This is a genomic window from Pseudoduganella rhizocola (assembly GCF_045984285.3).
Classification (GTDB): Bacteria; Pseudomonadota; Gammaproteobacteria; order Burkholderiales; family Burkholderiaceae_D; genus Rugamonas.
The window spans coordinates 1-56615 of record NZ_JBJQIK030000005.1; the positions used below are offsets into that span (position 1 = coordinate 1).

The 56615-nt window shown below is 64.7% G+C and carries 46 protein-coding genes (1 of these 46 running past the window's edge); 17 read left to right on the forward strand and 29 right to left on the reverse strand.

What is annotated here, in order from left to right; all coding sequences use genetic code 11:
* Positions 1-93: 93 nt before the first annotated feature.
* From ACJRPG_RS12965 to ACJRPG_RS12980, 4 genes are all read right to left on the reverse strand, one after another.
* Positions 94-1347: a ComEC/Rec2 family competence protein gene (locus ACJRPG_RS12965; RefSeq protein WP_408000509.1), complete on the reverse strand. Its 1254-nt coding sequence runs from the start codon at positions 1345-1347 to the stop codon at positions 94-96.
* Positions 1347-3707 (reverse strand): TonB-dependent receptor, encoded by a 2361-nt coding sequence (locus ACJRPG_RS12970; protein WP_408000510.1) that lies wholly within the window; start codon positions 3705-3707, stop codon positions 1347-1349. Before ACJRPG_RS12970 ends, ACJRPG_RS12965 begins: the two co-directional genes overlap by 1 nt.
* Before the next feature lie 73 nt (positions 3708-3780).
* The gene (locus ACJRPG_RS12975; RefSeq protein ID WP_408000511.1) at positions 3781-4704 is read right to left on the reverse strand and encodes a FecR family protein; all 924 of its coding nucleotides are present in this window, start codon (positions 4702-4704) and stop codon (positions 3781-3783) included.
* Complete coding sequence (locus ACJRPG_RS12980) at positions 4701-5270, reverse strand: RNA polymerase sigma factor (RefSeq protein WP_408000512.1); 570 nt, start codon at positions 5268-5270, stop codon at positions 4701-4703. The genes ACJRPG_RS12975 and ACJRPG_RS12980 overlap by 4 nt, the downstream gene beginning before the upstream one ends.
* A 139-nt stretch (positions 5271-5409) precedes the next feature.
* Between ACJRPG_RS12980 and ACJRPG_RS12985 the strand changes: the two genes are divergently transcribed.
* The 4 genes from ACJRPG_RS12985 (at position 5410) to ACJRPG_RS13000 (ending at position 10680) form a co-directional block, all read left to right on the forward strand.
* Positions 5410-6813, forward strand: a complete 1404-nt coding sequence (locus ACJRPG_RS12985) for a DUF2868 domain-containing protein (protein WP_408000513.1) — start codon at positions 5410-5412, stop codon at positions 6811-6813.
* Complete coding sequence (locus tag ACJRPG_RS12990; protein ID WP_408000514.1) at positions 6810-8276, forward strand: DUF3482 domain-containing protein; 1467 nt, start codon at positions 6810-6812, stop codon at positions 8274-8276. Before ACJRPG_RS12985 ends, ACJRPG_RS12990 begins: the two co-directional genes overlap by 4 nt.
* A 69-nt stretch (positions 8277-8345) precedes the next feature.
* The gene (locus ACJRPG_RS12995) at positions 8346-9776 is read left to right on the forward strand and encodes an aldehyde dehydrogenase family protein (protein WP_408000515.1); all 1431 of its coding nucleotides are present in this window, start codon (positions 8346-8348) and stop codon (positions 9774-9776) included.
* On the forward strand, positions 9760-10680 hold the full coding sequence (locus ACJRPG_RS13000; RefSeq protein ID WP_408000516.1) for an AraC family transcriptional regulator: 921 nt from the start codon (positions 9760-9762) through the stop codon (positions 10678-10680). Before ACJRPG_RS12995 ends, ACJRPG_RS13000 begins: the two co-directional genes overlap by 17 nt.
* Here ACJRPG_RS13000 and ACJRPG_RS13005 read toward each other — a convergent pair.
* Positions 10677-11426, reverse strand: coding sequence for an SDR family oxidoreductase (locus tag ACJRPG_RS13005; RefSeq protein ID WP_408000517.1), 750 nt, complete (start codon positions 11424-11426; stop codon positions 10677-10679). The two genes, ACJRPG_RS13000 and ACJRPG_RS13005, sit on opposite strands and share 4 nt — an antisense overlap.
* 116 nt (positions 11427-11542) lie before the next feature.
* On the opposite strand from ACJRPG_RS13005, the gene ACJRPG_RS13010 reads away from it, so the two are divergent.
* The gene (locus tag ACJRPG_RS13010; protein ID WP_408000518.1) at positions 11543-12466 is read left to right on the forward strand and encodes a LysR family transcriptional regulator; all 924 of its coding nucleotides are present in this window, start codon (positions 11543-11545) and stop codon (positions 12464-12466) included.
* A gap of 3 nt (positions 12467-12469) precedes the next feature.
* On the opposite strand, the gene ACJRPG_RS13015 is transcribed toward ACJRPG_RS13010, so the two are convergent.
* Complete coding sequence (locus ACJRPG_RS13015; protein ID WP_408000519.1) at positions 12470-14593, reverse strand: alpha/beta hydrolase family protein; 2124 nt, start codon at positions 14591-14593, stop codon at positions 12470-12472.
* Between ACJRPG_RS13015 and ACJRPG_RS13020 the strand changes: the two genes are divergently transcribed.
* Positions 14592-15527, forward strand: a complete 936-nt coding sequence (locus tag ACJRPG_RS13020; RefSeq protein ID WP_408000520.1) for an exopolyphosphatase — start codon at positions 14592-14594, stop codon at positions 15525-15527. The genes ACJRPG_RS13015 and ACJRPG_RS13020 overlap by 2 nt on opposite strands.
* A 6-nt stretch (positions 15528-15533) precedes the next feature.
* Here the strand turns inward: ACJRPG_RS13020 and ACJRPG_RS13025 are convergent, their stop codons facing one another.
* The 3 genes from ACJRPG_RS13025 to ACJRPG_RS13035 form a co-directional block, all read right to left on the reverse strand.
* Complete coding sequence (locus ACJRPG_RS13025) at positions 15534-16907, reverse strand: hypothetical protein (protein WP_408000521.1); 1374 nt, start codon at positions 16905-16907, stop codon at positions 15534-15536.
* An 85-nt stretch (positions 16908-16992) separates the two neighbouring features.
* Positions 16993-18261 carry a nitronate monooxygenase gene (locus ACJRPG_RS13030; RefSeq protein WP_408000522.1) on the reverse strand — a complete coding sequence of 423 codons (1269 nt, stop codon included), beginning with the start codon at positions 18259-18261 and terminating at the stop codon, positions 16993-16995.
* Positions 18262-18276: 15 nt separating this feature from the next.
* A complete protein-coding gene (locus tag ACJRPG_RS13035; protein ID WP_408000523.1) occupies positions 18277-18762 on the reverse strand; it encodes a YajQ family cyclic di-GMP-binding protein in 486 nt (161 codons plus the stop codon).
* A 109-nt stretch (positions 18763-18871) separates the two neighbouring features.
* Here ACJRPG_RS13035 and murB point away from each other — a divergent pair, with 109 nt between their 5' ends.
* Complete coding sequence (murB, locus tag ACJRPG_RS13040; protein WP_408000524.1) at positions 18872-19900, forward strand: UDP-N-acetylmuramate dehydrogenase; 1029 nt, start codon at positions 18872-18874, stop codon at positions 19898-19900.
* Positions 19901-19948: 48 nt separating this feature from the next.
* Here the strand turns inward: murB and ACJRPG_RS13045 are convergent, their stop codons facing one another.
* The 13 genes from ACJRPG_RS13045 to ACJRPG_RS13105 form a co-directional block, all read right to left on the reverse strand.
* Positions 19949-20971 (reverse strand): diguanylate cyclase domain-containing protein, encoded by a 1023-nt coding sequence (locus ACJRPG_RS13045; protein WP_408000803.1) that lies wholly within the window; start codon positions 20969-20971, stop codon positions 19949-19951.
* Between the two features lie 36 nt (positions 20972-21007).
* The gene (cheB, locus tag ACJRPG_RS13050; RefSeq protein ID WP_408000525.1) at positions 21008-22033 is read right to left on the reverse strand and encodes a chemotaxis-specific protein-glutamate methyltransferase CheB; all 1026 of its coding nucleotides are present in this window, start codon (positions 22031-22033) and stop codon (positions 21008-21010) included.
* The gene (locus tag ACJRPG_RS13055; protein WP_408000526.1) at positions 22030-24366 is read right to left on the reverse strand and encodes a hybrid sensor histidine kinase/response regulator; all 2337 of its coding nucleotides are present in this window, start codon (positions 24364-24366) and stop codon (positions 22030-22032) included. Before ACJRPG_RS13055 ends, cheB begins: the two co-directional genes overlap by 4 nt.
* On the reverse strand, positions 24363-25043 hold the full coding sequence (locus ACJRPG_RS13060) for a chemotaxis protein CheW (protein ID WP_408000527.1): 681 nt from the start codon (positions 25041-25043) through the stop codon (positions 24363-24365). The genes ACJRPG_RS13055 and ACJRPG_RS13060 overlap by 4 nt, the downstream gene beginning before the upstream one ends.
* A 14-nt stretch (positions 25044-25057) precedes the next feature.
* On the reverse strand, positions 25058-26326 hold the full coding sequence (locus ACJRPG_RS13065; protein WP_408000528.1) for a CheR family methyltransferase: 1269 nt from the start codon (positions 26324-26326) through the stop codon (positions 25058-25060).
* Positions 26323-26781 carry a chemotaxis protein CheW gene (locus tag ACJRPG_RS13070; protein ID WP_408000529.1) on the reverse strand — a complete coding sequence of 153 codons (459 nt, stop codon included), beginning with the start codon at positions 26779-26781 and terminating at the stop codon, positions 26323-26325. The genes ACJRPG_RS13065 and ACJRPG_RS13070 overlap by 4 nt, the downstream gene beginning before the upstream one ends.
* Positions 26782-26788: 7 nt before the next feature.
* Complete coding sequence (locus ACJRPG_RS13075) at positions 26789-28603, reverse strand: methyl-accepting chemotaxis protein (protein WP_408000530.1); 1815 nt, start codon at positions 28601-28603, stop codon at positions 26789-26791.
* 132 nt (positions 28604-28735) lie between these two features.
* Positions 28736-29968 carry an argininosuccinate synthase gene (locus ACJRPG_RS13080; protein WP_408000531.1) on the reverse strand — a complete coding sequence of 411 codons (1233 nt, stop codon included), beginning with the start codon at positions 29966-29968 and terminating at the stop codon, positions 28736-28738.
* 26 nt (positions 29969-29994) lie between these two features.
* Complete coding sequence (argF, locus tag ACJRPG_RS13085) at positions 29995-30924, reverse strand: ornithine carbamoyltransferase (protein WP_408000532.1); 930 nt, start codon at positions 30922-30924, stop codon at positions 29995-29997.
* A gap of 60 nt (positions 30925-30984) precedes the next feature.
* Positions 30985-33801, reverse strand: a complete 2817-nt coding sequence (locus ACJRPG_RS13090; RefSeq protein ID WP_408000533.1) for an ATP-binding protein — start codon at positions 33799-33801, stop codon at positions 30985-30987.
* 30 nt (positions 33802-33831) lie between these two features.
* Positions 33832-34731 carry a ribosome small subunit-dependent GTPase A gene (gene rsgA, locus ACJRPG_RS13095; RefSeq protein WP_408000534.1) on the reverse strand — a complete coding sequence of 300 codons (900 nt, stop codon included), beginning with the start codon at positions 34729-34731 and terminating at the stop codon, positions 33832-33834.
* Positions 34728-35060: a 4a-hydroxytetrahydrobiopterin dehydratase gene (locus ACJRPG_RS13100; protein WP_408000535.1), complete on the reverse strand. Its 333-nt coding sequence runs from the start codon at positions 35058-35060 to the stop codon at positions 34728-34730. The genes rsgA and ACJRPG_RS13100 overlap by 4 nt, the downstream gene beginning before the upstream one ends.
* The gene (locus tag ACJRPG_RS13105; protein WP_408000536.1) at positions 35057-36328 is read right to left on the reverse strand and encodes a M48 family metallopeptidase; all 1272 of its coding nucleotides are present in this window, start codon (positions 36326-36328) and stop codon (positions 35057-35059) included. The genes ACJRPG_RS13100 and ACJRPG_RS13105 overlap by 4 nt, the downstream gene beginning before the upstream one ends.
* Positions 36329-36375: 47 nt before the next feature.
* Here ACJRPG_RS13105 and orn point away from each other — a divergent pair, with 47 nt between their 5' ends.
* A complete protein-coding gene (gene orn, locus ACJRPG_RS13110) occupies positions 36376-36960 on the forward strand; it encodes an oligoribonuclease (RefSeq protein ID WP_408000537.1) in 585 nt (194 codons plus the stop codon).
* Between the two features lie 16 nt (positions 36961-36976).
* Here orn and ACJRPG_RS13115 read toward each other — a convergent pair whose 3' ends face one another.
* From ACJRPG_RS13115 to ACJRPG_RS13130, 4 genes are all read right to left on the reverse strand, one after another.
* Positions 36977-38350 carry a DUF1501 domain-containing protein gene (locus tag ACJRPG_RS13115; RefSeq protein ID WP_408000538.1) on the reverse strand — a complete coding sequence of 458 codons (1374 nt, stop codon included), beginning with the start codon at positions 38348-38350 and terminating at the stop codon, positions 36977-36979.
* Between the two features lie 14 nt (positions 38351-38364).
* Complete coding sequence (locus ACJRPG_RS13120) at positions 38365-40257, reverse strand: DUF1800 domain-containing protein (protein WP_408000539.1); 1893 nt, start codon at positions 40255-40257, stop codon at positions 38365-38367.
* 186 nt (positions 40258-40443) lie between these two features.
* The gene (locus ACJRPG_RS13125) at positions 40444-41766 is read right to left on the reverse strand and encodes an Nramp family divalent metal transporter (RefSeq protein WP_408000540.1); all 1323 of its coding nucleotides are present in this window, start codon (positions 41764-41766) and stop codon (positions 40444-40446) included.
* Between the two features lie 119 nt (positions 41767-41885).
* On the reverse strand, positions 41886-42581 hold the full coding sequence (locus tag ACJRPG_RS13130) for a UPF0149 family protein (protein WP_408000541.1): 696 nt from the start codon (positions 42579-42581) through the stop codon (positions 41886-41888).
* Positions 42582-42656: 75 nt separating this feature from the next.
* Between ACJRPG_RS13130 and ACJRPG_RS13135 the strand changes: the two genes are divergently transcribed.
* Positions 42657-43637, forward strand: a complete 981-nt coding sequence (locus ACJRPG_RS13135) for an SrkA family protein kinase (RefSeq protein ID WP_408000542.1) — start codon at positions 42657-42659, stop codon at positions 43635-43637.
* 111 nt (positions 43638-43748) lie between these two features.
* A complete protein-coding gene (locus tag ACJRPG_RS13140; protein ID WP_408000543.1) occupies positions 43749-46004 on the forward strand; it encodes a coiled-coil domain-containing protein in 2256 nt (751 codons plus the stop codon).
* 7 nt (positions 46005-46011) lie between these two features.
* Here ACJRPG_RS13140 and ACJRPG_RS13145 read toward each other — a convergent pair whose 3' ends face one another.
* A complete protein-coding gene (locus ACJRPG_RS13145) occupies positions 46012-46896 on the reverse strand; it encodes a hypothetical protein (RefSeq protein WP_408000808.1) in 885 nt (294 codons plus the stop codon).
* On the opposite strand from ACJRPG_RS13145, the gene ACJRPG_RS13150 reads away from it, so the two are divergent.
* The 4 genes from ACJRPG_RS13150 (at position 46781) to ACJRPG_RS13165 (ending at position 52792) form a co-directional block, all read left to right on the forward strand.
* Entirely contained in the window at positions 46781-47467 is a 687-nt protein-coding gene (locus ACJRPG_RS13150) for a M15 family metallopeptidase (protein ID WP_408000804.1), read from the forward strand. The genes ACJRPG_RS13145 and ACJRPG_RS13150 overlap by 116 nt on opposite strands.
* 73 nt (positions 47468-47540) lie before the next feature.
* A complete protein-coding gene (tssM, locus tag ACJRPG_RS13155; protein ID WP_408000544.1) occupies positions 47541-51119 on the forward strand; it encodes a type VI secretion system membrane subunit TssM in 3579 nt (1192 codons plus the stop codon).
* Complete coding sequence (gene tagF, locus ACJRPG_RS13160) at positions 51116-52033, forward strand: type VI secretion system-associated protein TagF (protein ID WP_408000545.1); 918 nt, start codon at positions 51116-51118, stop codon at positions 52031-52033. Before tssM ends, tagF begins: the two co-directional genes overlap by 4 nt.
* A gap of 12 nt (positions 52034-52045) precedes the next feature.
* Positions 52046-52792 (forward strand): OmpA family protein, encoded by a 747-nt coding sequence (locus ACJRPG_RS13165; RefSeq protein ID WP_408000546.1) that lies wholly within the window; start codon positions 52046-52048, stop codon positions 52790-52792.
* Here ACJRPG_RS13165 and icmH read toward each other — a convergent pair whose 3' ends face one another.
* Complete coding sequence (gene icmH / locus ACJRPG_RS13170) at positions 52793-53569, reverse strand: type IVB secretion system protein IcmH/DotU (protein ID WP_408000547.1); 777 nt, start codon at positions 53567-53569, stop codon at positions 52793-52795.
* Positions 53566-54906 (reverse strand): type VI secretion system baseplate subunit TssK, encoded by a 1341-nt coding sequence (gene tssK / locus ACJRPG_RS13175; RefSeq protein WP_408000548.1) that lies wholly within the window; start codon positions 54904-54906, stop codon positions 53566-53568. The genes icmH and tssK overlap by 4 nt, the downstream gene beginning before the upstream one ends.
* Before the next feature lie 163 nt (positions 54907-55069).
* On the opposite strand from tssK, the gene ACJRPG_RS13180 reads away from it, so the two are divergent.
* The 3 genes in view from ACJRPG_RS13180 to tssC are tightly spaced (at most 8 nt apart) and all read left to right on the forward strand, a layout consistent with a single transcriptional unit that may run on beyond the window.
* Positions 55070-55645, forward strand: a complete 576-nt coding sequence (locus ACJRPG_RS13180; RefSeq protein ID WP_408000549.1) for a hypothetical protein — start codon at positions 55070-55072, stop codon at positions 55643-55645.
* Between the two features lie 8 nt (positions 55646-55653).
* Positions 55654-56160: a type VI secretion system contractile sheath small subunit gene (gene tssB, locus ACJRPG_RS13185; protein WP_408000550.1), complete on the forward strand. Its 507-nt coding sequence runs from the start codon at positions 55654-55656 to the stop codon at positions 56158-56160.
* A 1-nt stretch (position 56161) separates the two neighbouring features.
* Positions 56162-56615 carry the start of a type VI secretion system contractile sheath large subunit gene (tssC, locus tag ACJRPG_RS13190; RefSeq protein ID WP_408000551.1) on the forward strand. Its footprint extends 1025 nt past the window's final position, so only the first 454 of its 1479 coding nucleotides appear in the window; the start codon lies at positions 56162-56164; the stop codon falls past the right edge of the window.

The window sequence follows — 56615 nt, forward strand, 5'->3', positions numbered from 1 at the left end:
CCGATGATAGTGCTGCAACCAGTGTGAAAGTAGGTTATCGTCAGGCTGTTATACCGAAAAAGCCCACCAGTGATCTGGTGGGCTTTTTTACGTTTACGCCGCGTATGGCCCGGTGACGAGTTTCACCTGGTCCCGCTCATCGCGGTTGTCCGTGACAGCGACATAAAACTGCGCGCCGCCGGGAGCAACCCGCAGCACCACATGGCCATCATGGCTGCGCATGCGCTTCGTCAGCCGTCCGTTGGCCAGCAGGTTTTCCTTCATCACCGAGGTGGCGAACACGTCGCGCGGTCCTGCATACAGGCGCTGGCTGAACATGCGTTCCAGCTGCAGCATGTCCGGATGCGCGATATGCCAGGTGGGGATGACCCATACCTGCGGCGCCAGCGCACGCACCACGTCCGCGCTCAAACCATCGAACATGCCATGGTGGTCCGCTGTCGCGGCGCTGACGCGGCCGGCCACGCGCGCCGCAGGGCCCAGCACATCGCGCCAGGGCAGCGCGCCATCTTCCGTATAGCTGGTCAGGTCTCCGCCCGTGAAATAGCTGAAGCGGCCATAGCCAAGGCGGATCGCTGCCGAACACTGATTCTCGTTCGGCCAGTCCGCGCGCGGAATCGCATCCAGCGCGGGGAACAGCTGGCGTGTGCTGTCGCCCTGTCCGGTCCAGACTTCGCCGTTCGCGGCGATGTTCCGTATCTCCCACGCTCCCGGCTTGCGGGGAGCGATCTGCTTGCTGCTGCCCACCTCGAAGCGCTGAACCGGAAGCCCGGCTTGCCGGCGCGCGTTCACATAGGCCTTGTAGTTGTCGAGGAAGGGAGCGGAGAACAGCGTGGGATAGCTGTAGTCCGGGAAGTCGCGGTCGATCAGCATCTTCACCGGCAGCAGTTCGGCGACATCGGTGACGCCGCCGAGCCGGTATCCGCCCTGGCGCGACACGGGCGACGATGCGTTGACGTCGCCCAGGTGGTCCGGATGCAGGTGCGACACCAGTATATAGTCGATGGCCGGCGCCAGGCCTGCAGCCTGCATATGGCGGCTGATATACCGGGCGATCCACTCTCCTGGCCGGCGACTGTCACCCGGCATCGGCGCCACGGAGACATCCGTGCCGTTGAGCGAGGCGCCGGCATCGATCAGCAGGCTGCTGCCATCGGGGAGCAGCGCGAAGGTGGCGTTGCCGCGGCCCGTAGCGATGTGGTGGATATCGAGGCAGCCTGGCTGCCAGCGCGACAGCGCGAGGCCGGCGCGGTCGGGCAATGCCGCGTCGCGTGCACGGCCAAGGGGGACCATGGCTGCCAGTGCGGCGCCGAGCAGGATGCGGCGGCGGAGCGGAGAGGCCGTCATCAGTAGCGCGCCGTCAAGGTGAGGCCGAAGGTGCGCGGTTCGCCGGCGTAGCGGGCCCGCACCACCTGGGTGGAGCGCGTGAGATAGTACAGCGTGTCGTTCGCGTTCTTCACCCATGCCACCAGGCGCAGGCTGCGGTCCGGCGATTCCACGCCCATGCTCAGATTGGCGAGGCCGAAGCCCGGCAGCTGCAGATTGGGGTCATTGGCGGCGCCGGTGTTGTAGCTATCCTTGCGCGAATAGCTGGCGGCGCCCACCACATAGCCGAACGATACCGGCACGCTCAGGTTGGCGGCGGCCGAGTACTGGTTGCGCGGCGCATTCGACAGCGGGTTGCCGCTGTTGTTGACGGTGCCGACGGCAAAGCGTTCGTAGATGCCGTCCAGATGGCTGTAGCTGCCCGAGAGATCGAGCCAGGGCGCCACTTTCCAGGCCAGTTCCAGTTCGCTGCCGTCTACTTTGGCCTTGCCAGCGTTGACGATGGTGAGGATACCGGTCAGGGTATTGTTGACCAGCTCCTGCTTGTCGCGGTACTTCATGCGGAACACCGAGGCGTTCAGGCGCACACGGTTGTTCAGCCATTGCGATTTCAAGCCGAGCTCGAAGTTGTTGACCGTCTCCGGATCGAAAGGCATGCGGAAGGCGGCGGCGCTGCTGGCGTCCGCGTTGTAGCCACCGGATGTGAAGCCGCGCGTGGCGCTGAGGTAAGCCAAGAGGGCAGGACGCGGTGTCCAGCTCAGCACCGCACGCGGCGTGGTTTCGGTCCAGCTGTTCTTCAGGCCCTCAACGGCAAAGCTGGCGGCCGGCCGCAGCGCGTCGGTGCGCCTCAGGTAAGCGGTCTTGGTGTCGCGCGTGTAGCGTGCGCCGAGCGTCAGGTCGAGCGCTGCGGGCAAGTGAACGACGCCATCGAGGAAGACGGCGTAGCTGCGGCTGTCGACTGTCTGTTCGGCCAGCGTTGAACTGGCGAGCGCACCGGTGCGCGCGGCGAGTCCTTTCGTGGCAAGCTGGCGGTCGCCGCTTTCGTTGGCGAAATAGAGGCCCGCGACGAAATCGCCGCCTGACCATTTCGGGCTGGCGTAGCGCAGTTCCTGCGACAGGCTGCGGATCTGGTCCGCGTCCCGTGTGATGCTCTGGCTTCCGCTGCTGAGGAAAGCGTAGTTCGCACCGACGCCGGAATAGTCTTCTCCCGATTGCGACTTGCGGTAAGCCGTGATGGAACTGAGCTCGCCCTGCGGCATGCGCCATGCCAGCTTGGCCGAGGCGCCCGCAATGATACGGGCGAAGCGCTGTTCGACGCCGACTTCCGAGGTGCGCACATTACCGTCGTCGCCCAGCGTATCGGAGGACAGGGTGCGTCCGCCGTTACGGTCATCGGCATAGTCGGCGCCAAAGGTTGCGGTGAGCGCGGGCGTCAGCCGGAACAGGGCCTGGGCGCGCATATTTTCGCTGTCGATGTCATCCTGTTCGCGGCCGGTCAGGCGGTCCATGCCCAGGCCATCGCGGCGGCGCGAGGAGGCGGATATCTTCATTGCGGCATTCTCGCCCAGCGGAATATTGAGCATGCCCTTGAGCTGCTTCTCACCATGATTGCCTACCGTGGCTTCCGCTTCCGCCTCGCGCTGTTCCGGGTTCGGCTGGCGTGTGTTGATGACGATGGCGCCGCCGGTCACGTTACGTCCGAACAGCGTGCCTTGCGGCCCTTTCAGTACGGCGATGGATTCGAGGTCGAACAGCTCGAAACTGGCTGCGCTGTTGCGGGGAATGAAGACGTCATCCACCACGATGCCGACCGGCTTGTTCACACCAATCTGCGAGAAGGTATTGCTGATGCCGCGGATCGCAATGGTAGGACTGGCCTGGCTGAAGGCCGATACCAGCAGCCCGGGCGTGAGGCGCGCCACATCCTGCAGGCTCTGGATGCGGTGCGTGTCCAGTGTTTTCGCCGACAGCGCCGTCATTGAAATCGGCACCGCCTGCGAGGATTGCACGCGCTTCTGCGCCGTCACTGTGACCGTGGTCAGTTGCGTTTCATCGTCCTTGGGCAGGGTTGCTGCGGAGGGCAGGGCGGATTGGCGAAAGATGACGACGGCGCCGCCGCCGTCACGCCTCACTTCCAGTCCGCTGCCCGCCAGCAGGGCGGCAAGGGCCTGCTCCGGCGTCTGCGCGCCGCGTACGCCGGCGCTTTGTTTGTTGCGCACATCGTCCGCGCTGTACAGGAGCTGCACACCGGTTTGCGCGGCGTACTGGTCGAGTGCCGTTTTCAGCTCCCCGGCTGGGATATCGAGGCCGCGCGTCTGGGCCTGGGCCATTGCGCAGACAGCCATGGCGCACAAGGCGCCGGTCAGTTTTGGATGAGCCATTCTTGTTCTTCCTCAGTGTGCAGGTGGTGGGTACTACCTGCTGAGACGAAGCCGGAAGAAAAATCCGGAATGCCTATCGCGAAATCGTAATCTGGTCAGCGCCCATGGTGGCGTGCAGGCCGAAGCCCTGCTCCAGCAGCCGCGCGAAGCCTTCCACGTTGCCGGGAGCGAAACTGCCGCCGATCACCATGCGCGCGGCGGCGGGATCGGCAATCACCAGCTTGCGCCGGTTGTAGCGGTTGAATTCCTCGGCGGCCTGGCCCAGCGTCATCTGGTCCAGCACCAGGCGGCCTTCGCGCCAGCCAAGCTGGTTTTCGGTGCGCGCTGAACTCAGCTGGCTGACGACGATGCGGCCTTCGGTGGCGGAAACGGCGCCGTTCGGCGTGAGCACCAGCTCCTTGCCCGCCTGGCTTACCCGCACGCGGCCCTCCGCCACGAGGACGCGGGTGCGTTCGCCGTCGCGCCGCACCGAAAAGCGTGTGCCAAGTACGGTAATTTTGGTGCCGCCGGCATCGATCACGAAAGGCCTGTTCTTGTCGTGTGCGACATCGAAGTAGGCTTCGCCGCTGTCCAGCCACACGTGGCGGGTTTCGCCTGCGATGGCCGTGCGCAGCTTTGTGTCGGTGTTGAGCGTGAGGCGGGAGCCGTCGCTGAGGGCGATGATGCGGTTTTCGCCGATGGCCGTGGCATAGTGCTGCGCGGGATCGCGCTTTCCCTCCAGCGCGAACATCAGCCCAAGCGCGGCAACCAGCACGAAGCCGGCAGCAATGCGCCATGTTGAAAAGCGGGGCAGCGGGCGCCGGGAGGCAGGCGCGCCATGCTGCAACTGATCCGCGCGTTCCCACACGCTGGCGAGCCGCAGCCAGGCGATGCGGTGCGCGGTCGAGGCATTCAGCCAGGCGTCGAATGCCTGCTGCTGCGTTTCGTCCCATTGCCCGCTGTCGCGCCGCGCAAGCCAGCCCGCTGCTTCGCTCTCGATACGCTCGGCGCCGCTCATTTCGCACCGCCTTTGCGCTGCAGGCGCGCGCCGAACTTCGCCACGCCCTCCGTTACGCCTTTCAGCAGCATCGCATCGGCAAGTGCGCGCATGCCCTTCGCAATCTGTTTCTCCACGGTGTCTTCCTGTATTCCCATGTGCGCCGCAACTTCGCGCTGCGACATGCCATCTATTTTTCTGAGTTGAACCACTTCGCGGCAGCGCGCCGGCAGCTCGTCCAGTGCGTCCTGCAGCAGCTGGAGTTCCGAGCGGCCGCTCGCATGGCGTTCCGGCGAGAGATCGTCCGCCACCAGTTCCGACACTTCCAGGTCCGACCAGGTCTCGATGGAGACGATCTGTGCGCGGCGGGCGCGGTCGATCAGCAGGTTGCGCGCCGTCGCGAACAGGAAGGGCGATACTGCGTCCGGCAAGCCCTTGCGGGCCGCTTCATACAGGCGCACGTAGACTTCCTGCCGCAAGTCAGGCAATTCCGTTGCGTCGCGCCAGTTTCGCCGCAGGTAGCGCATCAAGGCGCCTTCGAGCGGCAACACTTCGCGCACGAACCAGTCGTCAAGGTCGGTCGGCATGATGTCTATGATGATATAGACGGATAAGGAAAGAAAATCCGCCATTCACCTTAGCATGCTTCTGTGACCGCACTGTGAAAGCGCCGCGCCGCCCTGGGCTGAGTGCTTGTACAATGTTGTCAAAAGAGGAAGGGAAGGCATGAACGAGCAAGTGGCGAGAGACATTGTGCTGGTGCGGGCCATCGAAACCGCGGACCAGAAGCGCGAGATCCTGAGCGAGGACGACCGCACGTATGCAAACCGCACCGCGCGCGAACTGGCGCAGTGGCAGGCTTCCGAAACCGGCGGCGCCGCGACGCATGCGCATTTCCTGCAGCAGCGCGCGGAACAGATCATCCGCAAGCTTGCGCAGCGCCACGCCGCCTTCGCGGCGTTTGCCCGGCGCGGCACCGGGCTGCATGGCCTGGGCTGGGCATTGCCGCTGCTGGCCTTGCTGCTGGGCGCGGGCCTGGACCGCATTACCGATCCGCACCGGGTAGACCTGTTGTCGGCGCCGCTGCTTGCCATCATCGGCTGGAATCTGCTGGTGTACCTTGTGATGCTGGTGTGGCTGTGCATTCCGCGCGCGGGCACCACGAAAGCGCGCGCTGCCTGGATACGCCGCCTGTCGGCAGGCAAGGCGGCCATGCCGCGCAAGATGCCGCATGCCCTGTCATCGGGCCTGTTCTCCTTCATGGCCGACTGGGCGCAGCTCAGCGCTCCGCTCTATGCGGCGCGCCTGAGCCGCACCATACACCTGAGCGCCGCCATGTTCGCGCTGGGGGCAGCCATTTCTCTCTATGTGCGCGGCCTGATGGCGCAGTACGCGGCGGGCTGGGAAAGCACCTTCCTCAGTGCCGTGCAAGTGCACCAGCTGCTGTCGCTGCTATTCTGGCCTGCTACGCACCTGCTTCAGCTGCCCGGCTTCACGCTGAACGAGGTGGCGGCGCTGCATTACAGTGCGGCGCCGGCCGCGGCGGGCGGCGCCCGCTGGGTGCACCTGTACGCGGCCACGCTTGCGCTGCTGGTGATCGTGCCGCGCCTTGTTCTGGCAGGGCTTTCCGCGCTGCGCGCCGGCTGGCTGGCGCGGCGCTTCCCGCTCGATCTGGACCAGCCTTACTTCCGCCAGCTCAGCGACGCGGCGGGCGGCGAGCCGGGTGTGCTGCGTGTGCAGCCCTACAGCTTCACTATCGATGAGGCGCGCGCGAAAGGCCTTGCCGGCGTGGCTGCTTCCCTGCTGGGCGACAGGGCGCGCCTGCAGCTGCTGCCTTCGCTGGCCTACGGCGCGGAGCTGCCGGCGCAGGGCGAAGGGTCGACGCTGACCGCGGCGCTGTTCAGCCTTGCTTCCACGCCGGAGAAGGAGAACCATGGCGCCTTCATCGAGCAGCTGCTGCGCGCCAGCGGCGGTGCGGCGGTATTGCTGATCGACGAGTCACCCTTTGCCGAACGGGCCGCCGATGCACAGCGCCTGAGGCAGCGCGTGGAACTGTGGCGGGAATTCTGCATCTTCCACGGCAAGGAGCCCCAGATCGTGAACCTGCTGCCACAGGAGGTGGCGCCATGAACCAGTCCGTGCAGCTTGCGCTGATCTCGCACACCAATAACGGCAAGACGACGCTGGCGCGCACGCTGCTCGGCGCCGATGTGGGCGAGGTGCGCGATGCCGCCCACGTTACCGTGTTCTCCGAAGCGCATACCCTGCTCAGTACCGGGCAGGGCGATGCGCTCCTGCTATGGGATACGCCGGGCTTCGGCGATTCCGTGCGGCTGATGAAACGCCTGTCCATGGCCAGCAATCCGATCGGCTGGTTCCTGCGCGAAGTGCTGGACCGCTACCGCGACCGTCCGTTCTGGCTTAGCCAGCAAGCCTTGCGCGCGGCGCGAGACGCGGCCGATGTGGTGCTCTACCTGGTCAATTCGGCGGAGCCGCCGGAAGATGCGGGCTACCTGCCGTCCGAGATGAATATCCTGGCCTGGCTCGGCAAACCGGTGATTGTGCTGCTGAACCAGATGGGCCCACCGCGCCCGGCTGCGGAGGAGATGGCGGAACAGGCGCGCTGGAAGCAGCATATGCGGCAGTATCCCGTGGTGCGCGACGTGCTGGCACTGGATGCCTTCGCGCGCTGCTGGGTTCACGAACAGGTGTTCTACGATGCCGTGGGCGCCGTGCTGCCGGAAGACCGGCGCGAAACCTACGCCCGGCTGCTGGCGCAGTGGGAGGCCAATAATGCGCAGCGCTTCCGGCAGTCGATGGCGCTGCTGGCGCAGCAGCTGGCCGATGCCGCGCGTGACCGGCAATTGGTGGAAACCGGCCAGCAAGGCATGCTGTCCTCGGCCCTGAAGCTGGTTGGCATCGGCAAGGGTGATGAGCGCAAGCGCCAGGAACGGGCCATGAACACGCTGGTGGCGCGCCTCAATCTCTCGATCGGCCAGGCGACGGTGGGCCTGCTGTCCCTGCACCGGCTCGACGCGAGCGAAGCGAGCCGCATCAATGCCCGGGTGAGCAATAACTTCGTGGTCAAGGCGCCGGTGGAGAAGGGGCAGGCAGCGCTGCTGGGCGCCATCGTCTCCGGTGCCGCAACAGGGCTCTCGGCAGACCTGGCGGCGGGTGGACTGACGCTGGGTACGGGCGCGCTGCTGGGCGGCGTGATCGGCGCGCTGACCTTCGCCGGCGCCGCCTGGGGCTTCAATGCCAGCACCGACCGCCATCACCCCGTGATTACGCTGTCCGATGAATTCCTGCGTACCCTTCTGGTGACGAATGTGCTGCGCTATCTCGCCGTGGCCCATTTCGGCCGGGGGCGCGGCAACTTTGTGGAAAGCGAAGCCCCGGCCTTCTGGCAGGACGAAGTGGAGCAGGCGGTTGCGCTGCGCGAGGATGAGGTGCGCGAGCTGTGGCCGGCCTTGCGCCAGCAGGACGAAGCCGATATCTCGCGGGTGGACCAGCTGCTGGCCGGGATTGCCGGCCAGGTGCTGGCGCGGCTCTACCCCGGCAGCAGAATGGCAGGATCAGGCAAGGCTTCGTAAGTATCGGTCTACCTCCCCATGCGCCGTACGGCCTATGATGAATTCATGGTTCATCAAAGGAGAGCAGGCATGAAACTGATCGATCGCATTTATATCAACGGCGAGTTTTTGCTGCCGCACGGCGCGGAGCTGATGGAGCTCGTCAATCCAGTAACAGGCAAGCCCGCCTCCACGCTGCGGCTGGCGGATGAAGTGGATGCGCAACGCGCCATTGCGGCGGCGAAGGCCGCCTATCCCGCATTCTCGCGCAGCAGCCGCGAACAGCGCATGGCCTGGCTGCAGCGCCTGCACGAGGTGGTGGCTGCTGCGGAAGATGAACTGGTGGACGTGATGGCCGAGGAATATGGCGGCCCGGTTGACGTGTGCCGCGGCACCGCGCGCCGCGCGGCCGCGGCATTTTCGGCCGCCCGCGCCATCCTCGCGGACTATCAGTTCGAGCGCCAGGCGGGCATTGCGAAAGTGCAGATGGTGCCCTTGGGCGTGGTGGGTCTCATCACGCCATGGAACGCGAACTACAGCTTCATCTGCGGCAAGCTGGCCATGGCGCTGGCGGCGGGCAGCACGGCGGTGGTCAAGCCCAGTGAACTGAGCGCAGCGCAGACCGAACTGCTCACGCGCCTGCTGCATTCGGCCGGACTGCCGCCGGGCGTCTTCAATATCCTGACGGGACGCGGCGACACGGTGGGCGCGGAATTCGTGCGCCATCCCGATATTGCGAAAATCTCCTTCACCGGCTCCACGGCGGTCGGCAAGAGCATTGCGCGCGGCGCTGCCGACACCATGAAGCGGGTGACGCTGGAGCTGGGCGGCAAATCGCCGACCATCCTGCTGGACGATGCGGATTTCGCCCGCGCCATGCCGATCGCTGCGGCGGCTGCCACGATGAACAGCGGACAGGCCTGCCTTGCGGGCACGCGCTTGCTGGTACCGGAACATCGGCTGGCCGAAGCCGAAGCGTTGGCGGTCCAGGCTTTCATGGCGCGCAAGGTGGGCCGGCCGCGCGAGCCTGGCGTCGTCATCGGCCCCATGGTCACGCAGAAGCAGTATGAGCGCGTGCAGGCGCTGATCCGCCGCGGCGTGGAAGAGGGTGCGCGGCTGCTGTGCGGCGGCGAAGGCAAGCCGGAAGGCCTGGAAGACGGCTTCTTCGTCAGGCCCACGGTGTTCAGCGCTGTGCGTAACGATATGACGATTGCGCGCGAAGAGATCTTCGGGCCCGTGCTGTCCATCATCAGCTACCGCAGCGAAGAGGAAGCGATCGAGATCGCGAACGACACGTCCTACGGCCTGCATGGCTATGTGTTTTCCGGCGACGTGGAGCGCGCGCGGCGCGTGGCGGACCAGATCATTGCCGGACGCGTTTTCATCAATGGGCTGTATGATGAACCCGCCGCACCCTTCGGCGGCTTCCGCCAATCGGGCCTGGGCCGCGAATTTGGCGTATGGGGATTCGAAGCATACCTGGAACCGAAAGCCTTGATGGGCTATGCACAAAAGCTCTGACGACCTGCTGGCATCGCTGCGCGGACAGGTGCTGCGCCGTTTCGACGGCCTGCCTGCCGCGCAGCGCGAAGTGAAAACGGCGATACCGTGGCTGTCGCTGATCCGCCTGTCCGCACCCACGCCGGCAGGGCGCGGCATGCTCACGCCTTCCGCCTGCCTGCTGGTGCAGGGCGGGAAGCAGATGCTGATCGGGCAGGAAGTACTGGCCTACGGCCCTGCGAACTACGTGCTGACTGCGGTTGACCTGCCGGTGTCGGGGCAGGTGACGCACGCCAGCGCCAGGCAGCCCTATCTCGGCATCCGCATCGATTTCACGCCGCGCGAAGTGGCGGACTTCATGCTGGAGATGCAGCTGCAGCCGCCCGCAGTGGCCGAGGCGCCGCCAGCCGCCTATGTGGAGCGGGCGGATGAAGCGCTGCTCGCCGTCTTCGAACGCCTGCTGCAGCTGCTCGAGCGTCCGCGCGATGTGCCGGTGCTGGCGCGGCTGCTCAAGCAGGAGCTGATCTATCACTTCCTGATGGCGCCGGGCGGGGGCAGCCTGGCCCATGCCGTATCCGGCGGCGCGCGGGAAAAGGCCGTCGGCGAAGCAATCAACTGGATCCGTGACCACTACGACCAGCCTTTGCGCATCGAATCGCTGGCGAAGACAGTGCGTCTGAGCCCTTCCGTGCTGCACAGGCGCTTCAAGGCGGTGACGGTGATGAGCCCCTTGCAGTACCAGAAGCAGGTGCGCCTGCTGGAAGCGCGCAAGCTGCTGATGGCGGGCGGCGTGGAAGCGGCCACCGTGGCCTACCGCGTAGGCTACGAAAGCCCGTCCCAGTTCAGCCGCGAATACCGCAGGCTGTTCGGCGCCACGCCCTTGCAGGACGCCGAACAGCTGCGCGGCCAGTACCTGGAGCCTTAGGCTGCGAAACCGCCGTCGATATTCAGGCTGGCGCCCGTCACATAAGCAGCTTCCGGGCTGGCCAGGTAGGCGGTAAGGCCTGCGATTTCCTCCGGCGTGCCATGGCGCGGCAGCGCCATCAGACCGTGCAGGCTGGCCGCGAAATCGCTGTTCTCCGGGTTCATGTCGGTATTCACAGGGCCCGGCTGCACATTGTTGATGGTGATGCCGCGTGGGCCGAGGTCCCGCGACAGGCCCTGCACCAGTCCTTTCAACGCCGACTTGCTCATGGCGTAGGCCGCGCCGCCGGCAAAGGGCATGCGGTCGGCATTGGTGCTGCCGATATTGATGACGCGGCCGCCGCTGCCCATATGCGCCAGCGCAGCCTTGGTGGCCACAAACACGGCGCGCACGTTGACAGCGACGGTAAGGTCGAAGTCTTCCAGCGAGAATTCGCTCACGTCGCCGAGGCGCAGCACGCCGGCATTGTTTACCAGGATGTCGATCGCGCCATATTCTTTAGCGACGTCGTTGATGGATTTGGTGACGGCATCAGCGTCGGCGGCATCGGCGCGTATGGCAAGGGCGCGGCCGCCGGCAGCTTCGATTTCCCGCACCAGGGCATAGGCCGTATCGGCCGAGCTCTGGTAGCTGAATGCCACGGTTGCGCCTTCCGCGGCGAGGCGGCGGACGATGGCGGCGCCGATGCCGCGCGAGCCGCCGGTGACGAAAGCGGTTTTGCCTTGCAGTTTGGTCGAGGTGTTCATGATGGTTCCTTTCGGTTTAAGTTGAATTGCGATGGACTCAGTATGGTCCCGACATTGCGTGCTGACTAGATGGTAATATTGGCAATCACTTTCAACCATTGGTATAAAATAAGGGCATGGAACCGCTCAGCCATCTTGACTCCTTTATCGCCAGCGCCGAAGGCGGCAGCTTCTCGGTCGCCGCGCGCCGTCTCGGTTTGACGCCCGCTGCGGTCAGCAAGAACGTGGCGCGGCTGGAGGCCGGCCTCGGCGTGCGCCTGTTCCAGCGCAGCACGCGCAGCCTGGCCCTGACCGAGGCAGGCGAGCGCTTCCTGCGCCAGGTAAGCGCGCCGTTCGCCGAGCTGCAGGGCGCGGTGGCCGATGTGGCGCGCGAAGGGGGCAGGCCGTCCGGCGTGCTGAAGGTCGGCGTGGCGGTGGCTTTCGGCAGGCAGTACCTGCTGCCCCTATTGGGGCAATTCCTGGCGCGTTATCCGGATGTGGTGCCGGACTGGCATTTCGATAACCGTCCGGTAGACCTGATTGCGGACGGCTTCGACGTGGCCATTGGCGGCGGCATCGAACTCACGCCGGGCGTGGTGGCGCGCGAACTGTCGCGCATTGCGGTGCTGGTGGTGGCGTCGCCCGCCTTCATGGCAGGACGCGAGATGCCGCGTAGCCCGGCGGACCTGGCGCAGCTGGATGGGATTGCGCGGCGCTCGCCGAGTTCGGGACGCCTGCGCAGCTGGACGCTGCGCAATCCGGAAGGCGAGGAAGCGCTGGCGGAGTTCCGGGTGGTGGCAATGTTCGACGATCCCGAAGCCATGGCCGACGCGGCGGCGCATGGCCTCGGCATTGCGATGATCCCGGCGCCGCACGCGGCGCCGTATCTGGCCAGCGGGCGCCTGGTGCGCCTGCTGCCGGAATGGAAGGCCGATGCCGGGCCGCTGGCGGTGTACTACTCCAGCAAGAGGCTGCTGCCGGCGAAGACGCGGGTTTTCGTCGATTTCATCGTCGACGAGTTCCGCGCCTCCGGCTTCGCCACCCGCATCGGCAATCCCTAGCCTTTACTTCAGGTTCTTTTCAAGGAAGGCTTCCACGCGGCGCCAGAAGTCGATCTTGTTTTCCGGCCGCGACCAGCTTTGTTCGCTATCGTTGTAGAGGATCCATTCTGGTTTGTTGCCAGCCTCGGCCAACGCTTTGCGCATTTCGCGGCCATGGTCGATTGAAATGCGTGGGTCGCCGCTGCCGTATGCCAGCAGCAGCGGAGACTTGATCTTCGGGGCGAGCAGGATGGGCGCATGCGCCTTCAGCATATCGGCGTCCTTGACCGGATCGCCGACCAGCGCCGGCGCGGAATAGTCGTGCAGCGTGCCCGCAGTATCCGACCATTGGCTGTCGTGCATATTCCGCGGGTCGGTAATCGCAAGCCAGGCAACCCCGCACCTGTAGAGGGCCGGATCTTTGGCAAGGCCCATCAGCACTGAATAGCCGCCGTAGCCGCCGCCCGCTATGCAGACACGGTTGCCATCCACCAGACCTTTATCGACGGCATAGCGTAGCGCGTCGTTCACATCGTCCTGCATGCGCTGTCCCCATTGCTTCCACCCCGCCTTGAAGTGCGCTTGCCCGTACCCTTTGCTGCCGCGGAATTCCGGTTCGATAACAACGTAGCCTCGCGACGCGAGAAACTGCGCTTCCGGATTCCAGTTCCAGAAGACGCCACGTTGCCAAGGGCCGTCGTGCACCAGCACGACAGCGGGCCGGGGCTTCGTGGCCTTGAGCGGTGTTGCGGTGATCCAGACCGGCAGATGTGCGCCGTCCCGTGTTTTCGCCGCGTGCATGTCAAGCTGGGCCATCTGTTCCGGGTCGATATTGGGACGCGATGCTCCGATGCGCTGCCATTTGTCGTCCGTAACGCTGTAGAGCAGGTATTCCACAGGGCTTGCATCCGCATAAGACATGATCAAAACCCGTTTCGGGTTGATGCAGGCGGTACAGTTAACAATGTTGATACGGCCGGGAAGCATTTCATCCACTTTTTTCTGCACGTTCTTCATCGCCGGCGTGAACCATGTGATGACTTCGGAATCTCCTTCCGTGCTGACGCCGACGAGGGTGTTGGTGCCGTATTCGTAGATGCCACCAGCCCTGCTGTCAAAGCCCGGTGTCTCGACGATGGACTCGGATACCGGTTTGTTGGCGGCAAAGTCAAATTTATGGACAGCTTCGGTACCTGCAGTACCGCTCGGCACCGACACGTAAAGCTGGTCCCTGTCGATGTAGGCCGGGCTGAAGGGTTCCTCCGCCACCTGGAAAGTGGCGAGTTCCTGCCATTTGCCGTTGGGCGCGCGCCAATGCAGGGTTTGTTTGCCACCGTCGGCCGTGTAGCCACCGATCACGCCACCGACATTGTCGAGGTGCAGGCTCTTGAATGGTAACTTCGGCAGCTCGTCGAGAGCGCGATGCGCGCCCGTCGCAACGTTGAGCGAGCGCAGCGTCACATGTGAGAGGTCGACGCCGGGCCCGTAGTGGGGTTCGATGACGATAACGGTATTGGTGCCAGGCGGATTGCGCGACGCGGGGACATTGTAAGGTTCGAGCGGGTTGTTGCCGCCGGCCGGAAATTCGGTATCCCAGGTAAATTTGATCAGTACCCGTATGTGCTTGCCCTCGCGATCTACGGAAAGCAGTCCCGGGTAACGTGGTTTCTTTAGCGAAACGGCATTCGGATCACTTAGGCTGAACACCAGATAATCGTCGCTGACCCAGCGAACATTGCTGATATCGAATTTGCTGAAAGTGGCAACCACCTTCGATGCTTCTCTTCCATCCAGGTCCACAACGGTGAGCTTATTGCGCCCATCGGGGGCGCCATTCAACAATGCCATCCATCGTGCGGACGGGGCAAGCGCAGCGTGTTGGACTGCGGCAGGCTGGAAGAATGCGTCGACTGGTGGTGCTGAAGCGGCGCTCGCCATTAAGGGAAACGCCAAAGCATTGAGGCTCAACAGACGGGTGATGTAACGCATGCGGGACACTATTTCCCCTTTGTAATTTTGTGTGTTAGCTAAAATACCAATAATGTGACGAATTGCAAAGAAAAAATTGTTGAGGTGAACTGCCCGCATTACAATGGGCCGTCCGCCCGTGAAACGGCCTCGCTTAACTTGAGTAAAGGTGTAATCCATGTCTGATGCGAAGAAATTCCGTCTCGTTACCCGCAGCGATTTCGATGGCCTGGTGTGTGCCGTGCTTCTCAAGCATCTTGACCTGATCGACGAGATCCTGTTCGTGCATCCGAAGGATATGCAGGACGGGAAGGTGGCCATCACCGACCGCGACATCACCACCAATCTGCCTTATGTGGCAAGCGCCCACCTGGCGTTCGACCACCACCTGTCGGAAACCATCCGCAATACCGGCGAGCGTAAAAACCACATCATCCACGCGGAAGCGCCGTCTGCAGCCCGCGTGGTATACGACTATTACGGCGGCCTGAAAGCTTTCCCCAAAGCCTGGGACGATATGATGGCGGCCGTGGACAAGGGCGATTCGGCCCAGTTCAACCGCGAAGAAGTACTGAATCCCCAGGGCTGGGACCTGCTGAACTTCCTGATGGATGCGCGTACGGGCCTGGGCCGCTTCCGCGAGTTCCGCATCTCGAACTACAGCCTGATGATGGACCTGATCGATTACTGCCGTAATCACACCATCGACGAGATCATGGCGCTGCCGGACGTGAAGGAGCGCAAGGACCTGTACTTCGAGCACGCTGAGAAGTGCAAGGAACAGATCAAGCGCTGCGCCACCATCCACAAGAACCTGGTGGTGCTGGACCTGCGCAAGGAAGAGGTGATCTTTGCCGGCAACCGCTTCATCATCTATGCGATGTACCCGGAAACCAATATCTCGATCCACGTGCTGTGGGGCCTGAAGAACCAGAACACCGTGTTCGCAACCGGCAAATCGATCCTGAACCGCAGCTCGAACACCAATATCGGTGCGCTGATGCTGGAATACGGCGGCGGCGGCCACCAGAACGCGGGCACCTGCCAGGTGGACAACGAGCGTGCCGAGGAAGTGCTGGAAGCCCTGATCCAGCGTATTACCACCGAGGGCTGATCGCCTTTACAGCTTGCCTTCCCTGACGTAGCCATCCGCAAAGATGGCTGCGGGGTTGGCATCTCCCGAATGGGTGCCGGGGCCATTCATCAGGCCTGCGGCCAGCCAGCCGCTGTTCCATGGCGCCAGCGAGCGTACCTGGTTCTGGCGCGGACCGGCCGCTATCGCCAGGCGCTGCTGCAGCTTTCCCTGGGCATCGAGCACCGCGAGCAGCGGCTGCGAATCTTCCGAAATGCTTGCTCCTGCCGGGTTCTGCGTGTAGCCGGTGCTGCCCGCCGCCACCATGCGGCCATCGGGCAGCGGCAGCAGGTCGAAGATGATATCGCTGCGGTCCACGTGCACCAGCTGCGTGGCGGGGGCTTTGCCCGGCTGCAGCAGGGACACGTAGGCATCCCATCCCGCCCCATCCGCGGGGCGCGAGGTCATCTGGCGGCCCGCCACCGCGATGGTCTCGCCGATCCAGCGTACAGCATGGATTTCCGGCCGCACCGCCATGGGCGCGATGCGCGTGCCGATGCGGATGCCCGCGCTGTCGATCTCCGTCACGAACAGGCCATAGGCGAGGTCCGCGGGCACCGCCTCGTTGAAGTGCGCGGCATGGGCCAGCGCCAGCTCGGACATATCGTTCTGCACGGCGACCGCGATGCGGCCGCTGGCGCTCACGTCGAGCCGCACGTGGGCCGGATTGGCAAGCGAAAGGAAGGGATCGAAGCCGCCGCCGATAATGGCGCGGATGCCGATCTGCAGGCCGGGTTCCACCAGCGTGCGCCAGCGCTGCGCATAGCCCGCCTGCGTCCACGCCAGGCGGTAGGCGATGACGGCGTTCATGCCGCTGCGCAGCACCAGCACCGCGTCTTCGCCCAAGGGCGCCAGGCGCGCGGCATCGCGCGTCACGTAGGGCAGCATGGAATTGCGGTCGCGGATGTAGATCGGGTCATCCATGAAGGGATCGCTGGCGGCGGCAGGATCGCTGAAGTCCTGCTCGCGCAGCAGCTTGCCGGAGGCGTCGAAGCGCAGCAGCCTCACGGCGTGGTCGGTGCCGAGAACGGCAGTCACCTCACGCGAGGGATGCTGGGTGAAGTCGAGCAGCGACCAGCCGGCAGGCGGCGACCAGCTCAGGGGATCGCCGGCGGGCTGCGGGAACAGCAGGCGCCGCTCCGGCTGGCTGAAGCCGGTGATCTTCTGTATCTCCGTCATGGCTGCCCATGCGCCGCCATGCGCGCGGACCTTGATGACGGCAGTGCCGCCCGTGGCGAACTGCAGGGGTTTCGCGTCCTGCTGCTGGCCCCCCTGCGACTGGCCGCCGCCAGCCGTGCCGCTGCCGCCGCCACAGGCGGCAAGGATGCAAAGGGAGAGGAGGAGCGCTGCGCGGGCCATCATGAACCTGGAAGGTGATGTAAGACCCGTCTATTCTATGCATCGGGAGCATCCGGAGATGTCCCGACTTTGTAGAGTTTTGTCCTGATTATGCCGCGGCTTCTTCTTTCGGCGGCAGCGCAATCTGGTTATCGGTGCTGAACTGGTAGTCCTTGAACACGTGTTCGGCCGTCAGCAGCTGGTAGTCGCCGCTGGCCAGCTTGTGCGTGGTGTCCTTCAGGCGGTAGGTGTAGTGGCCGCAGGTCCAGCAGTTGAAGTTGCGCATATGGGTGCACAGGCAGGTCTTGTCCATCACCTTGATGCCCTTGTCGCTGCCGCCGTTGGCCATCACTTCGCGGTTATACGAGTTGATGTAGGCGCAGTTGCCGGTGGCGTCCAGCAGGTAGCCGTAGGATTCGCAGCCGGGGCGGGTGTTGGCGCCGATGGCGGGCGTGGACTTCAGCATGCGCATCGGGTAGCCGGTAGGGGACACGCCGTTGACGATGATGTCCTCTTCCGAAGCCTTCACGTATTCCTGCTTGACCTTGTCCGGCAGGCCGCATTCCTTGGTGATGGTGAAGCGCGTTGCCACCTGCACGCCGGCCGCGCCCATCTCCAGGAAGGACACGGCATCGCTGCCGGTGAACACGCCGCCGGCGGCAATCACCGGCACGTCCAGGTTCTCGGCCTTCAGGTAGTCCAGCACCTCGCGCGTGATGGTGTGCAGGTCGTAGTCCTTCCAGTCCTCCAGGCCGAAGCCGAGGTGGCCGCCGGCCAGCGGGCCTTCCACGATCACGTAGTCCGGCAGGCGGTCCAGCTTCTGATTCTTGCGCAGGAAGATCTGCAGCGCGCGCACCGAGGACACGATGATGCCCAGCTTCGCTTCGCGGAAGCGCGGATTGTCCGCCATCAGGCTGAAGGAGTTGAAGTGCAGGCCGGCCGACAGGGTGATGCCGTCGATCCCGGCATCGAGCGCCGCATTCAGGCGCACGCGCAGCGTTTCGCGCGGGCCGTTCATGGTCAGCTTCTCCATGCAGTTCACGAAGATCAGGCCCGGGCCTTTTTTCGCGGCCATGGTGCGGCCGATGTGGTTGCGCTGCGCTTCGGCCAGGCGGTTCAGGTCGAACTGCACCACCGCCTTGTCCATATTGTTGATGTTGTACTTGTAGAGCTTCGTTTTCTCTTTCACGAAACTGGTATCGAAGCGGCGGTCGGATACATCTTCCACCATCGCATCCGAGATATGGCCGATGCCGCCCAGGCGCGCAGCCTCCAGCGCCAGCTCCGCCGTGGAGATATCCACGCCCATCCCGCCGATCATGATTGGCACATACTCTTTGTCGCCAAACTTCAGGCGGAAATCGTCAACACGTTTCATTGCTATCCTTAACACTCAGTCGCGGAAGTTGTTGAATTCCAGCGGGGTATCCGCCACTTCCTTGCGCAGCAGCTGCATGGCCGCCTGCAGGTCGTCGCGCTTGGCGCCAGAGACGCGCACGGACTCGCCCTGGATGCTGGCCTGCACCTTCATTTTGCTTTCCTTGATGATCTTGGTGATCTTCTTGGCGGTTTCGGTCTCGATGCCGTTCTTGACCTTGATGACCTGTTTTACCTTGTCGCCGCCGATTTTCTCGATCTTGCCCTCATCCAGGAAGCGCACGTCCACCTTGCGCTTGGCCAGCTTGTTGGTCAGCACGTCCCTGACCTGGCTGAGCTGGAAGTCGGAATCGGCGAAAGCGGTCAGTTCATGTTCTTTCTGCTCGACGCGCGCATCGCTCCCCTTGAAATCGAAGCGGGTGCTGATTTCCTTGTTGGACTGGTCGACGGCGTTGCGCACCTCGATCATGTCGGCTTCGGAGACTACGTCAAACGATGGCATAAGCGGGTTTCCTTTCAAAGATGCGATATTTTAACGGACAAAGAGGCGAACGCTCGGTCGTTTTTCTCCCTTTCCCTCTATAATCGAGCAAAAAGGTCCGGTTTTCGCCATGCAATCATCCCTTCCTCTGCAACACAATTTCTCCCTGCGCCAGCTGAATACTTTCGGCATCGAGGCGCGTGCCGCCAGCTATTTGCGCATTACCGCTGTCGAGCAGCTGCGCGCCGCGCTGGCCGATCCGGCCCTGGCCGCGCTGCCCCGGCTGGTGCTCGGCGGCGGCAGCAACCTGCTGCTGACCGGCGATTTCCCCGGCCTGGTGCTGCATATCGCGCTGGAAGGGCGGGACATCCTGCCGGGCGACGCGGACCACGTGCATGTGCGCGCGGCGGCCGGCGAAAACTGGCATGCCTTCGTGCAGTGGACGCTGGAGCAGGGCTGCGGCGGGCTGGAAAACCTGTCCCTGATTCCCGGCACGGCGGGCGCGGCGCCCATCCAGAATATCGGGGCCTATGGGCTGGAAACCAAGGACATGTTCCATGAATTGAGCGCCTTCGACCCGGCCAGCGGCGACATCGTGAAGATGAAGCGGGCCGACTGCCGCTTTGCCTATCGCGACAGCATCTTCAAGCAGGAAGCAGGGCGTGCCCTGATTGTGCTGGATGTGACATTTGCCCTGCCGCGCCGGTGGCAGCCCAACCTGCGCTATGCCGAGCTGGCGGCGGCCGTGGCCGAACAGGGCCTGGCCGCCCCGACGCCGCGCCAGGTGGCCGATACGGTGATTGCCATCCGCCGCCGCAAGCTGCCGGATCCGGCCGACATCGGCAATGCGGGCAGCTTCTTCAAGAACCCGGTAGTCAGTGCCGCCCAGTGCGCGCAGCTGCTGCAGCAGTTCCCGGCACTCGTGCATCACGCTCAGCCGGACGGCAGCGAAAAGCTGGCGGCGGGCTGGCTGATCGACCAATGCGGGTGGAAGGGCCGCAGCATGGGCGCGGCGGGCGTTTACCCGAAACAGGCGCTGGTCCTGGTGAACAATGGCGGCGCCACCGGAGCGGATGTGCAGCGCCTGGCGGCGGCGATCCAGGCCGATGTGGCGGAACGCTTCGGCGTGGCGCTGGAGCCGGAGCCGGTCTTCGTCTAGCGGCCGCGGTAGCAGGGCTGCGGCCCGCCTGCGGCGCCGGGCCGGGGGTCAGACGGTTGCCACGCAGGCCTGGTTACGGCCGCCGTTCTTGGCGGCGTACAGCGCGCTGTCGGCGGCGGTCAGCAGCGCTTCCACGCTGCCCGCAGGGGAGGGCACCAGCGTGGCTACCCCGATGGACATGGTGACCTTGCCGTGCGGTTTGGCTTCCGCATTCTCGATATTGAGGCTGGCCAGGTGGCGGATGCAGGCCTGGGCCACGATCATCGCGCCGGCAGCATCCGTATCCGGCAGCACGATCGCGAATTCCTCGCCGCCATAGCGCGCCGCCAGGTCGGCCGGGCGCTTCAGGTGCTCGGTCAGTACGGCGGCCGTCTTCTTGAGGCACAGGTCGCCCGCCAGGTGGCCATAGCTGTCGTTGTAGATCTTGAAGCAGTCGATATCGCACATCAGCAGGGACAGCGGCTGCTTGTCGCGCTGGCCTCGCTGCCATTCAATCTGCATCACCTCGTCGAAGCGGCGGCGGTTGGCAATGCCGGTCAGGCTGTCCAGCGCGGCCAGCTTCCGCAGCTCGATATTGGCCGCGGCCAGGTTCTTCTGGCTCTCGCGCAGGAAGCGGAAGGCTTCGTCGCGCTGCAGGCGGCTGATATGGGCGCCGGAGTGATAGCGCACGCGGGCCAGCAGTTCGAGCTTGTCCGGCAGCTTCACCATATAGTCGTTGGCGCCCACCGCGAAGCCCTGGGCCTTGGTTTTGGGCTCATCCTTCGCCGACAGCACGATGACGGGCACATGTTCCAGCACCGCGTTCGCGCGGTACTGGCGAATCAGGTCGAAGCCGTCGACTTCGGGCATCAGCAGGTCCTGCAGGATGACGGTGGGCCGCAGCTCCCCGGCGCTGCGCAGCGCCTGGTGCGGATCGCTGACGTAGTGGAACTCAATGTCGGACTGGTCGGCCAGCATGCGGCGCACGGCCTCGATGATGATCAGCTGGTCGTCCACCAGCAGCACGCGGACCTTGAAAGGGGTGATATGGATTTCGGGAGCCGCGCCAGCAGCCGGGTGCACTTCGGACATCATGTTCTCGTTTCAAGTACGTTCAAGCGCTGGCGGTCAGCTTCTCCCTCCAGTGATATTGCGCAAGTAGGGCCCTATTTTCTCCAGCGGCAGGATGAACTGCGCTGCATCCAGCTCCGCCGCTGCGCGCGGCATGCCGTAGACGGCACTGCTGGCCTGGTCCTGTGCGATCGTGTGCTTGCCCGCGCGCCGCATGGCCAGCAGGCCTTCGGCGCCGTCGCGGCCCATGCCGGTCAGCAGCACGCCGACGGCATCGCCGTCCCAGACTCTGGCCACGCACTGGAAGAACACATCGACCGAGGGCCGGTATGCATAGTCCTTTGGATTTGGATCGTAACTCAACTGTAACTTTTCATCTAGTACCAAGTGGTCGTTGCTCTTGGCCACCAGCACCACGCCGGCTTCCAGCATGTCGCCGTGCTCTATGGCGCGCACGGGCAGGGGGATCTGCTCGCCCAGCCAGCGTGCGAAATGGCCGGCAAAATTGGCGTCAATGTGTTGTACCACGACGACGGCGCAGCCGGGCGGCGGCTGCCAGCCGGCCAGGATCTTTGCCACGGCCACCGGCCCCCCGGTGGAGGCGCCGATGGCAATCAGCTTGTCCAGTTTTGGCGCCGGCGGCTGCGGCGGCGGGACTTTTGCCCTGGGCTGCAGGGACTGGGTGCCGCCGCTGTGGCGGATCAGCTTGTCCATGGTGCGGATCTTGTGCAGCAGTTCGGTGGCGCCGTCGGCTTTACCCTGCAGCATCGGGGTGGCGGTCACGTCCAGCGCGCCGGCGCCGAGGGCGCGGAACACCTGGTTCACGCTGTCCTGCGGGCGGCCGGTGACGATCAGGATGGCGCAGGGCGCTTCATCCATGATGCGGCGGGTGGCTTCCACGCCGTCCAGCTCCGGCATGTTCAGGTCCATCAGCACCAGGTCCGGGCGCTGCTCATTGCACTTGTCGACCGCTTCCTGGCCGGTGCGGGCGATCCACAGCACCTGGTGTTCCTGCGTGCTCGCCACCACGCGGCGCAGCGCTTCGGCTGCCATCGGCACGTCGTTGGCAATCCCGATTTTCATCGCGCGGCATCCCCGATCAGGTCCGCCACGGCATCGAGCAGGGTCTCGTCGTGGAAGCTGCCCTTGGTCAGGTAGTAGTCGGCGCCTGCGGCCAGCCCGCGCGCCCGGTCTTCCGGGCGGTCCTTGTAGGAGACGATCATGACGGGCAGCTTGTGCAAATTCAGGTCTTTCTTGATGAGGGATACCAGTTCGATGCCGTCCATGCGCGGCATGTCCACGTCGGTGATGACCAGGTCGTAGTCGCCGCTGCGCACCACGTTCCAGCCGTCGATGCCGTCGATGGCGATGTCGACCTCGAAGCCGCGGCTTAGCAGCAGCTTGCGTTCCATCTCGCGCACGGTCAGCGAGTCGTCCACCACCAGGATACGCTTCATCTTACGCCGTCCGGCCAGGCCGGCGCGCGCCATTTGCGCCAGGCTGCCTTCGTGCAGCAGCTTTTCGATCGACAGCAGCAGGTCCGGCACGTCCAGGATCAGCACCGGTTCGCCGTTATCGAGCAGGGCGGCCGACGATATGTCGCGCATCTTGCCGAACACCGGGTCGATGGCCTGCACCGCCAGGCTTTCCTCGCCGCGGATCCGGTCCACCACCAGAGCGTAGCGCCGGCTGCCGCTGCCGATCACGATGGCAGGCAGTTCTTCCTGTTGCTGCATTTCGCCCAGTTCCAGCGCCTGGGCTGCCGATACCAGCCCGATATGCTCGCCGCCCATCTCGAAGAACTGCTTGTTCTCCAGCGTGTGGATGGACGACTGCGGCACCGTCACCACCCTTTCCACCTTCACGATAGGCAGGGCATAGGCTTCGCCGCCGATATCGGCCACCAGCACGCGCACGATGGACTGCGTGAGCGGCAGGGTGATGGAGGTGCGGAAGCCCTTGCCGAATTCGGATTCGAGGCGCACCGTGCCGTTCTGCTGGCGGATGGTGTCGTGCACGATGTCGAGGCCCACGCCGCGCCCGGAGATTTCGGTGATGCCGTCCTTCAGGCTGAAGGCAGGCAGGAACAGGAACTCCAGCAGCTCGGCTTCGGACATGGCCGCTGCCATGGCCTCGCTGGCCATCTTGCGTTCGGCGACGGTGCGCCGGATTTTTTCGAGATCGACGCCGCGCCCGTCGTCGCTGATTTCAATGCTGAGCATGCCCGCACGGTGGCGCGCTTCCATTGTGATGGTGCCGGTGGCGGGCTTGCCGGCCAGCCCGCGTGTGGCGGCGCTTTCCATGCCATGGTCGATGGCGTTGCGCAGGATATGGTTCAGCGGGCTTTCGATGCGGGACAGGATGTCGCGGTCCACCAGCGTCTCTTCGCCGATAATGTCCAGCTTCACGTCCTTGCCCAGCGAGCGCGCGAGATCGCGCACCATGCGCGGGAAGTGCTGCACGCCGTCGCGGAAGGGACGCATGCGCAGCGTGAGCACTTCGTCCACCAGGTTCTGCGAGGCCGTGAGCTGGCGCCGCTCAAAGGTTTCCACATCGCCGATGTGGCCCAGCATGAACTGCTTCAGGGGCTGGCTGCGCTGCAGGGCCAGCAGCGATTTCTCCTTCAGCACCGGGTCGTCGACGCGCGAGATGGCGTCGTGCAGGTCCTCCAGCGCCGAGAACAGGCTGGCCTGGTTGCGTTTATGGCGCTGCAGGCCCTGGATCAAAGGATGCAGCTGGTGCGCGGCAATGCGCGCCTCGCTGGCCAGCGACAGCAGGCGGTCGTAGTTCTGCGCGGTCTTCATGGCCGGCAGTGCACGTGCCGGGCCCTGGCCGCTGGACTGGTTGGCGGCGGCCGTATCGCTGGCGGCGCGGCGGGTGGCGAGCGCCGTTTGCGCCGCGCTTTCGGCTGCCGCTGCAAGCGGCGTGGCTGGCGCCGGCGCCGCGGCCGGCTCCGGGGCGGGGACCCAGCTAGCGGCGGGCGGCAGCTCCACCGGTTCCGGCAGGAAGGCGATGCCGAGAATGGCGTCCATTGCCTTCCTGATCTGCGCGCCGTTTTCCGCCAGCCATGGCGCGACGCCATCTTCCTGCAGGCGTGAACATTGGAGGATCAGGTCAACCCCCGCCAGCAGCACGTCCACCCGGTTCGGCGTCAGTTTGAGCTTGCCTTGCTGGGCCGAGATGAACGCATCTTCCGTGCCATGCGCAAGCTGCACGATCAGGTCCAGGCCGACAATCGCGGCCGCGCCCTTGATGGAATGCGCCGCCCGCATCATCGGTTCAATTGCCGCAGCATCGCTGCTGCGCTCCAGTGCGAGCAGGCCGTCGGTCAGGATCTGGACCTGCGATTCAGCCTCCATGCGGAACAGGTCCTGCATGGAGAACTGGCTCAGGTCATCGTTCTTGTCCTGGCTCATCGCAGCGTCCTCGCAAGCTGATGGCCGATCAGGCCCGCATCCAGGCAGCCCACTTGCATATCCTCATGGTGTAGCACCCCTGTCAGGTAGCGCTGCAGGCCTTTGTTGATCGTGGCGGCGGGTGTTTTGACTTCGTTGCCGGCGTAGCGCACGATGCCCCATAAGTCTGCAACAGGCAAGGCGTAGGACTGGCCTTCCCACTCCACCAGCAGCAAGCGTGCAAAGGTGTGGCGTTTGCTGCGCGCCACGCCTTCCTGCTCGTCGATGCCGAACAGCTCGGCCAGCGAAATGCAGGGATACAGCTTGCCGCCGACATTGACGATGCCGCGCAGGCCGCGCGCATTGCGGTGCGGCAGGCGGTGCGGCTGCGCAGTTGGCGCAATCTCGACAAAAACCGCTGTCGGCAATGCGAGCCATTCGCGGCCGATACGGAACACGACGGCCGACGAATCCTGCCGGACATCGCGCTCCTGCGGTGCGCGGAAATGTTCGGCCCACTGGCGCTGGTAGTCCGCGCTGACCGGGCGGTCCAGGTTGCGCTGCGCCGAGGCGGCATACACATCGCAATTGCGGCAGTGGACATGCTCCTGCAGCAGCGGGCAGCTCTTGTCGCCCGCGATGCCGATCCGGCTCCAGCAGCCTGCCTGCTCGTCGACGTGAAGGGGAATGGTGGACATGGGCGGCCGGGCTTTCAGTTAATGGGCAGGTGCCGGGTCTGGCGCTGGTAGACGCGCGCAGCGCGCGCTTTCAGCGTAGCAGCCATGCCGTGGTCGCCTTGCCGCTCGGCGAGCAGGGCAAGATGGCACAGCGCTTCGTAATGGTCTGGCTGCAGGTAGAGGCAGCGTTTGAGCTGTGCCTGCGCCTGTTCCGGCTCGCTGGCAGCTTCGTTCAGCAGGCCGAGGATAAAGTAAGCCTCGGCGGTGTCCGGCGCCTGGGCGATGACGGCGCGGCAGGCGGCATCGGCGTCCTTCATCCGGCCCTGGTCGGCCAGCGTGCGGGCGCTGGCCAGCAGGCCGTCCGTGGCTGGGGCCGCGGGCGGCGGCTGGACCGCCACCGGCGGGCGCACACGCGGACTGGCGGCCGGCACTGCGGGACTGGCGGCGGCCCTGACGCTTGCGGCGGCGGTAGCGGGCCGGCGCGCAGCAGGCCGGCGCGCGGGCTGTGGCACGGCGGGCGCTACGGCGGGCGGCTGCGGCGACAGTTCCTTGCGCAGGGCAAAAGCCTGCCGGTAGGGCAGCGCTGCAAAACCCTGCTGTGTGATCGAAGGGACTTCGGCGTAGCCGGCCAGCAGTATGCCGTCATCGGCCAGCATGAAGGAGAGGCGCCCGATGGCTTGCGCCGTCGTGGGCTTGTCGAAATAGATCAGCAGGTTGCGGCAGAAAATGATGTCGTAATGCCGTGCCGGCGCGATATCGCCGCTGAGCAGGTTGCCTTGTCTGAAACGCACCCGGCGCCGCACGATGTCGTTGACGCGGTAGCAGTCCTCTCCCAGCGCTTCGAAATAGCGGTCGCGGAATTCCAGGTCCTGGCTGCGGAAGGCATTGCGGCCGTAGATGCCCGTTTCGGCGCGTTCGATGCAGGCCGGGCTCAGGTCCACAGCATCGATGGCGAAGGCGGGCAGGGGAATGCCGGCGTCGCAGAAGGCCATGGCCAGCGAATATGGCTCTTCGCCGCTGGCGCAGGGAATGCACAGTGCCCGCACCAGGCGCGCGCCGGACGCCAGCCGCTCCTGCGCAAATTCCGTGGCCAGCACGAAGGCCTGCGGATCGCGGAACAGCCAGGATTCGGGCACCACCACCAGTTCGGTGAGCGCCGTCATTTCCTCCGGCGTGATATCCCTGAGATAGGCGGCGCGGTCCGAAACGCCGGTGGCCGCCATGCGCTGCTGCACCGCGCGCTCCGCAGTGGCGCGCGACAGGTTCAGTCCCGTGCTTTTGCGCAGCAGCGATTGCGCCGTCATGATGGGGCATGCTCCGGCTGGAACAGCAGGGCGCGCAAGGACTCGGGCAGCAGCTGGTCCAGTTCCACCAGCTGCACCATGCCATGCGCATCGCCTGCCACGTCGCCGAGGAAGGGAGCGGCGCGCACGCCGGGCGCGCTGAGGGCCGCCGGGTCGATGTCCTGCATGCCGGTCACGCGTTCCGCCAGCAGCCCAAGCGCATGCACGGCGCCATCGGGCGCCGCGTAGTCCACCAGCACGATGCGCGTATCGAAGTGGGCGCGCGCCGGCGGCAGGCCGCTGATGCAGGGCAGGTCGATCACGGGCACGGAGTCGCCATGCAAGTTCATCAGGCCCGCCACGGCGGGCGGCGCCAGCGGGATGCGCTTGAGTTCCATCAGCGGCAGCACGCGCCGCACCGCAGCCAGGCGCAGGCCGTAGCGGTCGTCACCGATATGGAAAACCAGCAGCTTCATGATGTCTTTATACGTTTACTGCGAAGGTGGCGACGCTCGATTGCAGGTCGCTCGCCGCATACTGCAGCTGGTGCACGGCCTCGGAAGTGGCTTTCAGCGACTCCACCGTCTGCTGGGTGGCATCGTTCAGCTGCATCATGGTTTCCGTGATCTGCTGCGCGCCCACGGCCTGCGACTGCATGCCCTGCAGGACCATGTCGAACTGCGGCGCCAGCTTCTGCACCTGGTCCATGACGCCCGACAGCTGGTCAGTCACCTGGCGCACTTCGCCCACGCTGCGGCGGATCTCTTCGGAGAACTTGTCCATGCCCATCACGCTGGCCGAAACGGCGGACTGCATTTCCTTCAGCATCTGCTCGATATCCCAGGTGGAGACGGAAGTCTGGTCGGCCAGGCGGCGGATTTCGGTCGCCACCACGGAGAAGCCGCGTCCGGCCTCGCCGGCTTTCTCGGCCTCGATGGCTGCGTTCAGCGACAGGATATTGGTCTGGTCGGCCACCTTGGTGATGGTGGTCAGCACGCTGTTGATATTGCTGGCCTTCTCGGACAGCGCGGCCAGCTTGGCGTTGATGGAATCGGTGGCGCTCACCATATTCTGCATGGTCTGGTCCATGCGGCGCAGGTTGTTCTGGGCATCGGCGGTGGCGCTGGTGGTGTAGTCGGCCACCGAGGTGGCTTCCTCCATGGTCTTCAGCAGCTGCGAGGTATTGGCCGAGATTTCCTTGGTGGTGCTCAGCACTTCCACGCTGGTCTGCGCCTGTTCCACGCCGGTGGCTTCCTGTTGCTTGGCCGAGGCGGCGATTTCCGTGGCCGACGTTGTGACCTGGATGCCGGCCTTCTGCACATTGGTCAGCAGCACGCGCAGGTTGTCGAACATGCGTGCCAGGCCGTTGCCCAGCTGGCCGATGGCATCGCTGCCGGTGATCGTGACTTTGCCCGTCAGGTCGCCGGATGCGGCGCGCGACACCACGCCCAGCAGTTCGTCGACTTTCGCGCGCAGGTCATTGGTGGCGGCCTGCTCGCGCTGCTGGTTGTCCTGGATGGTCTGCGCCATGCGGTTGAACTCTTCCGTCACCTGGCCCAGTTCGTCCCCGGAAACCACGGTGGCGCGTGCGCCCTGTTCGCCGGCGGCCAGGCGGCCGACGGCGCTGGTCAGGTTGTTCAGCGGCGTGCTGATGGCGCGCGTCAGCGCCACCACGATGAAGAGCGACAGCACCACGCAGGCGATGCCGCCCAGCGTCAGCACCATGCGCATGTTCTGCTGCAGGCTGGCGGCGGTTTGCGCGCGCTCGTTCAGCAGCGCTTCTTCCTGTGCCGTTGCCTCCTCCAGCACGCGCTTGATGGCGGCCATGGCGGGGCTGCCCTGCGACAGCTGCGGACCGCGCCCGATGGTATCGGCAGCGCCGGGGGCGTTGCCCAGCTGCTGGCGCTGCGTGACCTGGGACTCGATGACGTCCTTCACCCAGGACGCGACGAGGACGTCGAGGCGGCGCAGGCGCTCCACCTGAACTGGATTGTCGGCCGTGAGCTTTTTCAGCTCCGCGATTGCAGGCTGGAGACCTGCCATTTCTTCCTGAATGCTCTTCAGCCGCGTTTCGCTGCCGGTCAGGTAGTAGCCGCGCGCTTCGGTCTGTACGCTGAGCAGGCTGTTGTTGACCTTGTCGATGGCCAGCAGCACCTGCATGGTGTGCTTGTCCCAGCCATTCGCTGCCGACAGGCTGCTGAAATTATTGTAGGCGACGAGCAGCAAAACAAGAATGATGGCGAGGATGGCGCCGAAGCCGGCATACAGTTTGTTCTTGATGCTCAGGTTCTGGATCATCGGGTCTCCGCTGCGGACGAGTTCGTATGTTGGGAATGTAACATTTTGCCGGTCCGGAGGCGAGGGGCTCGCGTGCGGGTGTGGCAAAAAGAAAAAGCCGCCCGAGGGCGGCTTTGCTTGCATCTTGCGAGCTTACTGGCCGCGCTTCAGGCGGGCATTCGCCGCGATGCGCATGCGCAGGGCATTCAGCTTGATGAAGCCGCCCGCGTCGGCCTGGTTGTAGGCGCCGCCGTCTTCGTCGAAGGTGGCGATGGTCTGGTCGAACAGGGAATCGGTCTTCGAATCGCGCGAGACGACGATCACATTGCCTTTGTAGAGCTTCACGCGCACCCAGCCGTTTACGTTCTGCTGGGTGTGGTCGATCAGGGTCTGCAGCGCCACGCGCTCAGGGCTCCACCAGTAGCCGTTGTAAATCAGCGAGGCGTAGCGCGGCATCAGGTCGTCCTTCAGGTGGGCCACTTCGCGGTCCAGGGTGATGGATTCGATGGCGCGGTGGCCCTTCAGCATGATGGTGCCGCCCGGCGTTTCATAGCAGCCGCGCGACTTCATGCCCACATAGCGGTTCTCCACCAGGTCCAGGCGGCCGATGCCGTGCTTGCCGCCCAGGCGGTTCAGCTCCGTCAGCACTTCGGCGGCGGACATGCGCTTGCCGTTCAGGGCCACGATGTCGCCTTTTTCGTATTCCAGGTCCAGGTATTCCGCCTGGTCCGGCGCCGCTTCCGGGCTCACGGTCCAGCGCCACATCGATTCCTCGGCTTCCGCGCTCGGGTTTTCCAGGTGGCGGCCTTCGAAGGAGATGTGCAGCAGATTGGCGTCCATCGAATACGGCGCGCCGCCGTTCTTGTGCTTCATGTCGATGGCGATGCCTGCGTCTTCCGCGTACTTCAGCAGTTTTTCGCGCGACAGCAGGTCCCATTCACGCCATGGGGCGATCACTTTCACGCCCGGCTTCAGCGCATAGGCGCCCAGCTCGAAACGCACCTGGTCGTTGCCCTTGCCGGTGGCGCCGTGCGAGATGGCGTCGGCGCCGGTCTGGTTGGCGATCTCGATCAGGCGCTTGGCGATCAGCGGACGCGCGATCGAGGTGCCCAGCAGGTATTCGCCTTCGTACACGGTGTTGGCGCGGAACATGGGGAACACGAAGTCGCGCACGAACTCTTCGCGCACGTCGTCGATGAAGATGTTCTCGGGCTTGATGCCGAATTTCAGCGCCTTGGCGCGCGCCGGTTCCAGTTCTTCGCCCTGGCCCAGGTCGGCGGTGAAGGTGACGATTTCGCAGTTGTAGTTATCCTGCAGCCATTTCAGGATGACGGAGGTGTCCAGGCCGCCCGAGTAGGCGAGGACGACTTTTTTGATATCGCTCATGGTGATTCTCGTTTCAGGTTGATTTGTTATTTGGTGTCGATGCGGCCCAGCAGCAGGTACTCGATCAGCGCCTTCTGGATATGCAGGCGGTTCTCGGCTTCATCCCACACCACCGATTGCGGGCCGTCGATCACTTCGGCCGACACTTCTTCGCCGCGGTGCGCGGGCAGGCAGTGCATGAACAGGGCGTCCGGATGGGCGCGGGCCATCTTGGCGCTGTCCACGATCCAGCCATCGAAGGCTTTCAGGCGGGCGGCGTTTTCCTGCTCGTAGCCCATGCTGGTCCAGACGTCGGTGTTGACGAGGTGCGCGCCCTCGCATGCGTCCGACGGGTTGTCGAACAGGGTGAAGCGGTTGGTGCTGACCAGCGACATGTCCATGTCGTAGCCCTTGGGCGTGGACACGTTGACATGGAAGCCGAACACTTCGGCCGCCTGCAGCCAGGAATACAGCATGTTGTTGGCGTCGCCCACCCAGGCCACGGTCTTGCCGCGGATGGAGCCGCGGTGCTCGTAGTAGGTGAAGATGTCGGCGAACACCTGGCAGGGATGGTGTTCGTTGGTCAGGCCGTTAATCACCGGCACGCGCGAATGGGCGGCGAAACGCTCGATGATGTCCTGGCCGAAGGTGCGCACCATGATGATGTCGCACATGCGGGACATCACCTGGCCGGCGTCTTCCACCGGCTCGCCGCGTCCCAGCTGGGAATCGCGGGTGTTCAGGTAGATGGCGGCGCCGCCCAGCTGGTGCATGCCGGCCTCGAAGGACAGGCGGGTGCGGGTGGAGTTCTTCTCGAACACCATTACCAGGGTGCGGTCGATCAGCGGATGGTAGATCTCATAGTTCTTGAACTTGCGCTTGATAACCTTGGCGCGCTCGATCACGTATTCGTATTCATCCAGCGTGAAATCGGAAAACTGCAGGTAGTGCTTGATCGGTTTGGAAGTGGAAGACATATAGACAACTTTCTGGCTTAGCAAACCATTATACATGGCGCAAACCGCCTGGCGACTGGGCTAGTAGATTGTCGCGGGCCGGGCCGGATCCTGGTGCGGCGCCACCAGCGGCAGGTCGAGGGTGAAGGTGGTGCCGCCCTTGCTGCTGACTACGCTGATCTGGCCGCCCAGCAGCGTGGTGACGATGTTGTAGCTGATCGACAGGCCAAGCCCGCTGCCGCCCTGGCCCAGCTTGGTGGTGAAGAAGGGGTCGAAGATGCGGCCCAGGTTTTCCGGCGCGATGCCGCCGCCGTCGTCGCTGAAGGCAACCAGCACCCGGCCTTCCACCAGCAGCTGGGCGGTCAGGCGCATATTGCCGCCTTCGCGCTGGTCGAAGGCATGCAGCAGGGCGTTGTTGATCAGGTTCGTCACCACCTGGCCGAAGGGGCCGGGGTAGCTGTCCATGCCTACGGCATCCGGCACCTCGTATTCGATGCGGTGGCCGGCGGCGCGGATGCGGTTCATCATGGTGGCCACGATTTCATGCGTCACCTGCTGCAGGTTGAACAGGCGGCGCTGCTCCGTGGTACGGTCCACGGCCACCTGCTTGAAGCTGCTCACCAGGTCGGCCGCGCTGTGCAGGCCGCGCATCACCAGTTCGCTGGCCTTGCGCGCATCGGCAATAAAGCCCGCCAGCTCGGAACGGCGCAGGCCGGGGCCGTTGAGCTGCTGTTCCAGCTCATTGGTTTTCTGTTCCAGCGTGCTGGCGATCAGCAGGCTGTTGCCGATCGGCGTGTTCAGTTCATGCGCCACGCCCGCCATCAGCGCACCCAGCGCGGCCAGCTTTTCCTGCGACACCAGCTGCGACTGCGCTTCCTGCAGCTGGCGGTAGGCGTTGGCGTTGTCGAGGGCGATGGCGCCGTAGGCGCACAGGGTGCGGAAGATCAGGCGTTCACGCTCGCCATAAGCGCCTGCGTGCATGGCCTGCACCGTCATCACGCCCAGCACGCGCTCGCCCAGCAGCAGCGGCACGAAGAGGGCGCTCACGCTCGGGCTGGTGCCGGGCGTGACCATCACCGAACGTTCGAAGGAGGCGTTGTCCACATAGACTTCGCGCCGCTCGCGCACGCAGCGCGCGCTCCAGGCCTGGGGATGGTCCAGCGGCACCGTGTTCTTCGGCAGCGGCAGGCCGCCTTCCACGCCGTAGGCGCGGCTCAGGCGCGCGCCGTCGATCAGGTAGATCGAGAAGGTGTTTGCCGACAGCAGCTCGTGCACATGGCGGTTCAGCACCTCGTAGACCGCGCCCGCATCGAGGTGGGTGGTGATTTCCTGGCCGATGGCCGACAGGCGCTCCAGCATCGCACTCGATTGCGCGAGCACTTCGGCGCGGCGCGCTTCGGCCATGGCGAGTTCGCGGTGGTGGGCGCCTTCGGCGCGGGCCTGCTCGGTTTTCTGGTGCACCTGCATCGCAATGGCGCGGCTGGTGGCTTCCAGGCTATGGGTCTTTTCGAGCGCCTTGCTGGCCGCCTGCGCCATCTCGTAGGCCTGCTTGTAGTCGCCCAGCCGTGCATATTCCGCCGCCAGCGTCTCATACAGGTCGCCCGGCACCGTGTAGCCGTCGATGGTGCTCACCAGGTCCAGCGCGCGGTGCAGATAGTGCAGGCTGGCGTTCAGTTCCGTCATGCCGTCCGGCGCGCGCAGCGGATGCATGCGGTGGATCAGGGCCAGCACGCGCAGGGCGGCGATGTGGTTATAGACGTTGCGGTGGCTGAGCGAGAGTTCCACCGCCTGGTGCGCCATGGCCAGCGCTTCGGTAGGGCGGTCCAGGAAGCACAGCGCGTGCGCCTGGCCGCGCCGTGCCACCATCTGGAAGTCGGCCTGGCGCAGCGCCTCGGCGCGCCCTGCCAGCAGCTGGAAGGCCTCCAGCGCACCGGCATAATCCTGGCGTTCCAGGCACAGGTCGCCCGTGTATTGCAGCGCAATGCCGTACACCCGCGCATGCTCGAAGCGGCCAAGGATGGCCAGGCCTTCGCGCAGCAGTTCATCGGCCGCATCCAGGCGGCCCAGGCGGCGCATGGTGTCCGCCGTGTGCACCAGGCAGGCGCCGATATTGCGCGGCCAGCCCGTGCGGCGCGCCAGTTCGAGGCCGCTCTGCATCCATTCCAGCGCGGCGTGGTGGTCGTTCAGGTGGCTGAATTTTTCGCCCGTGTTGGTTGCGGCGATGATGGCGCAGCGCAGCTGGCCGGTCTGCAGCGCGCATTCGTGCGACTGGATATACAGGCTGGCCGAGGTGCCGAAATCGCTGGACTGGCTGGCGGCCATGGCATGGAAGTCGTTGATCCAGGCGGCGAGGCCGGGCGGCGGATCGATGGCGTCGAAGTGGCCGCTCCAGCGTTCGCGGGCGCTGTGCAGCTCGCGCAGCACGGCCCAGCGGGCCATCACGGCTTCCGCGGTCAGGGCGCGCACTTCGTCGCCGCCGCGGCGTGCCGCTTCGGCGCACAGCGCCAGCTCCTGGTCGCGCTCCTCATGGCGGCCGCGGTCCACGGCGATCCAGCCGCGCAGCCAGTGCGCGTCGGCGCAGCCGGTATGGTCCTGCAGGCCGCACAGCACCTCGAACGCCTCGTTGGCGAGGGCTTCGGCGGCATCCAGTTCGCCGGAAACCCACAGGATTTCGGCCTGGGCCAGCTGCAGGCGGGCGGTGGTGGCGCTGCGGGTTTCGGGTTCCAGGCCGGCATAGGGCAGCAGGGCCAGCGCTTCTTCGGCCAGGGCGGCCGCGCGTACGCTGTCGCGCTGGCGCAGGTGCCAGGCCAGCGGAATCAGCACCGGCAGGCGCGCCACGCCGCGCAGCGGGAGCAGGGCCAGCTCCCAGTGGGCAACGTCGTCATCGGTAACAAACATCTCCATGTGCCGGCCCTTGAATATGGATGGTCAGTACAGCGTTTGTGCCGATTCGTGCAGTAATTGTCCGTACAGGGTGTGCCGCATGCGTGCAATCTTGCCTTGCTCGACGGCATCAAGAATAGCGCATTGCGGCTCGCTCAGGTGGCGGCAATTATAGAATTTGCAACCGCCCAGATAAGGCGCGAAATCGCGGAAGGCCCGTTCCAGCATGCCTTCGCTCAGGTGGTACAGGCCGAATTCCTGGAAGCCGGGCGAGTCGATCACGCTAGCGTTCTCGCTCCCGCTCTCCCCAAGGTGATAGAGGCGGGTGAAGGTGGTGGTGTGCTTGCCGGTGTCCAGCGCTTCCGAAATTTCGCGGGTGGCGATGTCGGCATCCGGCACCAGCAGGTTGATCAGCGAAGACTTGCCCATGCCGGACTGGCCGATCAGGATGGTGGACTGGCCTTCCATCAGCGGCGCCAGCGTGGCTACCGTGGCTTCCGGCTGCGATTTGGCCGAGACCTCATGCACCGGGTAGCCCATGGCCGAATAGACCTTGAGCCGCTCGCGGGCGCGCTCCAGCGCATCCGTCACGTCCACCTTGTTCAGGATCAGGCGTGCTTCGATGCCGGCCGCTTCGGCGGCGACCAGGGCGCGCGACACCAGGTCGTCCGAGAAGCTAGGCTCGGTGGCGACCACGATGAACAGCTGCGTGACATTGGCCGCCAGCAGCTTGGACTTGTACTGGTCCGAGCGGTAGAGCAGGGTCTTGCGGTCCTGGATGCGGTCGATCACCGCCTGGTCGGCGGAGGTCAGCGTGAGGTCGACGATGTCGCCCACCGCCACATTGGTCTTCTTGCCGCGCGTGACGCATTGCAGGCGCTTGCCATCGGCATCGGCCAGGTAGTGGCGGCCGTGCGCCGCGATGATGGTGCCGGCCTGTTTCATGGACGCGGCAGCGCGTCGATTTTCGCCGCGCAGATAAAGTCGTTCAGGGAGAGTCCTTTCACGGAGTGCGTGTCGTAGCGCACCTCGCAGGTTTTGTAGCCGATGACCAGTTCCGGATGGTGGTCTTCGGCGTGGGCGATATAGGCCAGCGCGTTCACGAAGGCCATGGTCTCATAGTAGTTGCTGAAGCCGAAGCTGCGCACGATGCGCGCGCCATCGAGCTGCCAGCCGTCCAGCAATGCCAGCAGGGCTGCCGCTTCGGCGCCGTCCAGCGGCGCCACTTTGCCCGTGCAGTGCAGGGCGCGCAGGCCGGATGCGCTGGCGATCATACAGCATTGGCCAGGTTGAGCTGGCGGATGCGCACGCTGGCCGGCGGATGCGAGTCGTAGAAGGCCGAGTGCAATGGATCGGGCGTCAGGGTGGACGCATTGTCCTCGTACATCTTGACCAGCGCCGTCACCAGGTCGTTGGCATTGGTGTGCTTGGCGGCGAAGGCATCGGCCTCGAACTCGTGCTTGCGCGAGCTGAGGGAGGTCAATGGGCCGAACAGGAAGGTAAACACCGGCAGCACCAGCATGAACAGGATCAGCGCGAGCGCGTCGTTGCTCTGGCCCGGCACGATGATGGGCGATACGCCCAGGCCGGTGTAGAACCAGACCTGGGTTTTCAGGTAGCCCAGCAGCGCCAGGAAGCCCAGCGAAATCGCGAACATCATGGCAATGCGCTTGATGATGTGTTTCAGCTTGAAGTGGCCCAGTTCATGCGCCAGCACCGCTTCGATTTCCTGCGGCGCAAGGCGCGACAGCAGGGTATCGAAGAACACGATGCGCTTGTTGGCGCCGAAGCCGGAGAAGTAGGCGTTGCCATGGGCGCTGCGCTTCGAGCCGTCCATCACGAACAGGCCTTTCGAGGCGAAGCCCACGCGCTGCATCAGGCCTTCGATGCGGGCCTTCAGCGAAGCGTCTTCCAGCGGCGTGAACTTGTTGAACATGGGCGCGATCACGGTGGGGAACAGCACCATCATCAGCAGCTGGAAGCCGCTCCACACGAACCACGCGTACAGCCACCACAGGTCGCCGCTCTTATCCATCAGCCACAGCACCACCCACACCAGCGGCAAGCCGATCATGGCGGCCAGCAGGACGCCCTTGGCCATATCGGCCACGAACAGGCCCTTGCTCATCTTGTTGAAGCCGAAGCGCTCTTCGAGGCGGAACTGGCGGTAGTAATCGAGCGGCACATCGATGATGCCGGAGACGGCGGCGAAGGCCACCACCAGGCCAAGCTGGTACAGCATGCCGCCGCCCGTGGCGTTGAATACCTGTACCGACAGCCACTGCAGGCCGCCCAGCAGCGTGAAGCCGATCAGCACGGCGGCATTGACCAGCATATTGAACATGCCGAACTTGGTGCGTGCAATGGTGTAGTCTGCCGCCTTCTGGTGGGCCGCCAGCGGAATGGTGGCCGCGAATTCAGCCGGCACGGCGCTGCGGTGCCTGAGTACGTGGCGGATATGGCGCGAGGCCAGCCAGAAGCGCACCGCGAGGGTGAGCACCAGGAAGGATACAAACAAAATCGAAAACGCGTGTGAATACATGCTGGGCCTGTGAGAAAATGGCGGATTGATTCTGCCAAGAGAGAATTATGTCACAGACGAACGAAAATCCCGCCGGCACGCCTGCGCCGCGCCCGAACGAGATGAACCTGGTGTGGGTGGACATGGAAATGACCGGCCTGGAGCCGGATACCGACCGTATTATTGAAGTTGCAATGGTGGTCACGGACATGCACCTGAACGTGCTGGCGGAAGGCCCGGTGCTGGCCATTCACCAGTCCGACGCCACGCTGGATGCGATGGACGCCTGGAACAAGGGCACGCACGGCCGTTCCGGCCTGATCGACCGCGTGAAAGCCTCCACCATCACCGAAGAGCAGGCCGAGGCCGAGCTGATCGCCTTCATGAAGCAATGGGTGCCGAACGGGAAATCGCCGATGTGCGGCAACACCATCGGCCAGGACCGCCGCTTCATGGTGCGCTACATGCCGAAGCTGGAAGCCTTCTTCCATTACCGGAACGTGGACGTGTCCACGCTGAAGGAACTGGGCAAGCGCTGGAATCCGGCCATGGTGGCCGGTTTCAAGAAGCAGCAGAAACACACCGCACTGGCCGATATCATCGAGTCCATCGAAGAACTCAAGTACTACCGTGAGCACTTCATCAAGCTGTAAGCACCAGCGATTCAGTTCAGGCCATGAAGCCCAGGTCCTTCACGGGGAAGCGGCTCAATTCATTCTTGAACACCTGGCTCTCCAGCACATCGATCTCGGCGCCGAACCATTTGCCGAGCGTGGCGCCGTACTGCTGGTTGGAGAACTGCGGAATCCATACGCCGCGGCCGGTGGCATCGTCCTTGCTGCCCGCGGCGAAGTCCGGGAAGGCGCCATACAGGCCGCCTTGCACCGCACCGCCGATGATCAGCTGGTGATTGCCCCAGGCGTGGTCGGTGCCGCCGCTGTTCGGCTGCAAGGTTCGGCCGAAGTCGGACATGGTGAAGGTTGTCACCAGGTCTTCCGCGCGGATCTCGTTCAGCGCGTTCTGGAAGGCTGCAACGGACTGCGACACCTGGCGCAGCATGTCGAACTGCTGCCATGACTGCCCGCCGTGCGTATCGAAGCCGCCCTGCGAAACGAAGAACACCTGGCGTCCCGGCCCCTGCTGCGAGCGCAGGCGGATCAGCTGCGCCACCGTTTTCAGCTGCTGCGCCAGGCCATAGCCGGGGAAGGCCGTGGTGAGCGGCGTGCCCGCGTTGGCGGCCTTCAGGTCCTGCGCCAGCTGCATGCCGTTCAACAGCGCCTTGTTGGCGGCCGTGTTCACCACGTTAGGATTGCTGGCGTTCAGGATCTGCATCAGCGCCGCGCGGCGCGTGTCGGCCTGCTGCTGCGGCCAGAAGTTCATCCCCTGCAGGTCCAGCTGGCCGTTGGCGGGCACCAGGTTGCCGTGCACCGCCGAACCTTCAACGAACAGGCCATTCGCGCCGACCGAGATGGCGTTCAGGTGGCCTTCCACGCCGAGCGCGTCCACCAGGCGGCCGCCCCAGCCCGTGCCCGCAACGGCGGGCGTTCCGGCCTGGTTCTGCAGGTTCTGGTCCGGATGCGAAAACAGCTGCGAAGGCACGCCCACGCCGGACTGGTACTGCGCCTTGGTCATGGGCTGGTTCAGGCTCCCCACGTTCAGCAGGGCCGCCACTTTGCCTTGCGCGTACAGGGCGTCGATTTCCGGCATGCCGTAGTGGAAAGCGAATGGCTGCTCCACCGGATTGGCGACGGCCTTCAGCGTGGCGCTGCGCGTGGCCAGCAGGGTATTGGCCTGCTGCGACAGTGCGAGGCCGTTGCTGCCGCGCAGGGCGGTATAGCGGCTGTAGTGCGCTGCATCCAGCGGCACGATCATATTGTTGCCGTCATTGCCGCCGAACAGATAGACGCAGACCAGCGCCTTGTAGTCGGACACGGCGGCCTGCGCATTGCGCGGTGCGCCCAGCAGGCCCAGTGCGGACAGGGCGCCCAGCATGCCGGTGCCGGCGCTGAGGAAGGAACGGCGGGACATTGGATGTTTGGTCATGATGGTGTCCTCTCTTACTGCTGAACGGTGAAGTCCGCGGTGATGGCGGTCAGGTACAGCGCGGTGATGGCGCGCTGCTTGTTGTCGGTGGTGGCGAGCAGGCTGGCGCCGATGGCCTGGCGTGCCGTTGCGCTCATGCGGCCTTGCAGCAGCGTCGCATCCACGAGGTTCAGCAGGGCGGTGGGATCGCCCGCAACGTTCACGTAAGGCGTGATGTCCACCTTGATCATGCCGTTGAATTCACCGTTGAAGAAGCGGTACATGAAGTTGGCGCGGGCAATCGCCAGGCTTGGTGCGTACAGCTGGAACTCCGGCCCGAACTTGCCCGGGTTTTCAGGCAGCGGCGTGAGCGGCGAGAAGAAGCTGAACACGCTCGGGGAACGCAGCAGCTCTTCGCCCAGCAGGGAGTATTCCCAGAACAGGTTGGCCGGGTTGATGACGGCGCCGCCGGCGGCGCGCACCAGCGACAGGCTTTGCAGGATGGGGTCTTTCAGCTTGCCGGAGCTATCCGTCGGCTGGTCGGTGCGCGCTTCCGGATCGGTGAGCACGGCGGTGATGGTGGCCTTCATGTCGCCGCGGCCCGCAGGGCCGTTCGCAAACACGTTCGCCACGCGTTCGATGTAGGCGGGGCTGGGGTTGCTGGTGACAAGCGCGCGGATCAGGCGGGTGGCGATGAAGGGCGGCAGGTTCGGGTGATGGAACAGGTTCTGCATCACCGCGTCGAAGTCCTGCTGGGCGGTCTGGCCGGCAGGCAGCATCACGCCTTGCAGCAGCGTTTTCGCGCCCTTATCGTGGTAGGCGTCGCGCGGCAGCAGGGGACCTGTGAAACTCTCCCAGTTGATGCCGGCGCCGCTGCCGTTGTAGGTCCAGCCGCTCAGGGCACGGGCCATTTCGCCGATGGTCTGCTGGTTATAGCTCGGCACCGGATCGCCATTGCGGTCGGTCTGCACGCTGCCGTCCTGGTTCAGCATCACGGGGCCGATGGTGAACAGCTGCATCACTTCCCGCGCATAGTTTTCGTTCGGCGCGGGAGTGATGCTGTTGCCCATGTCGAGGTATTTGCCCATCGAGGGATTGAGCGTCATTTCACGCAGCAGGTTGTAGTAGTTGCCGAAGGCGTGGTTCTGCAGCGTGGTGAGCCAGGGCTGCATCTCGTTCGCATACGGGTTCTTGTCGGCCGAGACCACGAAGATCTGCGACAGGGCGAAGATGACGCGCTGGCGCAGCTGGTCCGGGCCGCCGGCCATGTTCTTGTACCAGTTGCTGCGCAGCGCGTTCATGTCGGTCGTGACCGGCATGGCGCTGGCAGGCATGTTGAACTGCTGCGTGAGCCAGGCTGCCTGACCGGTCTGTTTGACGGAAGCGATATCGGCAGGCGTTGGGCCGAAGGTGGCCTGCTGCAAGAAGCGCGCCGCCGCAACGGTGGCGGCGTCGACGGCCGGCTGCTGGCCGATGCCGCCTGGGGCCGGCGTCGGAGTGGGAGTCGGGCTCGGCGTCGGCGTCGGCGTGGGAGTTGGCTGAGGTGTCGGCGTTGGCGTTGGATTTGGCGCCGGTGCCGAGGCTGCAATCAAGGTGAGATTGGTGCTGGCGCTGGCCGCGACCGTGGCCCATTTGCTGGTCTTGCCGGTGATGGTGATGACCGGATTCGCCGGCATGACGGCAGGCGCCTTATATTCGCCGTTCTGCGAATTCACGGTACCAAAAGTAGCGTTGCCGCCAGCGATGCCGTTGACGCTGAAGTCCATGTAAATGCCTTTTCCATCGACTTTTCCGGACAGCCAGACAGTCTTGCCGAGCACGACAGTGCCGTTCTTCGCGGTGGTTTCAACGGATGCGGTCACTGCCCACGCCGAGCTTGAAACGCTCAAGGCACAGGCCAGCGCGAACGCATGGTATTGATTTTTCATGTATTTCCCCTTTTTCTATGATGCAGCCTGAGGGCTACGTCATTGCCTTGTGGCAATAACCGTGCCTGCTTCGGGAACCACGAAAAACCGAGGGGCGCCGCAAACTGACGGACAAATTTTGTCAGTTTCCGTATGGAAATACCTGCCAAATTTGTCAACCGGCTGTTACTGAACTGTCGGGCGATTTCAGCTGACAAATATTGTCTGGGACACAAGCCATATATTGGCCGAGGAGATGAGGGCGAACAAAAACCACACGAGGACATTTGTCCACCAGCGGTTGGCAAACGTGCCCATGAGATCGCCGCGCGAAGTGAGGCGGATCAGCGGGTACATGGCGAACGGCAGCTGCAGGCTGAGCACCACCTGGCTCATCACCAGCATGCGGCCGATGGCATGGTCGCCCAGCGTCAGCACGCCGGCCATGGCCGGGCCGAGGGCCAGCGCGCGCGTGAGCAGGCGGCGCTGCCAGCAGGGAATCTTCAGCTTGAGGAAGCCTTCCATGATCACCTGGCCGGCGATGGTGCCGGTAAAGGTGGAGCTCTGGCCGGATGCAAGCAGGGCCAGGCCGAACAGGATGGCAGCCAGCGTGGTGCCGGCAATGGGCGCGAGCAGGTAGTAGGCCTGGTCGATATCCATCACCTCGCCGCCGCCCGGCTTATGGAAGGCGGCTGCGGCCAGCACCAGGATGGAGCCGTTGATGAACAGCGCGATCAGCAGCGATACCACGGTATCGATGCGGGACAGGGTAATGGCCTCCGTCAGCGTGCGCTGGTCGCGCCGCACCACGCGGGTCTGCACCACGGACGAATGCAGGTAAAGGTTATGCGGCATGACGGTGGCGCCGAGGATGCCGATGGCCAGGTACAGCGGTTCGCGGCTGGCCACGGCCTGGATCGAGGGCACCACGCCCGCCATCACGGCCGCCCAGTCCGGCTTGATCAGTACCAGTTCCGAGAACAGGCAGACGCCGATCGTAATGACCAGGCCCAGCACAATTGCTTCCAGCTGGCGGAATCCCTTGCCCTTGAGGCCGAGCACGATGACGGTATCGAGGGCCGTCAGCGCCACGCCGGTCGGCAGCGAAACGCCCAGCAGCAGGTTGAAAGCCAGCGCGCAGCCGAGCACCTCGGCAAGGTCGCAGGCAATGATGGAAAGTTCGGCGAACACCCACAACGCGCGGCTGACGGCAGGCGGATACTGCTCCCGGCAATGCACGGCCAGGTCCTTGCCGGTAACGATGCCCAGCCGCATGCTCAGGCACTGCAGCGCAATCGCAGCCAGGCTGGACAGCACCACCACGAACAGCAGGCTGTAGCCGAACTGCGAGCCGCCCTGGATGGCGGTGGCCCAGTTGCCCGGATCCATATACCCCACGGACACGAGCAGGCCCGGCCCGGCAAAGCGCAGCAGCTTCTTAAAGAAAGGATCGGATTCCGGCACCAGGACGGTGCCGGCAACTTCGGAAGGGCAGAAGGGCGCGGTGGCGGTAGTCGGCAGCTTGAACATAAGGCATTTTACCGCCGCCCCAGCCCGCCGCTACTCCACCAAAAGCCCTACTGCTGAGCCCGCCGGCGGCCGTCCCGTCCACCTTGGGGTCAGACCCCAATGTGGACACGAACTGAGCTTTATTCAGCGGACTCGGCGCCGTGGCACTTCTTGTATTTCTTGCCGCTGCCGCAAGGGCAGTCATCGTTGCGGCCGACCTTAGGCTCTTCGCGTTTCACGGTGCCCACTGCAGCCTTGCGGCGCGGCACCCAGAACTTGTGGATGGCGGGCAGGTTGGCTTCCAGTTCCTGGGCCAGCTTGTGCGCCTTGACCGGGTCTTCCACTTCCGGCAGCTCGCTTTCTTCGATTTCGTCGGCGCCCAGCAGGTAGATCGGGCGCATCAGCTCGCCAATTTCGGAATCCCAGATCTCGTCCCACGAGCCCTCGCGCAGCTCCATGCCTTCCCAGAAGCCCCAGCACCAGGCTTCCGCGTCGATCAGCGTCTGGCCTTCATGCTCGTGCTCCACGAACAGCGGCTCGAATTCCTTCGGCGCCACTTCGAACGTCACCAGCACCTCGTTCATGAAACGCATGATGAGGTTCAGGATACGTTCCTCTTCCTTGCCGTTTTTCCATTTCGGCGCCTGCTTGCCGTCCGGCCCCCAGACGCGCGGCAGCCATTCCGCGGGCATGATGGTTTCCGGGCCGATGGCGATGGCGGTCAGGTAGCCATGCAGGTGGTCCATGGTCATCGAGTCTTCGGGGCTGCGGTCGCCCAGCAGGAACTGGTCGAGTTCGTCGAATTCTTTTTCGGTCAGGGGCTGGTCGAGTTGCATGATGTGCTCTGTTCTTTGAATGAAGGCGACAGTATACGCTTCCGGACCCCGCGATGCACCGTTTACAATGGCTTTATGACTATTCATCCCTTTTCCCGCCTTGGCCCCGATTGCGTGCTCGACGCCCTGGCCAGCATTGGCCTCTATGGCGACGGCCGCCTGCTGGCCCTGAACAGCTACGAGAACCGCGTCTATCAGGTGGGAATCGAGGACGCCCAGCCCCTGGTCGTAAAGTTCTACCGCCCCGAACGCTGGAGCGACGCCGCCATCCTCGAAGAGCACGCCTTCGTGGAGGAGCTGCAGGCGCAGGAAATCCCCGTAGTCGCCGCCACGCGCATCCAGGGCAGCACCCTGCACAGCTTCGACGGCTTCCGTTTCGCGGTATTCCCGCGCCATGGCGGCCGCGCGCCCGAACTGGAAGACCCGGCCGTGCTCGAATGGACCGGCCGCTTCATCGGCCGCATCCACGCCGTGGGCGCCGCCAAACCTTTCCTGGAACGTCCTGCCCTCGACCCGCAGACCTTCGGCGCCGAGCCGCGCGACTATCTGCTGGCAAACGGCTTCATTCCCGACGAACTGCGAGCAACCTATGCCAGCGTGGCCCAGCAGGCGCTGGACGGCGTGCTGCGCTGCTACGAGCGGGCAGGGGAGCTGCCGCAGATCCGCCTGCATGGCGATTGCCATGGCGGCAATGTGCTGTGGACCGACGCCGGCCCCCATTTCGTGGATTTCGACGACGCCCGCATGGGCCCCGCCATCCAGGACCTGTGGATGATGCTGTCCGGCGAGCGCAGCGACATGGTGCGCCAGCTGTCCGACATCCTGGCCGGCTATGAGGATTTCTGCGAATTCGAGCCGCGCCAGCTCTATCTGGTGGAAGCCTTGCGCACCCTGCGCCTGATCCACTATTCCGCCTGGCTGGCGCGCCGCTGGGACGATCCCGCCTTCCCGGCGGCTTTCCCCTGGTTCAACACCCAGCGCTACTGGCAGGACCGCATCCTGGAGCTGCGCGAGCAGGTGGCGCTGATGGACGAAGCGCCGCTCTGGCCCGTCTAAAACCGCGAATTGGCGGGAAAATCCCGCCTTTCTTCGCGCCTGAAATGGCAATACCCCGCTTGATAATGGCAACTCGGAAATCCCGATTACCTTGTCAAAGCGAGAACTGTCATGCAAGCACAACTGGCCAAAAACCTCGACGCCGAATTCGTATCCGACGATGCGCCGGAGCTGCTGCATGCAGCCGAAGGCGGCGAGATCGCCAAACCTGACCGTGCCGAAGCCGAGATGAAGGCAATCAAGCAGGCCATCGCCCGCGTTGAAGCGGAAGCGAAAGCCGCCTGCGCCGCCGAGAGCCGCGCCAACGCCGAAGCCCGTGCCCGCGCACTGGCCGAAGACCGCGCCGCCATGGATGCTGCCGCCGCCGCCGTCGCGCTGCAGAACGCGCAGGCCGCCGAAGAAGCTATTTCCGCCAACCGCGAACGCCTGGAAAGCCTGCGCGCCGCCGCCCAGGCCAGCGTGGCCCGCCTGGAAGCGGTGAAACAGGAAACCGCCGAGTTGCGTGCCCGCGTGGAAGCCGATACCCAGATCCGCCTCGCCGCCGAACAGCGTGCGAAAGCCGAAGAAGAAAACCGCCGCGCCGCAGCCGAACAGATGGCCACCGAAGCCGAACTGGCAGCGCAGGCAGCGCGCGCCGCTGAAGAACTGGTGGCGCAAACCGAACAGGCCCGTCTGCAGGCAGCCGAACGTGCCGCCGCCGTGCAGGCGGCGAAAGAGGAACTGGTGGGTGTGGCCAGCGCCGACGCGCGCATGGCCACGCTGGCGCGTGAACGCGAACGCCACGCCTACGGCGCCCGCCAGACCGCCCAGCAGCTGGCGCAGGCCGAAGCGGAAGCGCTCGAAGTGGCCCGCCAGCGCGAACTGGCAGACCGCGTGGCGCTGGAATCCGCCTTCAACCGCGCCGCCGCCGAAGTGCGCGCACTGGAAGAGGCCCGTGCGCTGGCGCACCTGGAGCAGGAACGCGAACAGATCGCCCTGGCCAAGGCCGAATCCGACCGCAGCGCCGCCATGTCGCTGCACCTGCGCCTGCAAACCGAAAAGGAAATCCGCGACGCCGCCGCCCAGCGCGAGCGCCTGGAAGCCATGGCTGCCACCACCGCACAGGCACGCCGCGAAGCCGACGCCCGCATTCTCGCCGCCACCGAAGCGCGCATCGAGTCCGACCGCCAGCTGCACGCGGTAGCGCTGGCCCGTGTGGAGGCGGAACAGCAAGCCGAATTCGAAACCCACGCCAAGGTGGAAGCTGAAACCGCCGCGCTGGAACAGGCCAAGCTGCGCCAGCAATCCGAGCAGGCCGCCGCCGAAGCCGCGCGTGCCGACAGCCTCGAACAGCAGCGTGCCGCGCAACTGGCCGAAGAACGCGCCGCACTGTCGCGCGCCGCCGCCGAACTGGCAGCCGCCGCCAACGAGGCTGAACAAGCCGAGATCAAGGCCATGGCCGCCCACGTTGACGCGCTGGAAGCCGCGAATGCCCTGGCCCAGGAAAAAGCTGCGCAAGCGGCCCAGCTGGTGGAAGCCGAACGCGCCCGCGCCGAAGCAGAGCAGTCCGCAATCGCCGCCCTCAAGCTGCGCCTGGACGAAGAAGAGCGCGCGCTCATCGTCGCCCAGCAGCGCGCCGCCGCCGAATTTGAACAGGCCGAAGCCATGCAGCGCAAATCGATGGCCGACGAAAAACTGCAGCAAGCCGCACAAGCGGAAGCCGCCGCGCTGAACGCCATCGCCGCCCAAGTGGAAGTGGAAGCCGAACAGAAAGCGCTGGCCGCACAAGCCTCCGCAGCGCAAGCCCGCCTGGCGATTGAACTGAGCGAAGTGCACAAGGAACGCGCCCGCGCCGAACAGGAGAAAGCTGCTGCGGCCGAAGAACTGCTGGCCGCGGAACGCGAATTCATTGAAGCCGAACGCGCATCGCTGGCGCTGATCGACCAGAAGCTCGCGCAGCAGCGCGCGACCAACGCCGCCGAAGTGCGCGCCGCGCAAGCGATTGAGGCCCGTCTCGAATCCGAGAAGGCCATTGCCGCTGCCGCCCGCGAAAAAGCCGAAGCCGAAGCTTCCAAGCTGGCCGGCCAGAAAGAACTGGTGGAAATCGCCCAGGCCCACGCCATGATGCAGCGTAAAGTCGCCGACACCACGCAAGCCATGGTGCAGGCCAAGACCAAGCTGCTGGCGCTGGAAACCCGCCGCCAGGGTGCTGTTGCGAAAGCACTGGCCGCAGTCGAAGAAAAAGCCGCCGCCATCGCCACCGACGAAGCACATGGTTTCGCCGCCGCGCTGGCCGAAGCACAGCAGGAACGTCAATCCGAAACCATGGCGCGTGACGTCATCGGCCGCCTGAAAGAAACCGCAACCGCCGTTTGGCGCGCCCGCTGATCAGGTTTTAACGCGCACTGCACGGCGCTTCGCTCCTGGCGGCGCCACTGCAGATGCGCGCTTCACACAACTCCCCCTCGGTTCCACCCAGGCGGCGGCAACGCTGCACCAGCGAGGCGGTGCTCGCTCCGCTGTATCGTTCGACGATATCCTTGTCGCTGATACTGCCATGCGCAACCAGGGCCGCAAGCAAGGCGATGTCCCTGTCTTCCGGCGCCGCGCCGTGCGGCGGTGCACCGCGCTTCATCTGGCGCGGAATGCGCATTGCTGGTGTGGATGGCTGCTGCGCGGCCGGTGTGTTTGCCTTGGCCGGTGCTGCCTGCGCTGGCTCGTTGATAATCGCCGCTGCCGTTTCGGGCTGCGGCTCCGCCGGGCTTTCGTATATGGTTGCAGGGCTGGCGTTCGCTGGAGGCCGCACCGCGCGCTGAGTACCGCGCGGCGCCATCCAAAGTGCGGCGCCAACTATCGCGAGCGCCGCGAATGCCATGCATGCGGCGCGCAGCGCCGGGACCGGAACGCTCCGCGATCGCGTGCTTTGATCCAGGCTGGCCAGAATCCCTGTCTTCTCCTCCTGCCGGTTTGATCGCGCCACATCAACCTCCATCCGCTTTGATTTGATCGCATTCGTGCCGGGAAAGCCCGGCCTACGATTACGGTGATGCTGCCGCTCGCCAGTGTGCAGCGCCTTATTGCATCGCGCCTTGATGGAGCTCACCATGCTGATCTTTATGATGGTTTTGCTGTTTTCAACCGTTTGCGTGGCCGCCTGGTCGCTCCTGTTCCCGGACGGGCGCACTGCATTGATTACTGCACTGGCAGGTTTCTTCCACTGCCCGCCATTGTTGCGGCGGCGCTGGCCCTGGATGTTCGGAGCAGTTGCATTAATCGTCATACCACCAGTCGCTGTGCTGCTGGCCACGGGAGAAATGCGGCTGCCGGTCCCGGTGCCGCAGGCCGGTCCCGTCAACGAGCAGATTGCCGAAGCGCTGCGGGGAGAACAGCTTGCCGCCCCTGCCGCGCTCCCACCCGAGGTTTTCACCACCGCCGAGGTACAGCAGCAGCGTCCCCTGCTGGCGAATGCGAACCGGGACTGGGCGCTGCTTGAAGCGGAGTTCGCACAGCGTTTGCTGCGGGTGTTCCAGGTGATGCGCGAACGGCATGGCTACCAGATGGTGCTGCTGGAGGGCTTCCGCAGTCCTGAGCGGCAGAACCAGCTGGCGGATATGGGCAGCCATGTGACGGCAGCGCGCGCCTTCCAGAGCTATCACCAGCATGGACTGGCCGCCGATTGCGCTTTCGTCCGGGCAGGGCTCGTCATCATCAGCGAAAACGATCCCTGGGCCATGCGTGGCTATGAACTCTTTGGCCGCGTGGCTGGCGATGCGGGCCTTACCTGGGGCGGCAACTGGGCGATGCGCGATTTCGGCCACGCGGAACTGCGTAAGCCTGCCGAGCGTCGTTGAGCTCTGTCAACAGCGAGGCATAAGCTTGGTGGCACCATCATCCGACCGCCTAAACGCCTCGGAGAACGATCCCATGCTTCGTCGATTCTGGCTGTTTATCACCGATACCCGCAAGCTGGCACTGCTCGGCGTATGCATCATGGCCACAGTTTTCCTTGTGGGCGCTGAACTGCTGGAGATTGCCTTGTCCTGGGCTCTCACTGCCATTGCTGCACTGTTCGTTGTCGCAGCCCTGGTATGGGCCGGGCGCCGCTGGCGGGCGACGCGCCGGGCGCGGCTCCTCGAAGCCGAAATCACCGCACCGGACAAGGAGCCGAACCAGCACGATATGGCGGTGGTACGCGATGGCATGCTGAAGGCTATTGCGACGATCAAGGGCTCCCGGCTGGGCATTGTGGCCGGGAAGCGTGCACTCTACGAGCTCCCCTGGCTGGTCGTCATCGGCAACCCGGCGGCGGGTAAAAGCAGTGCCATCATGCATTCAGGCCTGCAGTTCCCCTTCGCCGACAAAGTGGTGCAGGGCATTGGCGGCACCCGGAATTGCGACTGGTTCTTTACGTCGGAAGGTATCCTGCTCGATACGGCGGGCCGCTACGCCGTGGAGGATGAGCACCGGCCGGAGTGGCACGGTTTTCTTGATCTGCTCAGGAAGTACCGTTCACGGGCGCCGGTCAATGGCATTGTGATCGCCGTCAGCATTGCGGAACTCCGCGCCGACGACGCCGATGCGGCAATGCGCCTCGCCCGCAGCCTGCGTAAACGTGTGCAGGACCTGATCGAAAGGCTGCAGATCTTCGCGCCGGTCTATGTCATGTTCACCAAGGCCGACCTGATTGCAGGCTTCACGGACTTCTTCGCGCCCTTTGAGCAGAGTGAGCGCGAACGTATTTGGGGCGCTACCATGCCATACCGGCGCAAGGCCGGCTGCAAGGACGTACTGGACTTCTTCGACAGCGCTTTCGATGGTTTGCAGGAAGGGCTCAAGGAAACCGGCATCGCGAACCTGATGCAGCCGCACCGCGCACATTCAGCGATACCGCCCGGCGTATTTACCTTCCCGCTCGAATTTTCCGCACTGCGGGTGCCGCTGCGCGCCTTCCTCGCGGTGCTGTTTGAAGACAATCCTTACCAGTTCAAACCCCTGTTCAGGGGCTTCTACTTCACCAGTGCGCTGCAGGAGGGCGAGGCGCCATGCGTCCAGTCGCGCCGTGTGGCCGATCGCTTCGCCCTGGAGCTGGCGGCCGACGGCCCGGCTGCGCAGAACCAGCACAGCTACTTCCTGCTGGACTTGTTCCGGAAAGTGCTGTTCGAAGACCAGCACCTTGTGTCGCAGTACTCGAGCCGGCGCTCCGTACGCCTGCAGTATGCCGGCCTGCTGTGCGGCGTGCTCCTTCTCGGCGGGCTGCTTGCCGGCTGGACCTGGTCCTACCTGGGCAACCGCGAGCTGATCGCCGGAGTACGGGCAGACGTCGGCAAGGCAGCACAATTGCAGAAAGGCCGGGTGGACCTGCAATCGCGGCTGGAAGCCCTGGTGATCATGCAGGACCGGCTTGAACAGCTGCAGGACTACCGCAGTGAGCGGCCGTGGGCACTGCGGTTCGGACTGTATCAGGGCGCAGAACTGGAGCAGAAACTGCGTGCGGAATATCTCAGCGGCATGCGCGAGGTGATGCTGCTGCCCGTCGCCGCGTCGCTGGAGACGCAACTGCACGCGCTTACGCCAGATAGCGCAGCTGCCGCCGAAGAGGGCTACAACGCGCTGAAGACCTACCTGATGCTGGCCGAACCTGCGCGCGCGGAACAGGGCCAGTTGAACGACCAGCTAAGCCGCCATTGGCGCCGCTGGCTGGAGGCGAACCGCGGCGCCATGCCGCGCGAGCAGCTGATCCGCAGCGCGGAGCGGCTGATGACCTTCTATGCCGCCCAGGCCGGTGCACCGGATATGCCGCATGTCGACAACAAGCTGGCGCTGGTGGAGGCTGCGCGGGAGAAGTTGCGCCAGGCGGCGAACGGCATGCCGGCACGCGAACGGGTGTACAGCGAGATCCGCGCGCGCGCCAATACGCGCTTCCCATCAATGACGGTGGCAAGAATTGTCGGCGAGCAAGACCGCGATCTGCTGACCGGCAGCCACGCCGTGCCGGGCGCTTTTACGCGCGAAGCATGGGAGGGCTTCGTCCAGCGTGCTATCGCGGATGCTGCATCGAGGGAAACGCAGAGCGCCGATTGGGTGCTCAAGACCGCGGGCAAGGAAGACCTGACCCTGAGCGGCAGCCCGCAGCAGATTCAGGCCGCACTGACCGATATGTACAAGGCTGACTACGCGCGCGAATGGCAGAGGTTCTTGCAGGGCGTGTCGGTACACGAAATGAAAGGCTTCAGTGAGGCCGTGAAGGCGATGAACCGGCTCGGCGATCCGCAGCTGTCACCGCTGGCGAAAGTGCTGCAGGCGATACATACGCAAACCGCCTGGGACAATCCTTCCATTGCCAACGCTCAAATGCAGCAGGCGCAGGCGGGCTTCATCAACTGGTTCAAGTCCCGCGTGCTGCGCATCACGCCGCCCGTGAACGTCAACATACAGCTGGATTCAGGAAAATTTGATAAGCCGATGGGCCCCGTGGGCCGCGAGTTCTCGGCGCTGGCAAAGCTGGTCGGCAGCGGGCAGCCCGGCCTGATGCAGTCCTACCTGGAGGCTTTGTCGCGCCTGCGCGGCCGCCTCAATACGCTGCGCAACCAGGGCGATCCCGGACCGGGCGCGCGCCAGTTCATGCAGCAGACGCTGGAGGGCCACGGCTCGGAGCTGGCGGACGCCCTGCGGCTGGTGGACGAACAGATGATGGCCGGGATGAGTGACAGCCAGCGGCAGGCGATCCGGCCCATCCTGGTGCGGCCCCTGATGCAGGTGTTCGCCGTTATCGTGCGCCCGGCCGAAGCGGAACTGAACAAGACCTGGCTGGCGCAGGTCTATGAACCCTTCCAGCGTTCGCTGGCGCAGAAATTCCCCTTCGACGGCAGTGCGCGGGTGGAAGCGAGTGCGGCCGAGATTGCGCAGATATTCGGCCCTGCAGGCGCCGTCGCGAAATTCGCGGATGCGGCGCTTGGGCCGCTGGTGGTGCGGCGCGGCGATGTTGTCACGCCGCGCACCTGGGGCGATATGGGCATTACGCTGCAGCCCGCGGCATTGCGCCAGTTTCCGGCGTGGATGTCGCCCGACGGCGTCAGCGCGCAGGCGGGCAGCCAGACGGTGTTCCAGATCCTGCCCGGTGCGGCGAGCAATGCGCAGGAATACACGCTGGAGATCGATGGCCAGCTGCTGCGTCACCGCAATGCCGCCGCGCAGTGGACGAATATGACGCATCCGGGACCGAACGGCGCGGCAGGGGCGCGCATCAGCGCTATTGGCATGGACGGCCGCAGCATCGACCTGTTCAACGAGGCGGGCGAGGGCGGACTGGGGAGAATGATCGAAGCGGCGGCAAAGACGCGAAAGGACGGCGGCATGCATGAGCTGAAGTGGAGCGGAGGCGGCGTGACGGTAAGCGTTGCGCTGCGCATCATCAGCAGTCCTGCGTCCGAACCGGATAGGGCACGGGAGCCAGGTTTCCGCAATATGCGGCTGCCGGAGAGCATTGCAGGAGGCGCGCCATGAAGCCCGACCAGCTGCTCCGCGTCGCTTATTTTGGCAAGCTCCCGTCGCGGCCGGATTTTGTGAAAGGCGGCGACCATCACCAGCTGAGTGCCTTGCTGGACGAGTGGATCGCGGCCACCATGGCCGCACTGGCGGCGAATCCGCGCTGGAAACAGCACTACGACGCCTTCGAGCCGATGGACTTTGCCTTTGTCGGTCCGCGCAGCGCCCACGCCATTGCGGGCCACCTGCGCACCAGTTCGGACCAGTCGCTGCGGCGTTTCCCCTTCGTTTTGATGACGGTGATCGAAGTGGACTGCCGCAAGCGCCTGCTGTCCGATTATCCGCAGCTGTTCTCGGCATTCTGGGACGATGCCAGCCGGGCGGCGGCCCTCAGCCGCGAGCTGGCGGCAGCGCTGGCGGTATCCGGCAGTGCCCCGGAAGCGGCGCCCGACCTGGCTGCGCTGGAGCAACTGCTGGGCGCAGGCGGGCGGCGCTTCAGTGTGCGCGGCATCATGATGGGCATTGGCCTGCTGCTGCAGCCTTTCCGCTGGAGCGGTTCCCAGCGCCTGGACCGCAGCATCGTGCTACCGCTGCCGCAGGAGCCGGCGGCGCAGAACGGCACGGCGGCTTTCTGGCTGTCTCTGATTGCGCCCTTTGTGCGGGATGCGGAGGTGGAGCTTGCCCTGTTCCTGACGCGCCGCGGCGGGCGGCCGGTGCTGGCCGTGAGTTTTTCGGGTGCGTCGCCATCCGCGCTGCAGGCAATGATTGATCCTGAATTCGCAGCGCAGCACCAGATTACCTTTGACGATACGGCCTGGGTTGACGAGATGATCCGGCAGGACGGCGCGGTGCTGCGCCTGGGGGCCTGCCTGGAGCAGGGCAGCCTGTCGCTGCAGGCCGCCCGCCAGGTTTTCCTTGACACTTTTGCCTGAAACGGAGGCCATATGCGCTCATGCCTGCTGCTCCTGATGTTTGCGTGCTGCCTGTGCCATGCACAGCCTGGAGAGAAGGTCGTGGCCAGCGGCGTGGTGCCGGATGAGGCGAGCAAGGCGATGCTGCTGGCACGCCTGCGCGAACTCTATGGCGCCGGGCGGGTTGTCGACCAGATCTCGATCGGCAATGTGGTGCTGCCGGCGAGCTGGAGCGCCAGCGTACAGAACCTGATTCAGCCGAATCTCAAGGTGATCTCGAAGGGCCAGTTGTCGGTGGAAGGGAACAGCGTCGGTATCCGCGGCGAGGTCGCCAACGAGGCGCAGCGCCAGCAGATTGCGAGCGACATGGCTGCGGTGCTGAATCCAAGCTACGTGGTGCGCAACGGTCTGCGCGTGGGCGGAAGCCAGCAGCTGCTGGACGCGGCGCTGGGCAAGCGGATTATCGAGTTTGAAACGGCGCAGGCGGTGCTCAGGCCTTCCGGCCAGAAGATACTTGACGAGATGGTGCTTGCACTGGGCAAGGTGAAGGGGCGCAAGGTGGAAGTCATCGGTCACACCGACAATACCGGTGCAAGGGAAGGCAACCTGGGCCTCAGTCTGGCGCGCGCGGAGGCGGTGCGCACTTACCTGATCCAGCGCGGCGTCATGCCCGACATGATCAGCGTGGCAGGCTTCGGGCCGGACCGGCCCGTTGCGGAGAATGCGAGCGATGAAGGCCGCGCACGGAACCGGCGTATCGAGTTCCGCATTGCGGACTAGTTATGGCAGCGTGAGGTAGAAGCTGGCCGCCCTCGGCGGCAGCTTCACGATGCCGTCATAAGCGGCGAGGCCGGCCTGGGCCTCCCGCGCGAGCGAGGCCCGCAAGCCGCCAAATACGCCAAGACTGACCAGCAGGAACAGGGCGCCCAGTGTCCACAGCGGCGTGGTGCTGCGCAGGCGGTGTACGATCTGGTCCGGCCGGGCCGCCTGCGGCGCAAAGCCCTTGCTCTTGCCCTTGATATGCGCAATCTCGTCGCCCAGGCGAGCGGTCAGGTAGGCCAGCCGGTCCGCGCCGTCCAGGGCGTACTTGCCGCGGAAGCCCAGCAGCAGGCACAGATGGAATACCTGGAGCGCCTGCAGCCGGGCAGTGGCCTTGCTGCGCAAGGTCTCCAGCCGGTCGAAGAAGTGTTCGCCAGCCAGCTGGTCGCCAAAGATCTCCAGCTGCAGCGGCCTGCGCTCCCATGCCGAGCGTATCTCGAAATCCGACATCAGGATGATTTCGTCGAGCGCCGCGCACCAGGCGTATTTCGCCGCATCGATATCTTCACCGTGGGCGTGCAAGCCGCGCGCCTCGCGCTCGAACCCATGCAGGAAAGCTGTCACGTTTTCCTTGAAATGGCCGATTTCCGGAGGCCGTGCACCACGCTTCAGCAGGAACAGCAGGTGGAAGCCTTCCTGCATCAGGTCCAGCAGGGAATGGACGCGGGCCCTGTCCGCCCCCGTGGGCTGGTCGCCGAACAGGGCGGGCGCCGCGCGGCGTTCAACCCGGGCATTCATGCTGTCACCGCCAGCAGTTCGAGCCGCAGGTCGCGTATGCCGGCGGGCACGTAGACCGATATCGACTGCGCCTTCAGCATCTGTTCATACAGCACGCCGCGTGCTTCCAGCGCAAAGTAGCAGGTCTCCGGCCGCAGCGGGATGGCGGCAGGCACCTGCGCGGCGTGCACCAGGCGTACGCCGGGCATCGCCGACAGCACGCATTTTTCTACGTCGTCCGGAGCGCCGGCCTTGACGCGCAAGGGCACCGCCTCGATCAGCTCCAGCAGCGGCATGGCGGCGCTCAGCGCCAGGTAAAGCGTCGTGTTGCCATCGATTTTTCCGGAATCGAGCTTGCCGAGATGGTAGCAGGGCTTCTCCTCGCTTAGCGCAATAGCGAAATAGCGGGCCGATATCACGGTGTCGAGCAGGTCGCGGATAACGCTGTCGAGCTCTTCGAAGCCGGGACCCGGATCGCCGTGTTCGTAGGCCGGAAGGCTGGCGAGATGATAGCTGCGGGAATAGGTCATCAGCGACCCCGCCAGCGTCAGCATGGTTTCGAACAGCCGTTCCGGATGCAGCCCAGGATGGCGAAGGTAGTGCAGCAGTGTGGCGGCGGAAGTGCTGACGGAGTGCAGCAGCCAGAACGCCGAGACGTCGCCGGAGCGGAACTCGATCACATTGCGGCTCGGCTCCCGCATATGGCCTTGCAGCGCATTGGTCTTGGCCTGCAGCGCATCCATCAGCTGCTCCAGGCGCTGCTGCAGCCACGGCGAGCTGCCGATGGTAAGGCATGGCGCGAGGAAGTGCGCGTCCATTTCGAAGCCGCCGGACACAGAACGGCGCAGCCTTGCCACAGGCAGGCACTCGAAGCTGCCGCGCGGCTCAAGCTGCGACAGCAGGCGCGGCGTCTTGCGCAGGTAGGTCAGCTCCGTGCTGGCGGCGCTGGTGAACAGGTCCGGCGTGTCCGCTTCATCGCGCACGTAGCGGCAGGCAGCCGGGGAATCGCCGGGAAGGTTGCTGGCGTCGCGCGTCAGGGCGGGCAAGGCGAGATGGAAGGTCAGTTCCTGCACATCCGGTGGCAGCGCAGCGAGATCGATGGGCGGAGGCAGCGCATCGGCGGCGGGCGCGTCGATCACTTCGCCATCGCGCAATACCGCGTTCACCCGGTGCACGCGCAGGACATTATTCCGCAGGCCCGCATGGTCCCACTCGATGCCGAGCAGTCCCCATGGCCAGGGATGCAGTGCGTGCACCACGCGCTGCAGCCTTGTCTCGTGATAGTAGTCCTGCTGCTGGAAGTGTTGCGGCCGGAGGAAAAGCCCTTCGGACCAGAGTACCTTTGCGGGGAATCCCATATTCTCACCGGTTCAATGGTTTGTGCGGATGTCCATTAAACCGAAGCAGCTCGCCGCTGCATTTGCGGCGACGCAAGCGCGGCATGCTGTTTTGTTCCAACGCAACAGCTCCCTGTGGCATCGCTTCAATAATGGCCTCCATTCATTCGCAGGGGAGGGTTCGATGAAACGATCAGTGATTGGAACGTGCATTTGCGCTTTGCTGCTGAGCGCTTGCGCGACGGACGCGCCGGTGCAGCGTGTGGAGAAGATGGTCAAGATAACGCTGGAACAGCACCTCGCGGAGGCGGAACGCAATGCTGCCAGCGGCCAGAAGGAAAAGGCCATCGCCGGCCTGCGCGCCGCGGCGGAAGCGTATCCGGCCGAGAAGTCGCCATGGCTGCAGATGGCGCAGATGGAGTTCGAGCGTGGCAGCTACGGCGATGCGATCGGCCATGCTCTGGAAGCGCTGGAGCGTGATCCGGCCGACCGCCAGGGCAACAGCATCGTGGCGGTCAGCGGCCTGCGCCTGTCGACAAAGGCGCTGGCTGACCTGAGCCTGCAGAATAACCTGGGCGGCAACCTGAAAACCGAAGCGCAGGAACTGGCGAACCTGCTGCGCGTAAGCCTTGGCGAAGAAATCCTGGTACCGCAGCCTGCACGCAAGGCGCCGGTACGCAAGGCTGCCGGCGGCGCAGCCGTACGCAAGGCAGCGCCCGGCCAGGGCGGCGGCAGCGATCCGTTCAGCGCACTCAAATAGGAGGGACCATGGCGAACAAGGACAGTGTTCAGAAACGCCTGACCAAGGTGCGCGCGCCACGGGTGCAGATGACCTATGACGTCGAAATTGGCGACGCAATGGAAAACAAGGAGCTGCCGTTCGTGCTTGGCGTGGTCGGCGATTTCGGCGGCAGCCCGGACGCCGAGCGTAAACGCCTCAAGGACCGTAAATTTGTCAGCATTGATAACGGCAATTTCGATGAAGTGCTGGCGGGCGTGGCGCCAGCCGCGCGCTTCCAGGTCGATAACCGGCTTTCAGGCGAGGGACAGTTGGGCGTGGAACTGCAGTTCACGTCCATGGACGACTTCCGCCCCGAAGCGATCGTGCGCCAGGTGGCTCCGCTCAGCAAACTGCTGGATGCGCGCACCAAGCTCGCCGACCTGCGCAACAAGCTGGCCGGAAACGAGAAGCTGGAAGACCTGCTAGCCGAAGTCCTGCAGAACACGGACAGCCTGGCGGGCCTGCAGCGCAAACACAGTACCGGGGAGGCCTGACATGTCGGCGCAACTGCAAGCTTTGCAAACCCCGCTGGCCGAACCGGACATGCTGGACCAGATCGTCGAACGCAGCAAGGTCGCGCGCTCCGATGTCGAGCATGAAAGGGCGCGCGATATCATCGCCGAGCTGGTGGACCAGGTGCTGGTCGGCAGCGTTACCATATCCGGCAATCTGTCCGCCACGCTGGACGCGCGCGTGGCTGAAATCGACCGGCTGATTTCGAACCAGCTGAGCACCATCATGCATGCCCCCGAGTTCCAGAAGCTGGAACAGAGCTGGACCGGCCTGCACTACCTGGTGCGCAGCAGCGCAACCGGCCAGAACCTCCAGGTGCGCATGCTGAATGCCACCAAGCGTGAACTCGTCCGCGATTTTCAGAGTGCGCTGGAGTTCGACCAGAGTTCGATCTTCAAGAAGGTCTATGAGGAAGAATTCGGCACCTTCGGCGGCG

Excerpts from the sequence above, each read along its gene's own strand:
- ACJRPG_RS12965 (WP_408000509.1), bottom strand. The coding sequence starts at position 1,347 with ATGACGGCCTCTCCGCTCCGCCGCCGCATCCTGCTCGGCGCCGCACTG.
- ACJRPG_RS12970 (WP_408000510.1), bottom strand. The coding sequence starts at position 3,707 with ATGGCTCATCCAAAACTGACCGGCGCCTTGTGCGCCATGGCTGTCTGC.
- ACJRPG_RS12975 (WP_408000511.1), bottom strand. The coding sequence starts at position 4,704 with ATGAGCGGCGCCGAGCGTATCGAGAGCGAAGCAGCGGGCTGGCTTGCG.
- ACJRPG_RS12980 (WP_408000512.1), bottom strand. The coding sequence starts at position 5,270 with ATGCCGACCGACCTTGACGACTGGTTCGTGCGCGAAGTGTTGCCGCTC.
- ACJRPG_RS12985 (WP_408000513.1), top strand. The coding sequence starts at position 5,410 with ATGAACGAGCAAGTGGCGAGAGACATTGTGCTGGTGCGGGCCATCGAA.
- ACJRPG_RS12990 (WP_408000514.1), top strand. The coding sequence starts at position 6,810 with ATGAACCAGTCCGTGCAGCTTGCGCTGATCTCGCACACCAATAACGGC.
- ACJRPG_RS12995 (WP_408000515.1), top strand. The coding sequence starts at position 8,346 with ATGAAACTGATCGATCGCATTTATATCAACGGCGAGTTTTTGCTGCCG.
- ACJRPG_RS13000 (WP_408000516.1), top strand. The coding sequence starts at position 9,760 with ATGCACAAAAGCTCTGACGACCTGCTGGCATCGCTGCGCGGACAGGTG.
- ACJRPG_RS13005 (WP_408000517.1), bottom strand. The coding sequence starts at position 11,426 with ATGAACACCTCGACCAAACTGCAAGGCAAAACCGCTTTCGTCACCGGC.
- ACJRPG_RS13010 (WP_408000518.1), top strand. The coding sequence starts at position 11,543 with ATGGAACCGCTCAGCCATCTTGACTCCTTTATCGCCAGCGCCGAAGGC.
- ACJRPG_RS13020 (WP_408000520.1), top strand. The coding sequence starts at position 14,592 with ATGTCTGATGCGAAGAAATTCCGTCTCGTTACCCGCAGCGATTTCGAT.
- ACJRPG_RS13015 (WP_408000519.1), bottom strand. The coding sequence starts at position 14,593 with ATGGATTACACCTTTACTCAAGTTAAGCGAGGCCGTTTCACGGGCGGA.
- ACJRPG_RS13025 (WP_408000521.1), bottom strand. The coding sequence starts at position 16,907 with ATGATGGCCCGCGCAGCGCTCCTCCTCTCCCTTTGCATCCTTGCCGCC.
- ACJRPG_RS13030 (WP_408000522.1), bottom strand. The coding sequence starts at position 18,261 with ATGAAACGTGTTGACGATTTCCGCCTGAAGTTTGGCGACAAAGAGTAT.
- ACJRPG_RS13035 (WP_408000523.1), bottom strand. The coding sequence starts at position 18,762 with ATGCCATCGTTTGACGTAGTCTCCGAAGCCGACATGATCGAGGTGCGC.
- murB (WP_408000524.1), top strand. The coding sequence starts at position 18,872 with ATGCAATCATCCCTTCCTCTGCAACACAATTTCTCCCTGCGCCAGCTG.
- ACJRPG_RS13045 (WP_408000803.1), bottom strand. The coding sequence starts at position 20,971 with ATGTCCGAAGTGCACCCGGCTGCTGGCGCGGCTCCCGAAATCCATATC.
- cheB (WP_408000525.1), bottom strand. The coding sequence starts at position 22,033 with ATGAAAATCGGGATTGCCAACGACGTGCCGATGGCAGCCGAAGCGCTG.
- ACJRPG_RS13055 (WP_408000526.1), bottom strand. The coding sequence starts at position 24,366 with ATGAGCCAGGACAAGAACGATGACCTGAGCCAGTTCTCCATGCAGGAC.
- ACJRPG_RS13060 (WP_408000527.1), bottom strand. The coding sequence starts at position 25,043 with ATGTCCACCATTCCCCTTCACGTCGACGAGCAGGCAGGCTGCTGGAGC.
- ACJRPG_RS13065 (WP_408000528.1), bottom strand. The coding sequence starts at position 26,326 with ATGACGGCGCAATCGCTGCTGCGCAAAAGCACGGGACTGAACCTGTCG.
- ACJRPG_RS13070 (WP_408000529.1), bottom strand. The coding sequence starts at position 26,781 with ATGAAGCTGCTGGTTTTCCATATCGGTGACGACCGCTACGGCCTGCGC.
- ACJRPG_RS13075 (WP_408000530.1), bottom strand. The coding sequence starts at position 28,603 with ATGATCCAGAACCTGAGCATCAAGAACAAACTGTATGCCGGCTTCGGC.
- ACJRPG_RS13080 (WP_408000531.1), bottom strand. The coding sequence starts at position 29,968 with ATGAGCGATATCAAAAAAGTCGTCCTCGCCTACTCGGGCGGCCTGGAC.
- argF (WP_408000532.1), bottom strand. The coding sequence starts at position 30,924 with ATGTCTTCCACTTCCAAACCGATCAAGCACTACCTGCAGTTTTCCGAT.
- ACJRPG_RS13090 (WP_408000533.1), bottom strand. The coding sequence starts at position 33,801 with ATGTTTGTTACCGATGACGACGTTGCCCACTGGGAGCTGGCCCTGCTC.
- rsgA (WP_408000534.1), bottom strand. The coding sequence starts at position 34,731 with ATGAAACAGGCCGGCACCATCATCGCGGCGCACGGCCGCCACTACCTG.
- ACJRPG_RS13100 (WP_408000535.1), bottom strand. The coding sequence starts at position 35,060 with ATGATCGCCAGCGCATCCGGCCTGCGCGCCCTGCACTGCACGGGCAAA.
- ACJRPG_RS13105 (WP_408000536.1), bottom strand. The coding sequence starts at position 36,328 with ATGTATTCACACGCGTTTTCGATTTTGTTTGTATCCTTCCTGGTGCTC.
- orn (WP_408000537.1), top strand. The coding sequence starts at position 36,376 with ATGTCACAGACGAACGAAAATCCCGCCGGCACGCCTGCGCCGCGCCCG.
- ACJRPG_RS13115 (WP_408000538.1), bottom strand. The coding sequence starts at position 38,350 with ATGACCAAACATCCAATGTCCCGCCGTTCCTTCCTCAGCGCCGGCACC.
- ACJRPG_RS13120 (WP_408000539.1), bottom strand. The coding sequence starts at position 40,257 with ATGAAAAATCAATACCATGCGTTCGCGCTGGCCTGTGCCTTGAGCGTT.
- ACJRPG_RS13125 (WP_408000540.1), bottom strand. The coding sequence starts at position 41,766 with ATGTTCAAGCTGCCGACTACCGCCACCGCGCCCTTCTGCCCTTCCGAA.
- ACJRPG_RS13130 (WP_408000541.1), bottom strand. The coding sequence starts at position 42,581 with ATGCAACTCGACCAGCCCCTGACCGAAAAAGAATTCGACGAACTCGAC.
- ACJRPG_RS13135 (WP_408000542.1), top strand. The coding sequence starts at position 42,657 with ATGACTATTCATCCCTTTTCCCGCCTTGGCCCCGATTGCGTGCTCGAC.
- ACJRPG_RS13140 (WP_408000543.1), top strand. The coding sequence starts at position 43,749 with ATGCAAGCACAACTGGCCAAAAACCTCGACGCCGAATTCGTATCCGAC.
- ACJRPG_RS13145 (WP_408000808.1), bottom strand. The coding sequence starts at position 46,896 with ATGACGATTAATGCAACTGCTCCGAACATCCAGGGCCAGCGCCGCCGC.
- tssM (WP_408000544.1), top strand. The coding sequence starts at position 47,541 with ATGCTTCGTCGATTCTGGCTGTTTATCACCGATACCCGCAAGCTGGCA.
- tagF (WP_408000545.1), top strand. The coding sequence starts at position 51,116 with ATGAAGCCCGACCAGCTGCTCCGCGTCGCTTATTTTGGCAAGCTCCCG.
- ACJRPG_RS13165 (WP_408000546.1), top strand. The coding sequence starts at position 52,046 with ATGCGCTCATGCCTGCTGCTCCTGATGTTTGCGTGCTGCCTGTGCCAT.
- icmH (WP_408000547.1), bottom strand. The coding sequence starts at position 53,569 with ATGAATGCCCGGGTTGAACGCCGCGCGGCGCCCGCCCTGTTCGGCGAC.
- tssK (WP_408000548.1), bottom strand. The coding sequence starts at position 54,906 with ATGGGATTCCCCGCAAAGGTACTCTGGTCCGAAGGGCTTTTCCTCCGG.
- ACJRPG_RS13180 (WP_408000549.1), top strand. The coding sequence starts at position 55,070 with ATGAAACGATCAGTGATTGGAACGTGCATTTGCGCTTTGCTGCTGAGC.
- tssB (WP_408000550.1), top strand. The coding sequence starts at position 55,654 with ATGGCGAACAAGGACAGTGTTCAGAAACGCCTGACCAAGGTGCGCGCG.